The sequence below is a fragment of the Arthrobacter sp. PvP023 genome, from assembly GCF_017832975.1.
Classification (GTDB): domain Bacteria; phylum Actinomycetota; class Actinomycetes; order Actinomycetales; family Micrococcaceae; genus Arthrobacter.
In genome coordinates this window covers 3485829-3542281 of the sequence record NZ_JAFIBI010000001.1, presented here as the reverse complement: position 1 = coordinate 3542281, position 56453 = coordinate 3485829, and the positions used below count along the sequence as shown (strand labels likewise).

Below are 56453 nucleotides of genomic sequence, written 5' to 3'. Positions count from 1 at the left end.
CTCGCCCACCCAGGAAGTGGGCGGCGAAGTGTCCGCCGCGTTTGCCGCCGTCGAACATCTCCAGCGGATGTACAGCCTGGAGGACGTCTTTTCCCTTGAGGAACTTGAAGCGTGGATCGCCAAGGCGGAAGCGTCCGTGGTCAAACTGGGCAACGGCAGCGACGGACCCGCATGGCTGACTGAACTCAAGATCGACGGCCTGGCGGTCAACCTGCTTTACCGTGACGGCAAACTGGTCCGCGCCGCCACCCGGGGGGACGGCTACACCGGCGAGGACATCACCCACAACGTCCTGACCATCAAGGAGATCCCGCAGCAGTTGACCGGCGGGAACTATCCGGCCGAGATGGAGGTGCGCGGCGAGGTCTTCATTCCGTCCAAGGCCTTCGCCGAATTCAACGAGGCCCTGATCGAGGCCGGCAAGGCGCCGCTGGCCAACCCGCGCAACGCGGCCGCCGGCTCGCTCCGGCAAAAGGATCCCGCGGAAACTGCCAAGCGCCCGCTTCGCATGTACGTGCACGGCATCGGTGCCCGCGAAGGGCTGCAGACAGTCAGCCAGTCGGACACCTACCGCCAGCTTGCCGAGTGGGGCCTGCCCACCAGCCCGTACTTCGAGGTCCTCGGCAGCCTCAAGGAAGTACTTGACTTCATCAAACGCTACGGCGACAAACGGCACAGCCTTACCCACGAGATCGACGGCATCGTCGTCAAAGTGGATGACTTCGCCACCCAGCGCGCCCTCGGGTACACCTCGCGGGTGCCCCGCTGGGCCGTCGCCTACAAGTACCCGCCGGAGGAAGTCCACACCAAGCTGCTGGACATCGCGGTCAACGTCGGACGCACCGGACGCGTCACCCCCTACGGCATCATGGAACCCGTGAAGGTTGCCGGGTCCACAGTAGGAATGGCCACGCTGCACAACCAGGACGTGGTCAAAGCCAAGGGCGTGAAGATCGGCGACATCGTGGTGCTGCGCAAGGCCGGGGACGTCATCCCGGAGATCGTGGGGCCGGTGCTCGCCCTCCGTGACCAGCAGGATCCGCCCGTGCGGGACTTCGTGATGCCCACTGAATGCCCCTCCTGCGGGACGCCGCTCGCCCCGGGTAAGGAGGGGGACGTGGACATCCGCTGCCCCAACTCCCGCTCCTGCCCGGCGCAGCTGCGCGAACGCGTCTTCCACGTGGCCAGCCGCGGCGCCTTCGACATCGAAGCCCTCGGCTGGGAGGCGGCGATCGCCCTGACCCAGCCGGCGGAACCAGCGACGCCCCCGCTGACCAGCGAGGCCGCCCTCTTCCGGCTCACCCGCGAAGACCTTGCCGATGTCCGGATCCGCCGCGAGAAGCGGTCCAAGGGCGTGGCTACGGGCGAATTCGAACTCGTGCCGTATTTCTATACAAAAGGCACGGCCAAGTCCCCGTCCAAACCGACGGCCACCACGGAAAAACTGTTCACCGAGCTGGAAAAGGCCAAGTCCCAGCCGCTGTGGCGGGTCCTGGTCGCGTTGTCCATCCGGCACGTCGGCCCCCGGGCGTCGCGGGCGCTTGCCACGGCCTTCGGCTCGATGGACGCAATCCGGCAGGCCTCGGAGGAGGAACTCGCCCACGTCGACGGTGTGGGTCCGGTGATCGCGGCTGCACTGAAGGAGTGGTTCGCCGAGGACTGGCACCGCGAAATCGTGGACGCCTGGGCCGAGGACGGCGTGCGGATGGAGGACGAGCAGGACGAATCCACCCCGCGGACCCTGGAAGGGCTGACGGTCGTGGTCACCGGAAGCCTTGAGGGCTTCAGCAGGGATGAAGCCAAGGAAGCCATCCTCATCCGCGGTGGCAAGGCGTCAGGATCCGTGTCCAAGAACACCAGCTACGTCGTGGCCGGCGAGAACGCCGGAACGAAGCTGGACAAGGCCGAACAGCTCGGCGTGCCGGTGCTGGACGAGGACGGCTTCCGCGCGCTGCTGGCCAACGGCCCCGCTGACTCCGGGGACGCGACCGGTTCGGCTGACTCCACCGGTTCGGCGGACTCCACCGGTCCGGCGGACTCTTCGGATCCCGCGGAAACCGCGGACCACCAGGAAGAGCAGCCGGAATGAGCATCACGCCGGCGGATCTGCTGGAAGTGGCCAAAGCGGCAGCCGCGGCCGGGGCCGCGGTGCTCGCCACACGCAACGGCGACGCCCTGGACGTCAGCAACAAGGGAGCCTCGGGGGACTGGGTCACGGCCTTCGACGTCGCGGCTGAGAACGCCGTGCGTGAAGTCATCGGCCGTGTCCGGCCGCAGGACACTGTCACCGGCGAGGAACACGGCACCCTGAGCAGGGACGACCCCAGCGGATACCGCTGGTCAATCGACCCGCTGGACGGCACCACCAATTTCATCCGGAACATCGTCTATTACGGCACGTCGGTGGCAGTGGCCGATCCCGACGGCGTCTGGCTGGCCGGCGTCGTTAACGCCCCTGCCCTGGGCCGCGTCTACTATGCGTCGCGCGGGGGAGGCGCCTGGCTGGAGGAGCGGGGGCAGCGCACCCAGCTCACCGGGCCCGTGCCGGGCCGTGCCGGGCAGATCCTGGCCACCGGCTTTAGCTACGATCCCGGCGTCCGCGCCGAGCAGGCCGAAGCCCTCGGCGGCTTCATGGACGGCTTCGCCGATGTGCGCCGGCTGGGTTCCGCCGCCCTGGACCTGTGCCTGGTGGCGGACGGAACCCATGACGCCTTCGGGGAACGCGGACTCAACGAGCACGATTTCTCTGCGGGCGCCCTCATCGCCGAGGAAGCCGGCTGCTGGGTGCGCCGGCCCCGCCTGACGAGCCCCCTCGACGGCGGACCGTCGGACGAGGAACGCCTCGCCGCCTGGACGTGTGCCGGCACGCTTGAGCTGTCCGGCAAGTTTCCGCTTTGAGGTAGAGGGCAGGCGTGCGCCCCGCTCAGGGGTGCACACCGCTCAGGCGTGCACACCGCTCAGGCGTGCACGGCGGCCAGCCCGGCCGCCCCGGAATACCGGTTGAGCGGGCGCTCCAGTCCGTAGTGCCCCCGCAGCGTGTCGGCTGTGTACTCCGTCCGGAACAGGCCCCGCTGGCGCAGGACCGGCACCACGTGCTCCACAAAGGCCTCAAGGCCTGAGGGGAGCACCGCGGGCATGATGTTGAAGCCGTCGGCCGCGCCGTTTTCAAACCAGAGCTGGATGGCGTCTGCGACCTGCTCCGGAGTGCCCGAGAAGGTGCGGTGCCCGCGCCCGCCACCCAGGCGGCCGATCAGCTGCCGCACCGTGAGCTGTTCGCGGCGGCCGAGCTCCACGATCAGGGTGTAGCGGCTCTTGGCACCCTGGATGGAATCCTCGTCCGGAAGATCCGCCGGCAGTTGCCGGTCCAGCGGGAGGTCGTCCGGGCTGACACCGAGGGTTTTGGCAAGTTCGATCCGCGCATATTCCGGACGGATCAGCTCGTCGAGTTCGCGCTCCAGCTCCTTGGCCTCGGCTTCTGTCCCGGCCAGCACAGGCACGATTCCGGGCAGGATCTTGATGCCTTCAGGGTCTCGTCCGGCGGCTGCGGTGCGGGCCTTGAGGTCGCTGTAGAAGCCCTGCGCGTCCTCGAGCGTCTGCTGCGCCGTGAACACGGCTTCGGCATAACGTGCGGCGAGCCCCTTGCCGTCTTCGGAGGAGCCCGCCTGGACAATCAGCGGGTGACCCTGCGGGGACCGCGGAACGTTGAGCGGGCCGCGAACCCGGAAATGCTTGCCGACGTGGTCGATTGGCCTGACCTTGTCCGGGTCGGCCCAGACGCCCGCCTCCTTGTCCGCCACCACGGCGTCGTCATCCCAGCTGTCCCAGAGTTTGCCGGCGACGTCCAGGAACTCTGCCGCCCGCTCATAGCGCGTTGCGTGCGCGGGCTGGTCGTCGACGCCAAAGTTCCGGGCGGCGTCGGGCCCGACGGTGGTGACGACGTTCCAGCCGGCACGGCCCCCGCTGACGAAGTCGACGGATGCAAAGCGCCTCGCGAGGTTGAACGGCTCGTTGTACGTGGTGGAAGCCGTGGCAATGAGGCCGATCTTCTCGGTGGCTGCGGCGATGGCGGTCAGCAGCACTGTCGGTTCGAGCTTTCCGGCCGGCCGGCGGCCCACGTTTCCGAAGATCACGGGCGAGTCGGCAAAGAAGATGGAATCGAACGTGCCCCGCTCGGCAATCCGGGCGAGGTTGCGGTAGTGCCTGATGTCCGTGCTGGCCCGGGGGTTGCTTTCGGGCAGCCGCCAGGACGCTTCGTGGTGGCCGGTACTCATGAGGAAGGCGTTGAGATGCAGGGTGCGCTGGTGGGATGCCATGGGTGTGTTCCTGTCTGTGGGGCGGCGTCGGTGGTGCCAATCAACCACAGCGGGAGGCGGGGCGGCCAGCACGGCCGACCACTGGGGCAATGCCCGGAAACACGGGGCAACACCCGGAAATACTGGGCAATGCCGTGCAACACGGGGCAACGTCCGGACACATGAAGGGCACCAGCGGGAGGCAAGCCGCGGAACAGGGGCCAGCTCCGGACTTAGTGATAGTTCAGACACGGAAACGGCGCTTTCGGGGGAACGGGGATGCGCCCGCGACTACCATGGACAAGTGCATCCGCAGATCCTCATTCGTCCCGCCGTTCCGGCAGATTTCGACGCCGTAGCCCGCATCACGCGGGACGCCTACCTCGCCGCCGGCTACTTCGCGAGTGCCGACCACCCCTACATGCTGCAGATCCAGGACGTGGCCAAACGGGCCGGCCAGGCCACCATCTGGGTCGCCGAACGGGCCGGACGCATCGTCGGGTCGGTAACGCTCGCCGTCGCCGGTGAACCTTTTGCGGACATCGCGCTGCCGGACGAACTCGAATTCCGCATGCTGGTGGTGGACCCGTCGGTCCAGCGCAGCGGCGCAGGCAAGGCCATGGTCCAGGCGATCATCAACCATGCGAAGTCGCTGGACGGCATTAAGGCCGTGGCGCTGACCACCGGCCGCACGTGGGAGAGCGCGCACGGGCTGTACCGGAAGACAGGCTTCCACCGCGTTCCTGAGCGCGACTGGTTCGTGACGGACACCGACATAAAGCTGCTGGTTTACCGGCTCGAGGTGTAGCCGCCCTAAAGTGGTGCCGACTCAAGGCACCATCGAAAGGCACACCCATGCGCAAGACATTCGGCTCCGGCTCCTCGTGGGAGCAGACCCTCGGCTATTCCCGTGCAGTCCAGGTGGACAACACCCTGTATATCTCCGCCACCGCGGCGAGCGGTGACAACGGAATCGTGGGCGAGGGCTTCTACACGCAGACCAGGTTCATCCTGGAAAAGCTGGGCGCCGTCCTGGCCGAGGCCGGTTTTGAGTACAGCGACGTGGTGCAGTCCAAGCTGTACCTGACCGACATCAGCAAGTGGGAAGACGCCGGCCGGGCCCACGGTGAAGTTTTTGGCGAGATTCGCCCCACCCTGTCGCTGGTCCACGTGCTGCCGTTCCTGGATCCCAAGATGCTGGTGGAGATCGAACTCGTGGCCCAGAAGAGCGCCAGCTAGCCCCCAAGGCGGAAGCGACATCCTCCGCGTGCTCGCTCGTCCCTCGCTTAGACGCACGCTTCCGGATGCCTGTTCCGCCTTGCGGCATTCGGCGGTTACCGTGCCGCGTCGGGGGACTATTTAGCTGGGAGGCCGTAGCGGTGTTCCGGGCGGCCCGTGGTGCCGTACCGGAGCTGGATGTCGACGGCACCGTCGTCCGCCAGCGAGGACAGGTACCGCTGGGCGGTGGCCCGGGATACCCCTACCCGTCCGGCGACTTCGGCCGCCGAATACTGCTCCCCGGGCACCAGCGATTCCAGCACGGCGGCTTCGGTGGCGGAGCGTGGCTTGGCCGAGGGAGTGACGTCGCCGGGAATCAGCGAACGCTTGGCCCGCTCTACCGTGTCCTGGTCCAGTGCACCCGGCTGGGCCAGGATCCGCCGGTACCGGGCATAGGAGCGGAGCTGCTGCGACAGGGACTCCGCCGTGAACGGCTTCAGCAGATATCCCAGGGCGCCGCGACGGAACGCCACCCGCAGCGACGCCGCGTCCGAGGCCGCACTCAGGATCATGGTGTCCACGTCCAGCTGGCCGAGCAGGTCAAGTCCGGACGCATCAGGCAGGTACACATCCAGCAGCACCAGGTCCGGACGCAGGCTGTGGATGGCCTGCAGTGCCAGCGATGCCGAACCCGCGGGCGGCAGCGCCATGAAACCCGCCACCGAATCAACATAGGCCGCGTGCAGCTTGGCGACGTGGAAATCGTCATCCACAATCAGGACCCTTAAATCCTCAGCCATCGGTGTCCTTCCCGACATCGTTGTCCTTGCCGATAAACCTGTCCTCCGTGAGGGGCTTCTCCCGTCCGGGCGAGTCGGCGGTGGTCCGCGGCAGCGTCGCCATAAAGACAGCACCCGGTCCGCCGGGGGAGCCGGGCTCCAGGACCCTGACGTCTCCGCCGCGGCGCCGCGCAAGCTGCCGGGCAAGGGCCAGCCCCAGCCCCTGCCCGCCGCCGGCACGCGCCGGCCGTGCCGACGTCGTAAACCCTTCGGCGAACACGGCCTCCGCGCCGGCTCCGTCCGCCCCGCCCGCCGCGGATTCGACGGCCAGGCCGTCACCGGAATCCCCGACGACGATATGCAGCGTGCCGCCGTCGGCTCCCGGTTCGTCCAGCAGCTCCACCTCCACCCAGCGGTCCGCGGCGGAACCGGCGACGGCGGCGTTCACGGCGTTGTCGATCAGGTTCCCGAGCACCGTGGTGACGTCCTGCGGCTCGGTGACCTGGCCGCGCACCAGCGTTTCGGGGCCGATGCGCAGCGTCACGCCGCGTTCGTCCGCTTCCACACCCTTGGCGCCCACGAACGCCTGCAGGTAGGGATCCTGGAGGAGCTCGGCCTGGTCCACCGGAAACTTCAGCGGTCCGGTGGCGGCCAGCCGCGCCAGGTACTCGCGCGCCTGCTGGTGCTGCCCGATGCTCATAAAGCCGGCAATGGTGTGCAGCTGGTTGGCGAATTCGTGGCGTTGTGCCCGCAGCGCCGTGGACATCGTCCCCACGGCATCCAGCTGGCGGGTCAGGTGCTGGAGCTCGGTGCGGTCGCGGAGCATGACCACCCAGCCCAGGTCTTCCTGCCGGTGCAGCGCTTTGCGGGCGCTGGCCACCAGCACGCGGCCGCCGGCGATGACTTCGACGGCGTCGGCTTCGGCGGCGTCCGGCAGGGTCAGGGCCTTCAGCTGCTCAGGGACCGGGGCCCGCTTCCACGGTGTGCCCGTGAGGTCGTGCCGGCCGAGGAGCCGCTGGGCGGCAGCATTGAAGACGCTGATCCTGCCGTCGGCCGAAACGCCGATCACGCCGTCGTCCACGCCCTGGAGAACCGCCACCTGGTCATGGACCAGCGTGCTGATCTCCTCCGGCTCCAGGCCGAGCGTCAGCCGCTGCAGGCGGCGGCGCAGCAGGAACGAGGCCAGGATTCCGGCGAGCAGCGACCCGGCCGCGGTCAGGAGAATAGGCGTGATGTCGCGGGCGAGGCTCTGCACGATGTTCTCGGTGGAATATCCCACGCTGACCTCGCCCACCACTGTGTCCGAATCCGGCGCGAAGACGGGCACCTTGGCGCCCGCCGAGGGCCCCAGCGTCCCGGTGTTCCGCGTGGTCACCTCCTTGCCCGAGAGAGCTTCGGAGGGATCAGTGCTGACCTTCTCACCCAGCCGGTCGGCGTCCGGATGGGCCAGCCGCAGGCCGGTTTCATCGGTGATCACCACGAACAGCGCCCCGGTGCGGGTGCGGGCGCCTTCGGCCACCGCCATCAGCGGGCCGGCCAGCAGCACCGACGCCGGGGGAGTGCCCGCTTCGCGGCTGATGGCCTGGACCTCCTGGCGGACCGCAGGATCCGATGCAACAGTGCGGGCCAGGGTGAGCGCCTGGTTCTCGGCCTCCCGGCCCAGGCGCTCATACGTCAGCCAGGCATGCACGGCGCCGCTGAGCAGCACCACGAGCAAAACCACTCCGAGCTGGAGCAGCAGGGTCTGGGTGGAGAACCGCAGCGGCTGCCTCGGTGACGGACGCTTCATTGCCCTCCTGACGGGGTGGTGATGACGGTTGTGGCCTGCTGAGCTAAATGAGCAAAATGCTCCCAATAAGCAGTATGCCAATCAATTGAGCCAAAGGCACTGCCGTGACGCGGGCCACTCTAACGTCTGTAGTGCGCATCACACCGGAGTGGTGCCACTGACTGACAAAGGAGCCGGCCGTGCTGGTATTACTTGGATTCGCCATGATCGCGGTATTCATGGTGCTGATCATGACGAAGAAGTTGACGCCAGTGCTGGCGCTGATCATCGTCCCTACCGTTTTCGGGCTTTTCGCCGGAGCGGGGCTGGGCATCGGGGACATGGTCATGGACTCCATGAAGTCCATGACGTCCACCGCAGCCCTGCTGATGTTCGCCATCATCTACTTCGGCCTGATGATCGATGTCGGGCTGTTCGACCCCCTGGTGCGGTTCATCCTCCGCAAGCTGGGCAACGACCCCGCCAAGGTGGTGCTGGGCACCGCCATCCTGGCCGCCGCAGTGTCCCTGGACGGTGACGGCTCCACCACCTTCATCCTCACCACGGCCGCCATGCTGCCCGTCTACCTGCGCCTGAAGATGAGCCCAGTGGTCCTGACCTGCGTCGCGGGCCTCGCCAACGGAACCATGAACATCCTGCCCTGGGGCGGCCCCACCGCCCGCGCCGCCACGGCGTTGAAGATCGACGTCAACGACGTCTTCGTCCCCATGATTCCGTCCCTGATCGCAGGCCTCGTAGTGGTCTTCGCCTTCGCCTGGCTGCTGGGCCTGCAGGAACGCAACCGCCTCCGCGCCACCGCACCGGAAATCTGGGGTGTGCCGGATACGGCAGAAGAGTTCGACGGCGGTACCGGCGGCGGCCGCCCGGCCGGCGGTTCCGGTACCGGACGCACGGGTTCCGGTCCTGCCGGAACCGCCCCTGCAGGCGTCTCCCCGGCGGGCTCCTCCGTTGCCGTGCTCGAGCGCCCCGAATCCCTCGTGGACGATCACGACTCCGCCATGGCGGACACCGCCCTGGACCCGAACCGCAAGACCCTGCGCCCCAAGCTGTTCTGGTTCAACCTTGGCCTGACGGTTGCCGTCATGGTCACGCTCGTCGCCAACGTCATTCCGCTCCCGTTCGTCTTCATGGTTGGCTCCGCCATCGCCCTGCTGGTCAACTTCCCCAAGGTCAAGGACCAGGGTGCCCAGCTGATCGCCCACGCTCCGTCCATCGTGGCCGTGGTCAGCATGGTCATGGCCGCGGCGGTCCTCACCGGCGTCCTGAAGGGCACCGGCATGGTCGAGGCCATGTCCGGCTGGCTCGTCCAGATCATCCCCACCAGCATGGGACCGTTCATGGCCGTCATCACCGGCGTGCTCAGCATCCCCATGACGTTCTTCATGAGCAACGATGCCTTCTACTTCGGCGTCCTCCCCGTACTGAGCGAGACCGCTGCCCACTACGGCGTCAGCGCCGCCGACATGGCGCGGGCCTCCATCACCGGCCAGCCGTTCCACCTGCAGAGCCCGCTGGTTCCGGCCATCCTGCTGCTCGTGTCGCTCGCCAAGGTGGACCTCGGCGACCACCACAAGAAGGTGCTGTGGCGTACCGCGGTTATCTCGCTCGTCATGCTCGGTGTCGGGATGCTGACGGGAGCCATCGGCATCGGCTAGGGTGAAGCTTCCTGCGGCTGTGGGCTGCTTGCAGCTGGCGCCGCAGGTCGGTGCTGCCCGTCTGACGCCCGCTGGGGGTCGTCAGGCGGGCACACTGTTGCAACGTAGACTATGGGGGAAACCAAAACTACATTGCAGGGGAGATCCATGGCTGCGATCAACCGCGACGACGTCGCGCATCTCGCGCGTCTCGCGCACATCGAGATGAGTGCTGAAGAGCTGGACCGGATGGCCGGCGAACTCGCCGTCATCGTCGAATCAGTGAAGTCCGTAAGTGAAGCCGCCGGTGATGATGTCCCGGCCACGTCCCACCCGATTCCGTTGACGAACGTGTTCCGCGAGGACGTTGTGGGCCACACCTTCACATCCGAGCAGTCCCTGAGCGGCGCCCCTGACGCATACGAAGGCCGCTTCAAGGTTCCGGCCATCCTGGATGAGGACTGATACATGACTGAGAACAACGTACTGATCCGCCTCTCCGCCGCCGCGCTCGCCGAAAAGCTCGCAGCCGGCGAAGTCACCTCCGTTGAGGTCACCCAGGCCTACCTGGACCGCATCGCAGCGGTTGACGGCGGTCCCCGGGGAGTGCACGCCTTCCTGCACGTCAACACCGAGGAGGCGCTCGCCGTCGCCGCGGAGGTGGACGCCATCCGCGCCGCAGGCGGCGCCGCGGCAGCAGAACTCCATGAACTCGCCGGTGTTCCCATCGCCGTCAAAGACCTCATCGTCACCGTCGGCCAGCCGACCACGGCCGGCTCCAAGATCCTCGAAGGCTGGCACAGCCCGTACGACGCCACGGTGGTCAAGCGTCTGCGCGACGCCAAAATGCCCATCCTGGGCAAAACCAACCTGGACGAATTTGCCATGGGCTCCTCCACGGAGCACTCGGCCTACGGCCCCACCCGCAACCCGTGGGACCTGGACCGGATCCCGGGCGGCTCGGGCGGCGGCTCGGCTGCCGCCGTCGCCGCGTTTGAAGCGCCCCTTGCCCTCGGCACCGATACCGGCGGATCCATCCGCCAGCCGGGCGCCGTCACCGGCACCGTGGGCGTCAAGCCCACCTACGGCAGCGTTTCCCGCTACGGCGCCATCGCGATGGCTTCCTCGCTGGACCAGATCGGCCCGGTCTCCCGCACCGTGCTGGACTCTGCCTTGCTGCACCAGGTCATCGGCGGCCACGATCCGCACGACTCCACGTCCCTGCCGGACCCGCTGGAAGACCTCGTTGCTGCCGCCCGGACGGGCAACGTGGACGGCATGAAGATCGGCATCATCAAGGAACTCCACGGCGAGGGTTACCAGGCCGGCGTCGAGAACCGTTTCAACGAATCGCTCGAACTGCTCAAGCAGGCCGGCGCGGAAATCGTTGAGGTCTCCTGCCCCAACTTCAAGTACGCACTGGGCGCCTATTACCTGATCATGCCCTCGGAGGCTTCCTCCAACCTGGCCAAGTTCGACGGCGTCCGGTACGGCCTGCGGGTCCTGCCCAAGGATGCGCCGCTCACCATCGAACGCGTCATGGGTGCCACCCGCGCCGCAGGCTTCGGCGACGAAGTGAAGCGCCGCATCATCCTGGGCACCTACGCGCTCAGCGCCGGCTACTACGACGCCTACTACGGCTCGGCCCAGAAGGTCCGCACCCTGATCCAGCGCGACTTCGAGGCCGCGTTCGCCCAGGCGGACGTGCTGATTTCCCCGACGGCGCCCACCACGGCGTTCAAGCTCGGCGAGAAGTTGAACGACCCCCTGGCCATGTACCTCAACGACGTCGCCACCATCCCGGCCAACATGGCCGGCGTCCCGGGGCTGTCCCTGCCGGGCGGCCTGGCGGATGAGGACGGGCTGCCCGTCGGCATCCAGCTCCTCGCCCCGGCGCGCCAGGATGCGCGCCTGTACCGCGTGGGTGCGGTGCTCGAATCACTGCTCGAGGCGCAGTGGGGCGGACCGCTGCTGGACAAGGCGCCGGAATTGGCCACTTCGGTGGTCGAGCCCGCCGAGACCCTCGAAACCCAGGAGGCAAAATAATGAGCACTGACGCAACCCTGAGCTTCGAAGAGGCCATGGAGAAGTACGATCCCGTCCTGGGCTTCGAGGTCCACGTGGAGCTCAACACCAAGACCAAGATGTTCTCCTCCGCCCCGAACGTTTTCGGCGACGAGCCCAACACCAACGTCAACGAGGTGGACCTGGGCATGCCGGGCGTGCTGCCCGTGGTGAACAAGACCGCGATTGAGTCCTCCATCAAGATCGGCCTGGCGCTCAACTGCAAGATCGCCGAAACCTGCCGCTTCGCCCGGAAGAACTACTTCTACCCGGACACCCCGAAGAACTTCCAGACCTCCCAGTACGACGAACCCATCGCGTACGACGGCTACCTGGACATCGAGCTTTCCGACGGCACCGTGTTCCGCGTCGAAATCGAGCGCGCCCACATGGAAGAGGACGCCGGCAAGCTGACGCACATGGGCGGGTCCGCGGGCCGCATCCAGGGTGCCGACTACTCGCTGGTGGACTACAACCGCTCCGGTGTTCCACTGGTGGAGATCGTCACCAAGCCGATCCAGGGCGCCGGCAGCCGCGCGCCTGAGCTGGCCAAGGCCTACGTGGCCGCCGTGCGTGAAATCGTGAAGAACCTCGGCGTTTCGGACGCGAAGATGGAACGCGGCAACGTGCGCTGCGACGCGAACGTGTCGCTGCGTCCCCACGGCCGCGAACGCTTCGGCATCCGTTCCGAGACGAAGAACGTGAACTCGCTGCGCGCCGTCGAACACGCCGTCCGCTACGAAATCCAGCGGCACGCCGCCGTGCTGGACTCGGGCGAGCCGGTCATCCAGGAAACGCGCCACTGGCACGAGGACACCCGCTCGACGACGTCGGGCCGGGCCAAGTCCGACGCCGACGACTACCGCTACTTCCCGGAGCCGGACCTCGTTCCGATCGTTGCCTCCCGCGAATGGGTGGAGGAGCTGCGCGCCACCCTGCCGGAGCCGCCGGCCGAGCGCCGCAAGCGCCTGCAGGCCGACTGGGGCTACTCGGACCTGGAATTCCGCGACGTGGTTAACGCCGGCGTCATGGATGAGATCGAAGAGACCATTGCCGCCGGCGCCACGGCCACCGTGGCCCGCAAGTGGTGGATGGGCGAGATCGTTGGCCGCGCCAAGAACGCCGACGTGGACCCCGGCCAGCTGGGCGTCAAGCCGGAAACCATCGTGGAACTGAACAAGATGGTGGAAGCCGGCAAGATCAACAACAAGATGGCCGCCGAGGTCCTCGACGGCGTCCTCGCCGGCGAAGGCACGCCCGCGGAGATCGTGGAGAAGCGCGGCCTGGCCGTGGTCTCCGACGACGGCCCCCTCCTGGAAGCCATCGATGCGGCCCTCGCCGCGCAGCCGGACGTCGCTGACAAGATCCGCGGCGGCAAGGTGCAGGCGATCGGTGCGATCGTGGGCGGCGTCATGAAGGCCACCCGCGGGCAGGCTGACGCGGGGCGCGTCCGCGAGCTGATCCTTGAGAGGCTCGGCGTCGAAGGCTGAGTCACGTGTTTTAACCCAACTGGGTCGCAGTTAACGTCGTTATGAGCGCTCATAACGACATCTACTGCGACCCAGTTGGGCTTTAAGGGGAGACTAGCCCGGCCATGATGTCTTCGAGGGCCTCGCAGACCATCATTACCGAGGTCCGTTTGAGGTTTTCCGGCCGGGCCAGGATGTCGATCCGGCGCCGGGTGCTGATGCCCTGCAGCGGCCGGAGCACGATCTCCGGGTTCAGCACCGGCCGCGCGGTGTGCCGCGGCAGCAGCCCGATGACGCTGCCCGTGGCCACGAGTCCCGCCACGGTGGAATAGTCGTTGATCCGGTGGACAATGTTCAGCTCCCGGCTGGACACCGCGGCGACGGCGGACAGCACGTCCGCGGGGGAGTAGCCGGTGTGGCTGGTCACCCACGGTTCGCCGACGACGTCGTGCGCCGTCAGGGTTTCCTTGCCCGCCAGCCGGTGCCCGGCGGACAACGCCACGTCCAGCGGCTCGTGTGCGAGCGGGATGACGGCCACCCGCTCCTCCGGCCACCGCGGGCTGTGGTCCATCCGGTGCGCCAGCACCAGGTCGTACCGGGCAGTCAGTGCGGGGAAGTCCTGCTGGGCAACATCCTCGTCGGACAGCAGCACCCTGGGTTTGTCCGGTGAGTCCAGCAGCCGGGCCAGGGGCGCAAAGAGTGCCTGGCCGGCGCTGTGAAAGCCGCTCACCGTCACCGGTGCCACCGTGGAGCCGTGGTACGCGCCGATCGCCATCCGCGCATCGGCCATCGCGCTGACGACGGCGGCACCGGCGTCGGCCAGTGCCTGGCCGGCCTCGGTGAGCACCAGGTTCCGGCCTTCCTTTCGCGTCAGCGGGACGTCCACGCTGCGCTGCAGCGCAGCCAGTTGCTGGGACACGGCTGAGGGGGTGACCACGAGCGTTTCGGCGACCGCTTTGACGCTGCCGAGGGCGCCCAGTTCCCGGAGCATTTCCAGCTGGTGGATTTCCATGCCTTGAGTCTATTGCTTAGACATTTCTAAATCGTCGATTGAGAAGAATTCGGTTGTGCTAATGCTTCTTTGTGGTTCTAATGAAGGGAGCCAGCCCCGCCGCACCCCCGGGAGGGCGCCACATTCCTGAGAGTAAAACCAAGAGTAAGGAAGCCAATGAAGGCTCTGTACAAAGCCGGCGCACACGCCGGGTTTGAGCTGGTGGACCGGCCCGAGCCGGAAACCGGCCCCGGCGACGTGAAGATCCGCGTGATGACCACCGGGATCTGCGGCACGGACCTTCACATCCAGTCCTGGGATGCCTGGGCCCAGAGCATGATCGAGGCTCCGCTGATCGCCGGCCACGAGTTCTACGGCGAAGTGGTGGAAACCGGCGAGGACGTCCGCGACGTCAAGGTGGGCGACCGGGTCTCCGGCGAAGGCCACATTGTCTGCGGCATCTGCCGCAACTGCCGCGCCGGCCGCCGCCAGATGTGCATCCACACCGTGAGCGTAGGGGTCCAGCGTGACGGGGCCTTCGCCGAGTATGTGGTCATCCCCGAGACCAACGTCTGGGTCCACCAGGATCCTTCTGTCACGCCCGAACTTGGCGCCATCTTCGATCCCTTCGGCAACGCCGTCCACACCGCCCTGAGCTTCCCGCTGGTGGGCGAGGACGTGCTGATCACCGGGGCCGGGCCGATCGGACTGATGGCCATTGCCGTGGCCCGCCACGCCGGCGCCCGGAAGATCGCCATCACCGATGTCTCCGCGCCGCGCCTCGAACTGGCCCGCCAGCTCGGCGTGGACCTTGCCATCGACGTCTCGAAGATGCGCGTCAGGGATGCCCAGCGCGAATTGGGCATGCGCGAAGGGTTCGACATCGGCATGGAAATGTCCGGGCACCCCACCGCCCTGCCGGAGATGATCGACAACATGAACCACGGCGGCCGGATCGCGATGCTGGGCCTGCCCAGCCAGTCCATCGACATCGACTGGGGCAAGGTGGTGACGCATATGCTGACCATGAAGGGCATCTACGGGCGCGAAATGTTCGAAACCTGGTACGCCATGAGCGCCATGTTGTCCTCCAACCCGGTGCTGCATGCCAACATCTCGGCGGTGGTCACGGACACCCTGCCCGCCACGGACTGGGAAAAGGGCTTCGACGTTGCCCGCGCCGGTGTGGGCGGCAAAGTTGTCCTCGACTGGACCGTTTTCTAGACCCTGCAATACTTTCCGGCACCGATTAACGATTCACCCCGCTGAGGAGCACACCCCATGTATTCAGCCATCAAGGACCAGCTGCAGAACGAGCTGGACGAGATCCGCACGGCAGGCCTGTTCAAGACGGAACGCCACATCGACTCGCCTCAGGCCAGCCACATCACGGCGGGCCAGATCGGCGAGGCCGGTGCCGACGTGTTGAACTTCTGCGCCAACAATTACCTGGGCCTGGCGGACCACCCGGAGATCATTGCCGCTGCGAAGGCCGCCATGGACGAGCGCGGCTTCGGCATGGCCAGCGTGCGCTTCATCTGTGGAACCCAGGACCTGCACCTGGCACTGGAGGCGCGCGTCTCGAAGTTCCTGGGCACCGAGGACACCATCCTGTTCTCCAGCTGCTTCGACGCCAACGGCGGCGTGTTTGAGTCCCTCTTCGGGCCCGAAGACGCCGTCATCTCCGACGCCCTGAACCATGCGTCCATCATTGATGGCATCAGGCTCTGCAAGGCCCGGCGGTTCCGCTACGCCAACCGCGACATGGCGGACCTCGAAGCGAAACTGATCGAGGCCACTACGCAGGAGAACCCGGCCCGCCGCAAGATCATCGTGACGGACGGCGTCTTCTCCATGGACGGCTACCTCGCGCCGCTCGAAGCCATCTGCAACCTGGCCGAAAAGTACGATGCCCTGGTGATGGTGGACGACTCGCACGCCGTGGGATTTATGGGCGCCACCGGTGCGGGAACCCCCGAGCACGCCGGCGTGGGCCACCGGGTGGACATCTACACCGGTACGTTCGGTAAGGCGCTGGGCGGGGCCTCCGGCGGCTACGTCTCCGGCCGGGCCGAAGTGGTGGCCATGCTCCGCCAGAAGGCGCGCCCCTACCTGTTCTCCAATTCCCTCGCGCCCGCCATCGTGGCCGCCACGCTGAAGGCCCTGGACCTCGTGGAGAACTCCGCCGAACTGCGTTCCAAACTGTTCGCCAACGCTGGACTGTTCCGAAGCCGGATGGCGGAAGAAGGCTTTGACCTGCTCGACGGCGAGCACGCCATCGTGCCGGTGATGTTCGGGGACGCCGTGGTAGCGGCGAAGGTGGCAGACCGGATGCTCCGGCACGGAGTGTTCGTCACCGCATTCAGCTACCCCGTGGTTCCCAAGGGGGCTGCCCGGATCCGGGTCCAGCTCTCCGCCGCACACAGTGCCGAGGACGTCGAAGCCTGCGTCCGGGCATTCGTGGACAGCCGCGACGCGGTGGGAGCCTAGGGTACTGACGTGACGTCCTGCCGGGTGCAAGGATGGAGTCATGTCAGCAAATTACGATGTGGTGATTGTGGGCGGCGGCATTGCCGGGCTGTCCCTCGCCTCTGCCCTTGCCGGTAAATGCAGCGTTGCGCTCGTCGAGGCCGAACAGTCCCTGGCCTACCACACCTCGGCCCGCTCGGCCCGGCAACTGATCCCCAGCTACGGCCCCGTCGTGGTCCAGGAGCTGACCCTCCGCACGCTCGGGCTGATTGCGGCCCGGGACGCGGAGCTTCCGGAGCCTGTCCTTTCGCCGCGCAGCTTCATGCTGATCGGCGACGAAGACACCGTCCGGGAGGAAGCCAGCGGGCACATGCACCGGATCTCCCATGCCGAGGCCCTGGAGCTGTGCCCGGTGCTGGATCCCGGATTCTTTTCCGCGGCCGGACTGGACACCGGTTCGTACGCCTGCAACGCCCCCGTGCTGCTGGAAGACCACCGGCGCCGTGCCGAGGCGGGCGGGGTGGACATCATCACCGGCGCCAAGGTCCATTCCGCCCAGCGGCTGGGGTCCGGCTGGGAACTCGGGGCGGGCCAGGAAGCGTTCCAGGCCGGGATCGTGGTCAATGCTGCCGGGGCCTGGGCCGATGAACTGGCCGTGATCAGCGGCGTGGAGAAGCTCGGCCTCCAGCCGTACCGGCGCACGGCGGCGATTGTCGACGTCGAACGTCCCCTCCCGGATTCCTGCCCCATGGTGGCGGCAGCGGACGAATCGTTCTACTTCCGCAAGGAAGGACAGGACGTGCTGATTTCGCCGTCGGAATCCGTGCCGAGCGGGCCTGAGGACGCGAAGCCCTACCCGGGCGATGTCGAGGCGCTGGTGGCGCGGCTCAACGCGGTGACCACCATGGGCATCAGGAACGTCAAGTCCGCGTGGACCGGCCTGCGCACCGAAGCTGCCGACGGCGTCCCGGTGGTGGGGTTCGACGCCGAAGCCACCGGATTCTTCTGGCTCGCCGGACAGGGCGGTTACGGTTTCCAGACCTCGTCCGGCATTGCTGAGCTCGCAGCCGACCTCATCCTGGCAGGGCCGTCGGCGGGGCAGGGCGCCCGGGACGAGGACGCCGGGCTCAGTCCGGCATCCCGGACAGCGGTTGCGCTGGCCGCGACCCGCTGGTCCATCCGGCACTGAAGAATGGACCCATGAGCACCCTGATCACCAACATTGCCGAGCTGATGACCCAGGATGCGGAGCACCGCGTCCTCAAGGACGCCGCCGTGGTGATCGAAGGGGAGCGGATTTCGTGGATCGGGCCGGCGTCGGCCGCGCCGGCCGCTGACGATGCCGTGGACGCGGGAGGCCGGGCGCTGCTGCCGGGCTGGGTGGACTCGCACACCCACCTGATCTTTGCCGGTGACAGGACTGCCGAGTTCGAGGCACGGATGGCCGGCGAGAGCTACAGCGCCGGCGGGATCGCCGTGACCACCGGCGCCACCCGGGGGACAAGCGACTTCGACCTCACCAGGCTGGCGCTGGGCCGCGTGGCCGAAGCCGTCTCGCAGGGGACCACGTACCTGGAAACCAAGACCGGCTACGGCCTGGACGTTGAAAACGAAACGCGCAGCGCGCGTATCGCCTCCACGGTGGCTGACGAAGTCACTTACCTGGGCGCCCATCTGGTCCCCGCCGGGGACGACCCCGACGAATACACCGACCTGGTATGCGGACCCATGCTGGCGGCGGTCAGGCCCTACGCCAGCTGGGCGGACGTGTTCTGCGAGCAGGGGGCCTTCAACGAGGAGCAGTCGCGCCGTGTGCTGCAGGCCTGCAAGGACGCGGGCCTGGGCCTTCGCGTCCACGGCAACCAGCTGGGGGAGGGGCCCGGGGTGCGGTTGGCGGTTGAATTCGGGGCCGCCAGCGTGGACCACGTGAACTACCTGTCCCGCGCCGACGTCCACGACCTCGCGGACAGCTGGTCCGGCTGGGAATCGGCGGCCGGCGCGGGAACGCGGGGTACTGTCGCCACGTGCCTGCCGGCTTGCGACCTCTCCACCCGCCAGCCGCTTGCCCCCGGGCGCGAACTGCTCGACGCCGGCGTGCAGCTCGCCCTGGCCTCGAACTGCAACCCCGGTACCTCCTATACGAGCTCCATGGCGTTCTGTGTCACCACCGCCGTGCTGCAGATGCGGCTCAGCGTCCACGAGGCCGTCCGGGCCGCCACGTACGGCGGCGCGCTGGCGCTGCACCGCGACGAGGGGAACGACGCCGACGGCGAACGCGCGGTCGGTTCGATCGCCGTCGGGCACCGCGCGGACCTCCACCTGCTCAACGCCCCCTCCGCCACCCACCTGGCCTACCGGCCGGGCATCCCGCTGACCCACGCCGTCTGGCGGGCCGGCGTCCGCGCCCGCTGATTTTGCTTTCGAACGGATGCTCTTCGATCTATTGCTTCCGACCCTGTCGGCATACCCCAGGAGATAACCGTGGCCGGACTGTTGAAGGAACTGGGCTTCGCTCTCGACCAGCTGTGGGCTCAGCGCCAGGGGCCGGCCGGACTGGCCCGGCGCCGGGAGGCCCGGCTTGCGGCGATCGTTGCGCACGCCAGGACCAGCTCGCCGTTCTACCGTCACCTCTACCGGGACGTGTTACCCGCCGTGCGCTCCGACGGCGTCGTCCTGGTGGAGCTTCCACCGGTCACCAAACAGGAGCTCATGGCCAACTTCGATGACTGGGTCACGGATCCCGCCGTCACCCGGGCCGGAGTCGATGCTTTCATCGCCGACCCGTCCCAGGTCGGAACGCCGTACCTGGACCGGTACTTCGTCTGCACCACGTCCGGCACCACCGGGCACCCCGGGATCTTCGTGCATGATTCCCGATCCCTCGCCGTCTCCCAGTCCTTTGTCCTCCGCATCGACCTGGCCTGGCTGTCTCCGCGCGAGCTGCTGGCCATGGCCCGCCGCGGATTGCGCTGGGCGGCAGTGGTGGGCACCGGCGGGCACTACGCGGGCGCGGGCTGGGTGCAATGGCAGCGCCGGCGCAGCAGGTGGCGCCGGCGCGCATTCCAGGCGTTCCCGGTGCAGCAGCCGCTGACCGGGCTTGTGGCAGCCCTGAACGACTATGACCCCTCGGCCGTCACCGGCTACCCGAGTGCCCTCGCCCTGCTCGCCGAGGAGCAGGCGGCCGGCCGGCTCCACCTGAAACCGGTGGTAGTAGAGCTCGCCGGCGAGTCCTGCGGGCCGGACGTGCGGGCGCGCATCGCGGAGGCGTTCGGGGGTGCCCTCCACGATGCGTACGCTGCCTCCGAGTTCACGCCGCTGGCCTTCGACTGTGCCCGCGGCTGGCTGCACGTGAACAGCGACTGGGCCATCCTGGAACCGGTCGGCGCCGACTACCGCCCTACGCCGCCGGGGGAGCCATCCCACACCGTGCTGCTCACCAACCTCGCCAACCGGGTCCAGCCGCTGATCCGCTACGACCTCGGCGACTCGGTGCTGGCGAAGACAGGTCCCTGTGAATGTGGTAACCCGCTGCCCGCCATCCGGGTCGCGGGCCGAAGCGACGATGTCCTCCGCCTCCTCGCCGCGGACGGGACCACGGTCCGGGTGCTCCCGCTCGCCATCGGGTCCGTCGTCGACGAAACTCCCGGACTGCACCGCAGCCAGCTGGTGCAGACAGGACCTGCAACCATCCGCCTCCGGCTCGAACCGGAACCCGGTGCCGACGCCGCAGCGGTGTGGCGCACGGCCTCCGCGAAGCTGCTGGAGTACCTCGCCGGGCTGGAACTGCGGAACGTCGGAGTCGTCCGCGCGGACGAGCCGCCCGAACAGAGCGGCGTGGTCGGGAAGTTCCGGCAGGTGATCGCCCGGCTGCCGGAATGAAGCGCGGCGGCTAGAAGATCATGGGCGGAGCGTCCAGCACTGTCTCGTCCACGCGGCGGTCCTCCCACTGGCTGAACGGCTTGTCCAGTTCGTACTTGCCGTCATCCGTGCGCACCAGGGTCCGCACTTCGGCGTTGTCCGGGTTGTTGAGGGATTCGAAATACTCCACGGACCAGTGGAACCAGCGCATGCAGAACAGCCTCATGGTGAGCCCGTGCGTCACGAAGAGGGCGTTCGGGGCGTAGCTGGGCTTGGACCAGTGCCGGTGCAGTGTTTCCATGAAGGAGGAGATCCGGTCGTAGACGTCGGAGCCGGATTCACCCTCCCTGAACCGGTAGAAGAAGTGGCCGTAGGCGTTCCGGAGTTCTTTTTGGTCCTCGATGTCCCCGGCGATCTGGAAGTTCGCCCAGTCCTGTTCACGAAGCCTGGGTTCCTCGATGATCCGCTCAACAAGCGGTCCCAGATTGAGCGCTTCGAGGGTCTGGTAGGCCCGGAGGTACGGCGAGACGTAGACACACACCTGCCGGCCGTCCAGTTCCCGGCGGATCTCCTCGCCTGCGGCCCGGGCCTGTGCAAGGCCGAGTTCGGTCAGTGGTATCCGGTAATCGGGCACCCGGTTATAAATGGAGGTGTCGGCATTGGCGGCTGACTGGCCGTGCCGGATCATGATGATTTTTCCGGGCGCACTCATAAATTCCAAGCATAGGCCCCGGGCAGCGCGGCCAAGTGGATGTGTTGCCCCCCGACCAGCCGGAAGCGTTGCCCTGCGACCGGCCGGAAGCGGCGGACAGGAAAGAACCAGAAAGTGAAGGCAAGATAGGAACATGCTGGTTCCCTCCCGCCGTCGTCTGCGGTTAGAAGTCTGGATTGTCCTGGGTCTGTCGCTGGGGCAGTCCGCCGTGTATTCGGTGGTGCAGTTGCTGGACAAGCTGACGCGGGCACCCCTGGCGGAAGGGACCTCCACCCTCAACCGCTCCCAGAGCAGCCGCGAATACTTCGACCTGACGTACCAGCTGCTGGACATCGTTTTCGCCCTGGTGCCTGTCGTGTTGGTCATCTATTTCCTCACCGAGCACCGGAAAGCGGGGGAGCCCGGGGCATCGGCATTCCGCAAACTCGGTTTCAACTTCGCCCGCCCCGGCGAGGACCTGCTGCAGGGGCTGGGCCTCGCGGCGTTGATCGGCATACCGTCCCTGGGGCTGTACGCCGCCGGACGGGCACTCGGCATCACCACGGCCATCATCCCCAGCGCGCTGGATGCCTACTGGTGGACCATCCCAGTGCTGATTCTCTCCGCCGTACGGCACGGGATCGTGGAGGAGGTCATCGTGGTGGGGTACCTGCTGGACCGGCTCGGCAAGTTCGGCTGGAGCATGCCGCTGGCCATCTTCGCCAGCTCCATGCTCCGGGGCAGCTACCACCTCTACCAGGGCTTCGGCCCGTTCATCGGCAACGCTGTCATGGGCGTGGTATTTGCGTGGATCTATACGAAGACCCGCCGCGTCATGCCGCTGGTGATCGCCCACGCACTGCTGGACATTGTGGCGTTCGTCGGCTTCAGCCTCTTCGGCAAGGCCATCGGCCTGGGCTAGCCGGCCACTGCTTAAAAGGATTCGGCCGCTATCGGTGGGTGACGTCGTTGGCACCCGCTGATAGCGGCCGAAGTTCGGAAGGGCAGCGCGCTGCCCGTGGCCCCGGAGGACCACACGGTAGAGCAGGGTCAGATGGTTACGGCCCCGGAGGCGGTTTCGAACGTGACGGACAGGATTCCCGGCGTCCCCTTGGGGGCGACCCATTCAACAGCCACATCCTCCAAGGGCTTCTCGACCGGTTGACCGAGCCATTCCGTGACGCGTTCGGCCGAGCCGGCGATGGTGAGGCTGGACATCTTAACGTTGCTCGGGTAGGCGTTGGACGGGTGAAGCTCCGGGTCGCCTTCCCACTTGAGCATGTAGGGTACCTGCGGGTCTGCAATGAGGCCCAGGATGCCGATCTGCTTCCAGACGAGTTCGCGGCCGTCGGGGAACTTGCGGTTGCCGTTGACAGCCGATCGGCCGAGGCGTTCTTCGAACGGTGCCAGGTCGTCCACTTCGACGCACCAGCCCATCCAGCCACCGCCCGCTGCGGAGCGTGCCCGGACAGCCTGCCCGAACGGAGCCTTGTCGGATGCCGGGTGGTCCAGGACCTCCACGACCTCGAGATACTTGTGCCCGGCCAGCGGGATAATCATGTTGCGGGTGCCGAAACGGGGGTGTACCCCGCCCTTAACGGCTTCGACGCCGAGGGCGGTTGCAATACGTTCGGTGGTGGCAGCCAAGCCATCTTGTTCACAGGCGTAAGAGACGTGATCCATGCGCATGCCCTCATCTTGGCACTTTGTGATGGAGCTCTCAGCTAAGGGTGTCCTTACCAAGATGGGACGTTATGGCGGACGGCCCTGAAGCCCACGAAATCACGCGGCCGACGTCCTTCGTCACAAACCTATTCAGACGGATTGCTCTGTTTCTACACTGGGTCCAGGTCATGAGCGCCAGCATTGAGCCCCGGCTTGCTGGCCGGCAACCCTCGTTCCGCGGTGGGGTGCCCCGGGTGAGGACCTGGCCGCCGGCAACCGCCGGTCGGCAAGCGCGGCACCAGAGCCGGCCCGGCATACTGTGCGTCCGGCCACGGTGCCCTTCCTTAAGGAGCCTCCAATGTCCAATGCCTGGTCTTTCGAAACCCGCCAGATCCACGCCGGCCAGGAGCCGGACAGCGCCACCGGCGCCAGGGCCCTCCCCATTTACCAGACGACGTCGTTCGTGTTCCCTAGCGCCGAAAGCGCCGCCAACCGCTTCGCGCTGGCCGAACTGGCGCCCATCTATACCCGCATCGGCAATCCCACCCAGGACGCGGTGGAGCAGCGCGTGGCCAGCCTTGAATGCGGGCTGGCGGCGCTGCTGCTCAGCTCGGGACAGGCCGCCGAAACATTCGCCATCCTCAACGTCGCCGAAGCCGGCGATCACGTGGTGGCCAGCCCCAGCCTCTACGGCGGCACGTACAACCTGCTGGCCCACACCCTGAAGAAGTTCGGCATCTCCGTGACGTTCGTGGAGGACCCGGACAACCTCCAGCAGTGGAAGGACGCCGTCCGGCCGAACACCAAGCTCTTCTTCGGCGAGGTGGTGTCCAATCCGCGCCAGGACGTCCTGGACATCGAAGGCGTTTCCGGCGTCGCCCACGAGGCAGGGGTCCCGCTGATCGTGGACAACACACTGTCCACGCCGTACCTCATCCGGCCGCTGGAATGGGGCGCCGACATTGTGGTCCACTCGGCAACGAAGTACCTTGGCGGGCACGGCAGCGCCATCGCCGGCGTGATCGTGGACTCGGGCAACTTTGATTTCGGCAAGGACCCGGAGAAGTTCCCGGGCTTCAACATCCCGGACCCCACCTACAACGGGCTTGTCTACGCCAGGGACCTCGGCGCCGGGGGCGCCCTGGGCGCGAACCTTTCCTACATCCTCAAGGCCCGCGTCCAGCTGCTGCGGGACCTCGGCTCCGCGGTGTCCCCGTTCAACGCCTTCCTCATCGCCCAGGGCCTGGAAACCCTGAGCCTGCGCGTCGAGCGCCACGTGGCCAACGCGGTGAGTGTCGCCGAATGGCTGGAGGCAAGGGACGACGTCGAATCCGTTGCCTACGCGGGCCTGCCGTCCAGCCCCTGGTACGACCGCGGCCGCAAGTACGGACCCAAGGGCACCGGTGCGATCGTGTCCTTCAACATCGCCGGCGGGGCCGAGGCCGGCAAGCGGTTCGTGGACGCGCTGGAACTGCACTCCCACGTGGCGAACATCGGTGACGTGCGCTCCCTGGTCATCCACCCGGCGTCCACCACCCACAGCCAGCTGACAGCGGAACAGCAGGCCGTGGCGGGGGTCACGCCGGGCCTGGTCCGCCTCTCCGTGGGGCTGGAGCACATCGATGACATCATCGCCGACCTCGACGCCGGTTTCCGCGCCGCCAAGGGCGACTGAGCCGTATGGCTCCCGGCGCCTCGACGCCGGGAGTCATATTGCTGTCACATTCTTCGCCATTGCGGGGACGCATTTCGTAGACTCTTTACAGGTCATGAGTGCCAGCGACAGCCCCGGCTTGCTGGCCGGCAACCCTCCTTTCGCGGCGGGGTGCCCCGGGTGAAGACCTGGCCTGCCGGCCAGTTGGCGGCAGGCAAGCGCGAAGAAGAGGTCTTCAGATGACGATTGCCGTCACCCGCAGCGGTGTACCCGAAACAGCCAGCCACAGCCTGTCATCCAGTGACGTGAAAACCGCCGCAGTCAAAACCGCAGACGCTGTCCCCGACGGAACCGTCAAGTTCCAGGGCATCGGCGGGCTCGACCTTGAGGCGGGCGGCCACCTGCCGGACGTCACGCTCGCCTACGAGACCTGGGGCACGCTGAACGCGGACCGTTCCAACGCCGTGCTGGTGCAGCATGCCCTGACCGGCAGCACGCACGTTACCAGGGGAGCCAGCGACGAAGAAGGCTGGTGGGAGCAGCTTGCCGGGCCCGGCGCCCCGGTCGATACGGACAAGTACTTCGTGGTCAGCATCAACATCCTGGGCGGTTGCTACGGCTCCACCGGCCCTTCCACTCCCGCGCCGGATGGCAGGCCGTGGGGTTCGCGCTTCCCCCTGGTGACCCTGCGCGACACCACGGCGGCCGAGGCCCGGCTAGCGGACGCCCTTGGCATCGACAGCTGGTACGCCGTCCTGGGCGGATCCCTGGGCGGAGCCCGCGCCCTGGAATGGGCCGTGAGCTTCCCGGACCGGGTCCGGCGCTGCGCCGTCATTTCCATCGGGGCAAGCAGCACGGCCGAGCAGATCGCCTTTGCCCAGGCGCAGACCCTCGCGATCCGCCAGGACGTGAACTTCAACGACGGCGATTACTACGGCGGCCCGGAGCCTGAGGCCGGCCTGGCCCTGGCACGCAGGATTGCGCACATCACGTACCGTTCCGCAGACGAGCTGGAGGCCCGGTTCGGCCGGAGCGCCCAGGGCGGCGAAGCCCCGCTCCAGGCAGTGTCGCTGGGGGACCGCGGCCGCTACCAGGTGGAGAGCTACCTCGACCATCAGGGCACCAAGCTGGTCCGGCGCTTCGATGCCAACAGCTACATCGCCATCACGGAAGCGCTCATGAGCCACGACGTGGGCCGGGGGCGCGGCCCGCTCAAGGAGGCGCTGGCCCGGGCCACGGCTGAGTTCTTCATTGCCGCCGTCAATACGGACCGTCTGTATTTTCCGGCGCAGTCCCGCGAACTCGCGGCTGCACTCCCGGGCGACGTCCCGGTGCATGTCATCGAGGCGCCCATCGGCCACGACGGTTTCCTGACTGAAATCGGGCAGCTTAGCGCTCAGTTGCGGCAGAACTTTTTCGCCTAGCCCGCCGGCTCAATGTGCATTTATGCAGAGCTGTTCTGCAGAAAATGGCGTTGAGCCTGCGGCAATGTGAGCCCATACTCTAGGGGACCGGCGCGTTGGTGGTGCACATCACACGCGGCCGTAACGGAATGGTCCACATGGTGTCGACGGAGACGCCGAAGGAGTTCACAATGAGCACGCAAAACTCCGCCGCAAGGCGCGCAGATGAGACTGACGTCAAAGCCTCAGGGCTAAAGAAAGTGGTTACGGCCTCCATGGCCGGGACCGTCGTTGAGTGGTATGAGTTCTTCCTCTACGCTTCAGCGGCCACCCTGGTCTTTGGCAAGACATTTTTCCCTAACTCAGGCACGGAACTGGACGGCATCATTGCCGCCTTCCTCACCTACGCGGTTGGCTTCGTCGCCCGCCCCATCGGCGGCATCGTCTTCGGTCATTTCGGTGACAAATTCGGCCGGAAGCAGCTGCTCCAGCTCAGCATCATCCTGGTGGGCGTCTCCACGTTCCTGATGGGCTGCCTGCCCACCTTCCAACAGATCGGCTACTGGGCTCCGGCCCTGCTGGTGTTCCTGCGATTCGCCCAGGGCTTCGCCGTCGGCGGTGAGTGGGGCGGCGCCGTCCTCCTCGTAGCGGAGCACAGCCCCAGCAAGTCACGCGGCTTCTGGGCCAGCTGGCCGCAGTCCGCTGTACCCCTGGGCAACCTGCTCGCCACCGCGGTGCTCTTCACGTTGTCCTCCACACTGTCCTCCGCCGACTTCCTCGGCTGGGGCTGGCGGGTGGCCTTCTGGCTCTCCGCAGTGATCGTGCTGGTGGGCTACTACATCAGGACCAAGGTCACCGACGCCCCCATCTTCCTGGAAGCGCAGAAGGAAGTCACCGTTGAAAAGAAGGGCTACGGCGTCGGTGAAGTGTTCCGCCGCTACCCGCGCGGCGTCTTCACAGCCATGGGCCTCCGCTTCGCGGAGAACATCCTTTATTACCTCGTGGTCACCTTCTCCATCACCTACCTGAAGGTGGTTGTCCAGACGGACACCTCCCGGATTCTCCTGCTGCTGCTCGTGGCTCACGTCGTCCACTTCGCAGTGGTGCCGATGGTCGGCAAGCTCTCCGACGCCTTCGGCCGCAAGCCCGTCTACATGGCCGGTGCAATCCTCGGCGGTACCTGGGGCTTCTTCGCCTTCCCGATGATGGACACCAAGAACGATCTGGTCATTCTCGCCGCCATCACCATCGGCCTGCTCTTCCACGCGCTGATGTACGCCGGCCAGCCTGCAATCATGGCCGAGATGTTCCCCACCCGGATGCGCTACTCCGGCGTCTCGCTCGGCTACCAGGTCACCTCGATCGTGGCCGGTTCGATGGCCCCGATCATTGCCACCGCCCTGCTGAGCCAGTTCAAGTCCTCCACCCCGGTGGCCGTCTACCTGCTCGGCGCCTGCCTGGTGACGATGGTGGCCGTGTACTTCCTCAAGGAAACCCGCGGGATCTCGCTGCACGACGTCGACGCGGCGGACGCCCAGGGCACGGCGGACCTCCTTGCCGCCAGCAAGAAGTAGGGGCAGCCGGTTCACATGCGCGCCGCAGTTCTGTACTCCACCGTCCCTGCCGGAACCAGCTACACCGAAGCGCGCCCGCTAGTGGTGCAGGAGCTCGAACGGCCCGAGCCCCGCGCCGGCGAACTGGGCGTGGCCATCACCTACTCCAGCCTGTGCCACTCGGACCTGTCCGTGGTGGACGGCTCCCGGGTACGGCCACTGCCCATGGCGCTGGGGCATGAGGCCGTGGGCCGGGTGGTGTCAGTCGGTGAGGGCGTCCATGACGTGGCTGTGGGCGAGCACGTTGTGCTCGTCTTCGTCCCCAGCTGCGGCGAATGCCGGGCGTGCCGGTCCGGGCGCCCGGCCCTGTGCCACCGTGCCGCCGAAGTCAACGGTTCAGGGGACCTGCTGCACGGCGAGGCGCTGCTGCGCACGCCGTCAGGGGAGCGGATCAACCACCACCTCGGGGTGTCGGCTTTCGCGGACTACGCCCTGGTGGCGCGGGAATCAGTGGTGGTGATCGACGACGACGTTCCGGACACTGTCGCGGCCATGTTCGGCTGCGCCGTACTCACCGGAATGGGCGCCGTGCTGAACACGGCGGCGGTCACCGCCGGACAGTCGGTGGCAGTCTTCGGGCTCGGCGCCGTCGGGCTTTCCGCCGTGATGGCGGCGTCCCTGGCCGGCGCCGCAGCCGTCATTGCCATCGACCCCAACGAAGGCAAGCACCAGCTCGCCCGGGACTGCGGTGCCACGGGAGTGGGAACTCCCGACGACGCCGCCCGGCTGGTTGCCGAGGCCACCGGCGACGGCGTGGACGTCGCCGTCGAGGCCGTGGGCTCTGCCGGCGTGATCGCCTCGTGCCTGGACCTCGTAACGCGCGGCGGCGCCGTCGTCTCCGTCGGGCTGCCAAAACCCTCGGCGGAACTGACCGTCGGAGCCCTGCAGTTTGCGGGAGCGGGGAAGCGGCTGCTCGGCTCCTACATGGGAGATGCGGTCCCGGAGCGGGACATTCCGCTGTACCTTGACCACTGGCGGGCCGGGCGGCTCCCGGTGGAACTGCTGCACACGGACACCAGGCCGCTCGCGGAAATCAACGAAGGCCTTGACGCCCTGGCTGCAGGGCAAGTGGTCCGCCGACTGTTCCAGGCCTAGTGTCAGGGCCGGTGTTGTGTCAGGCCGCCAGGATGTCCCGGCGGCCTGACACTTCCGCCTTGAGCGCCTCCACCACGGCACGGACGGATGCCGAGCGCAGCGACTCAGGACGCGCCACCGCCCAGATGGGGAGTTGGCGCTGGAACAGCTCAGGCAGCACCGGAATGAACTCGGGGTTGTCGGCCACCATGAAGTTCGGCAGCAGGCCAATGCCCGCCCCGCGCCGGACCGCCTCGAGCTGGGCGAAAATGCTGGTCGCCTGAAAACTGGTTTTGGGGGCGGGCAGCTGCGAGGACCGGTGGCCCAGTTCCGCCACCTGCAGGGCCGACTCCACATAGGAGACAAATCCGTGCTCGCGGACGTCGTCCAGGGCGGTCGGCAGTCCCCGGGACCGGACGTAGCCCGGACTGGCGTACAGCCGCAGGAAATAGTTCGTGAGGAAGATGGGCTGCACGTTGGTGACTTCCATCCGGCCCACCACCACTTCCAGGTCCACGCCGGACCGGTTCTGGCTGACTTTGCGGGTGGCGCTGAGCATCTCGACGTCAAGCAACGGATTCTCCTGCTGCAGGCGCACCAGCGCCGGGGCCACGAATTGCGCACCGAATCCATCGGACGTGCTGATCCGGACCATGCCGGACAATGAGTGTTCGCCGTCGCTGATGGCGCCGGCCAGGGACCCGAGTGTCGCCTCGATCGCCTCGGCGGCGGCAACCGCCCGACTGCCCAGCTCGGTCAGTTCCCAGCCGTGCGGGCTGCGCTCCAGCGTCCGCCCGCCCAGCTGCTTGTCCAGCGCCAGGATCCGGCGGGAAATGGTGGTGTGGGTGGTGCCCAGCGTCTCCGCCACGGCATTGAACCGGCCGAGCCTGGCCACGGTCAACAGGATCAACAGGTCATCCGGACTGGGCAGCCGGTTCACATCCACTTTTTCACACCCATGCTTTCAGGCTCACAATGCGGCTTTCCGGAGCATGTGCATCAATGCACATGCTCTCTGTAATTTTTCCCCTTGATTGCACTGTAACAGGGTGTGATGGTGGACACGGAACTTCCAGCAATACCGGCTGGTACACGAAGCAAAGGAGCTTTCGCCATGGCAGTAGTCGCTTGGATCGGTCTCGGGAACATGGGTGGATCCATGTCAGCAAACCTGGCAAAGGCCGGTCACGACGTCCGCGGGTTCGACCTCAATCCCGAAGCGGTGGCAGCTGCAGAAGCCGGCGGCGTGAAGCCGGTAGCCAGCATTGCCGCGGCGGTGGACGGCGCCGACGTCGTGTTCACCATGCTGCCGAAGGGCGAACACGCCCGGGCCGTGTACCTGGGGGAGGACGGCGTCCTTGCCCATGCGGACACGCGGACGCTACTGGTGGATTCCTCGACCATCGACATCTCCTCCGCACAGGCACTGCACGACGCCGCCGCTTCCGCCGGCTTCCGTTTTGTGGACGCCCCGGTGTCGGGCGGCATGAGCGGGGCGAAAGCCGGAACCCTGACGTTCATGATCGGCGGGGAAGCGGGTGCCGTGGCCGAGGCCACGGAGTACATCCGTCCCATGGCCTCCAACATCATTCCCACTGGCGGTCCCACCACGGGGCAGGCCGCGAAGATCTGCAACAACCTGATGCTCTTCATCAACCTTGCCTCCACCGCCGAAGGGGCCGTGCTGGCCGAGCGGCTGGGCCTGGACAAGCAGGTTTTCTGGGACATCGCTTCTGTGTCCTCCGGAGACAGCTGGGCGCTGCGGACCTGGTACCCGGTAGGAGGGGTAGTTCCCACCGCGGCCTCCAACAACGACTTCGCTCCCACTTTCACTACCGAACTGGCCAACAAGGACATCGGCCTGGCCATCAGCGCCGCCCGCGACACCGGAACCCCGCTGGAAATCGGTGAGCACGTGCAGACGCTCTTCCAGCGGCTCATCGACTCCGGGCAGTCCGGCAAGGACTGCTCCATGATCATCAAGCTTGTCGACGGCTCGCTCGAGACCTCCAAGTAACCGCACCCTGCTTCACGAATAGGACTTTCCCATGGAACGCATTCCGCACTTCATCAACGGCGCCCGGATCAGCGACGCCGACCGTTTCGGCCCCGTCTTCAACCCTGCCACCGGCGCACAGGACAAAGAGGTGGCCCTGGCCTCGGCCGCCCGCGTGGAAGAGGCCGTCGCGGCCGCGCAGGCCGCCCTCCCGGGCTGGCGGGCCACCAGCCTGGCCAAACGCACCAACATCTTCTTCCGGGTCCGGGAACTCCTGACGCAGCGGAAGTCCGAGCTGGCAGCAATCCTCACCAGCGAGCACGGCAAGGTGCTTTCCGATGCAGAGGGCGAGATCTCCCGTGGCCTCGAAAACATCGAATTCGCCACCGGGCTTTCCCACATGCTCAAGGGCGAACGCTCGGAGCAGGTTTCCAGCGGGGTGGATGTCCACTCGGTGCGCCAGCCGGTGGGCGTCGTCGCCTGCATCACCCCGTTCAACTTCCCGGCCATGGTGCCGCTGTGGATGATCGGCAGTGCCCTTGCCTGTGGCAACACCGTCCTCCTCAAGCCCAGCGAGAAGGACCCGTCGTCGGCCGTTTTCATCGCGGAAGTCTTCGCGGAGGCGGGCCTGCCCCCGGGCGTCCTGAACGTGGTCCACGGCGACAAGGAAGCCGTGGACGTGCTGCTGGAGCACCCCGGCGTCAAGGCTGTCAGCTTCGTGGGGTCCACCCCGATCGCCCAATCCATCTACAAGCGGGCGGCCGACCACGGCAAGCGCGTCCAGGCGCTGGGCGGCGCCAAGAACCACATGGTGGTCCTGCCGGATGCAGACCTGGACATGGCCGCCGACGCCGCTGTGTCGGCGGCCTACGGCTCCGCCGGCGAACGGTGCATGGCGGTATCCGTGCTGGTGGCCGTGGGCAACATTGCCGACGACCTGGTGAAGGCCATTTCCACCCGCATGGCGAACCTTAAGATCGGTCCCGGCACGGATCCGGCCTCGCAGATGGGTCCGCTCATCACGAAGGAACACCGGGACAGGGTGGCCTCCTATGTGGCCGGTGCCGAGGAGGAAGGTGCCACCGTGGTGGTGGACGGGCGCAAGCACGCGTTCGATTCGGACGGTTTCTTCATCGGGGTCAGCCTGGTGGACCACGTGAAGCCGGGCATGAAAGTTTACGACGACGAGATCTTCGGCCCGGTACTGTCGGTGGTCCGCGCCGACAGCTACAGGGACGCAGTGAAGCTCGTGAACGACAACGAGTTCGGCAACGGCGTGGCCATCTTCACGCGCGACGGCGGCGCGGCGCGCCAGTTTGAGTTCGACGTCGAGGCAGGCATGGTGGGAGTGAACGTGCCCATCCCGGTGCCGGTGGGAACCTTCTCGTTCGGCGGCTGGAAGAACTCTCTGTTCGGCGACACCCACATGTATGGTCCGGACAGCATCCGCTTCTACACCCGCGGCAAAGTGGTGACCACACGCTGGCCGGATCCGTCCACATCGGTGATCGACCTCGGATTCCCGCAGGTGGACTGAGCCGCAGCCAGGTTCAGTCACGGTAGCCTTCCCGGGGCCGCATAATGTCAGTGGCCCCGGGCACGGCTATGCGAGTGCGGCTAGCCCTTCATGATCTCGTCGCGCCGGGCCATGTATTCCTCCATGGCGATTTCGCCGTTGCTGTACTGCTGGTCTAGCTCCGCCAGTTTCCGTGCACGGAAACCCTGAGCGGCCGACGGCGGCGGGGGCGTGACCGGGGCAGACGGCTGCTGCGGCTGCTGGCGTGACTGGTTGGCGGGATACTCGGGACTGTCCTCGTACGGCACCTGTCCGGGATAGCCCGGGTTCTGGTTACCGGGGGCCGGGTAGCCGGGATTCTGGGACCCGGGATTTTGGTAGCCCGGGTTCTGGTAGGGCTGGTCCAGCGGGGGCTGCTGGCCGCCGCCGAGCTGCCGGAAGCCACCGCCAAAGTAGTCCTGCTGGGTATAGCCGTCACGCGGCTGGTTGTTTGGCCGGCCCGGCTGCTGCCCGGGAAACTGGCCTGGATACTGTCCGTTGAAATCCTGGTTCTGGTTCCTGCCAACGCGCTTCCGGTACATGCGCATGGCGAAGGGAATCAGGAACGACAGGATGATGATCCAGAAGAACACGTTGCTCACGGTGGAGGGCCTCTCAGAAGTGTCCCTTCAGTTTAACCCCCGGCCCGGCACCGGCATTGGACCGCGGCGGCCAGTCGGCATCGATGCCGGCCTGGCGGTACATGCCCGCGTTTCCCCGGTGCAGCCGGGGCGCGGACAGCATGAGCAGCCAGCGGAGGTCGTCGCGGTGCACAAAATGCCAGGTTCTTCAGCGCCGCTTCGGCGGAGACCGCCCGGGGAGGGCGGAGCTGCTGCCGGCTAAGCCTGAGCCGGACGACGCCGTCGGCGTGCACCCGGGGCTACCTCTGTTCGGACTCTATTCCCGCTGCCTCGCCCGAGCCCAGCGGCATCCCCGGACCAAACACCGGACCGGGGGTCGGCCGCTTGGCCGTAACGCCGTCCCCGGATGACTGGTGGCGAAGCCGGCGGACAACCCAGGGCACAAAGTATTCACGCGCCCAGACCAGGTCTCCGGACCGAGCCTCGCGCCAGCTGCGCTGGGGCAGGGGCTTGGGGGAGAGCGGCTCCAAGGTGTGCCGGATGTTGAGTGAATCGAGCACCATGGCCGCGATGGTGTGATGGCCCAGCGGCGAAAAGTGCAGTCGGTCCTGGTCCCACATCTGCGGATCACTGAGTTGGCGAAGCGACCACATGTCGGCGATGACGGCGTCGTGCCGCGCCGCCACGGTGCGGAGGTTCTCGTTGTAGATGGCGATCTTGCTGCGGACCCTGCCCAGAACTGATGAACCGGTGTCCGGGCCGTTGAACAGCACCACGGTGGCACCGCCCAGGCTGAGGATGTGCACCACGGAATCCAGCTTCTCGGCCAGCGCGTCAGGGTCCCCTCCGGGCCGGATGAGGTCGTTTCCTCCCGCCGAAAGCGTCACCAGGTCCGGCTTGAGGGCCAGACACGGCGCCAGCTGCTGGTCAACGATCTGCTCCAGGAGCCGTCCCCGCACCGCGAGGTTGGCGTAGGCAAAATCGCTGTGGCCCCGGCTCAGTTCCTCGGCCACGCGGTCCGCCCAGCCGCGGTGTCCGCCCGGGCTTCCCGGTTCCGGGTCGCCGATGCCCTCGGTAAAGGAATCACCCATGGCTACGTACCGGCCCCAGGGGTGGGTATCAACAGTGTCCTGCGGGTTCGGAATGGCTTCAGTTTCGCTCACGTTTCCATCCTGCCTCGTGAGGCTAAAGCTACGCCACCGTAGGTTGTTACCGGGCGGTAACTGCAAGAATGGTTTCATGACTGAAGCCGACGTTTCCACTGCCCCTGTTGTCCTGTGGTCCACTCCCGACGAAGACCGCTCGGGAAAGCCCCTGCTGGTTCTGCTGCACGGCTACGGTGCCAACGAACAGGACCTGCTCAGCCTTGCCGACCTGCTGCCCGGCGATTTCGCGGTGGCGTCCGTCCGTGCCCCCATCGCCATGGGCCCGGGGTTCACCTGGTTCCCGCTGACGGACTCCGCCGACTACTCACTCGACGCAGTCAAGGACGCTGCCGCCTTTGTGCTGGAATGGCTCGACGGCATCAAGGCGGACCACCCGTCCGTCACCCTGCTCGGGTTCTCCATGGGGATGGCAATGGCCACCACGCTGCTAAGGCAGCGTCCCGCGGACTTTGCCGCCGTCGTCGGACTTTCCGGCTTTGTGGTGAACGCCGGAGGGGATCAAAGTTTCCGCGACGACGAACTGGACGGCTCCGTCCCGCTGTTCTGGGGCCGCGACCAGCAGGACCCCGTCATCACCCAGGACAGGATCGAATACACCATGGGCTGGGTGCGTAAGCACGTGAAGCTTACGAAGGTCCTCTACGCAGGGATGTGGCACGGGATCAACCAGCAGGAGATCGGCCACGTTTCCGAATTCCTCACCCACGAGGTGCTGAAAAAGTAGCCCCCGCGGCCGGCCGAACGCGGCCGGCCGGAAACGCTAGGAACCGGCGGGTGTGAGAATCCGCACGGTACGGCCGTTTACGGTCACGGTGTCGCCGTTGTGCAGCTGCCGGCCGCGGCGGTCGTCAATTTCGCCATTGACCTTGACCAGCCCGTTCCTGATCAGCTCCGTGGCTTCGACACCGTCCTCGACGAGGCTGGCCAGCTTCAGGAGCTGGCCCAGGCGGATCATGTCGTCGCGGATGGGGATCTCTTCGATTTCCGGGTTGCTCATACAAGCAATGATGCCTGACGTAAGGTGAATCCAGTGACCCATGCACCCCGTCTCCCTCTCATTGCAGGACTGCCGATGGCCGTGGCCGCCGGACTCGCCATCCCCGTCCAAGGACGGATCAACGGTGCGCTGGGCGCCCGGTTGAACGACGGCATCGCCGCGGCTGTGGTGAGTTTCACCACGGGACTCGTCGTGATGATCCTGGTCTCGCTGGTCCTGCCGCGGGGACGCCGCGGCCTGGCCCAGATCCTGCCCGCGCTCCGGGAACGCCGGTTTCCGCCGGTCTACGTGATGGCCGGCGGCATCGGTGCCTTCTTTGTCTTTGCCCAGTCCTTCACTGTGGGATTGCTGGGTGTGGCGCTGTTTACGGTAGCCACCGTCACCGGGCAAACGTTGAGCGGGCTGCTCGTGGACCGGCTCGGCATCGGCCCCGCCGGCAAGAAATCCGTCACCGGCATCCGCGTGCTGGGCACCGTGCTGACCATCGCGGCCGTCGCATGGGCAGTGTCCCCGCGGTTTGGCGGCGCGGGTTCCGGCGGCGCGGAGCCGGCCCAGCTGCTCGTGCCGGTACTCCTGCCGGTAATTGCCGGGTTCCTGATGAGTTTCCAACAGGCAATGAACGGGACCGCCACGGTGCACTACGGCACACCCATCGCGGCCACTCTGGTGAATTTCATCTCCGGTGCCACAGTGCTGTGGCTGGCGTGGCTCATCAAGCTGGCTGTGGCAGGGGCGGGCAACGGCCTGCCCGCAGAGTGGTGGTATTACCTGGGCGGACCCATGGGCTGCGCATTCATCGGGCTGGGCGCGCTGCTGGTCCGGAGCCTGGGCGTCCTGGTCACCGGGCTGGGCATGATTGCGGGCCAGCTGCTGGGGTCACTGGGCCTGGACCTTGCCTTCCCCGCACCCGGAACCGTGGTGGCCCTGCCCACAGTGCTCGGCACCGTCCTGACCCTCGGCGCGATTGTCCTGGCCACCCTTCCGTGGCCGCGCGGAGCCCTCAAGCGGCAGCCGGGCCGGTAGGCTAGGACACGCAGCTTCCTGCACATCTTTCCTTCGTACCGCCCCCGTCCGGCAACCGCCAGGCACAGGGGCCTAGAAACCGCGCGGACCGCACCCAGCGGCCCTGTAGAAATTGGAGTTCCCCATGGCAGCAAAATCCGTTCTCGACCAGGTCATCTCACTCTCCAAGAGGAGGGGCTTCGTTTTCCAGGCCGGTGAAATCTATGGTGGCTCCCGCTCTGCCTGGGACTACGGACCCCTCGGCGCCGAGCTGAAGGAAAACATCAAGCGCCAATGGTGGCAGTCCGTGGTCCGCGGCCGCGAGGACGTGGTGGGCCTGGACTCCTCCGTGATCCTTCCCCGCCAGGTCTGGGAAGCCTCCGGCCACGTGGAGGTCTTCTCCGATCCGCTGGTGGAGTGCCTCTCCTGCCACAAGCGTTACCGCGCCGACCACCTCGAAGAAGAGTACGAGGAAAAGAAGGGCCGTCCGGCCGAGAACGGCCTGAAGGACATCGCCTGCGCCAACTGCGGCACCAGGGGCGAATGGACAGAGCCCCAGGAATTCTCCGGCCTGCTCAAGACTTTCCTCGGCCCGGTGGCCAACGAAGAAGGCATGCACTACCTGCGCCCGGAAACCGCGCAGGGCATCTTCGTGAACTTCAACAACGTGCTCACCACGTCCCGGAAAAAGCCGCCGTTCGGCATCGGCCAGATCGGCAAGTCCTTCCGCAACGAGATCACGCCCGGAAACTTCATCTTCCGCACCCGTGAATTCGAGCAGATGGAAATGGAGTTCTTCGTCGAGCCGGGCACGGACGAGCAGTGGCACCAGTACTGGATGAAGGAACGCATGGACTGGTACACCGGTCTGGGCCTCAAAGCCGAAAACCTGCGTTTCTTCGAGCACCCGCTGGAGAAGCTGAGCCACTACTCCAAGGGCACCACCGACATCGAATACCGCTTCGGCTTCCAGGGCTCGGAGTGGGGCGAGCTGGAAGGCATCGCCAACCGCACGGACTTCGACCTCTCCACGCACTCCAAGGCTTCCGGGCATGACCTGAGCTACTTCAACCAGGCCACCAACGAGCGCTACACCCCGTACGTGATCGAACCTGCCGCCGGCCTGACCCGTTCCTTCATGGCGTTCCTCATTGACGCGTACACCGAGGACGAGGCACCGAACGCCAAGGGCGGCGTGGACGTCCGCACCGTGCTGAAGCTGGACCCGCGACTGGCCCCCGTCAAGGCCGCAGTGCTGCCGCTGAGCCGCAACGAGGACCTGTCCCCGAAGGCCAAGGCCCTGGGCGCGCAGCTGCGCAAGAACTGGAACATCGACTTCGACGACGCCGGTGCCATCGGCCGCCGCTACCGCCGCCAGGACGAGATCGGCACCCCGTTCTGCATCACCGTGGACTTCGACACCCTCGAGGACCAGGCGGTCACCATCCGCGAACGCGACACCATGAGCCAGGAACGCGTCTCCCTGGACAAGGTGGAGGGCTACCTGGCCGCACGGCTGATCGGCGCCTGAGCATGGCCATCGAATACCGCGAATGGCGCGACGGCGACGACCTTGCACTGCTTGAACTGTGGGGCGGCCCGGAGACCGAGCAGGCACGGCAGTTCCGCGGCACCCTGGCGCCCTCCGGCAACTCGCCGTGGCGCCGCTGCATCGTGGCCGAGGACGTCGTGGACGGCGTGGCCATCCCGGTCGCGGCGGCCGTGGTCCACGAAGCCTCCCTCCATCCCGAGCGGCTCTGGTCCTATATTGAGGTGGCAAAGGACCACCGCCGTGCGGGTGTCGGCTCCACGCTGCTGACCATGCTCCGGCACGAAGCCGGCCAGGCGCCGTCGGGCGTGTCCAGGTTGCGGACCAAAGTGGAACCGGGCACCCCGGGAGCCGCTTTCGCCGAAGCTGCCGGCCTGGTTCCCATCCAGCGCTCCCGGCTTGTTGTCGTGGAGCCGGGAGCACTCAAGCTGCCGGTTTTCGGTGACGGGTCCGAGGCCGCGGCCTCGGAGCAGATCGAGGACCTCGCCACCGGTTCGGTGGAGCTCAGCGACGTGGTGGGCCGGTACTACACGGCCGTGCACGGCTGGGACAGCCCGGGCGAGCTGAGCATCGGCACCGTGCAGCGACTGTTCCTCGACGAGCTCAGCGGGGCGCACGGCGCCATCGTGCTCCGTGCGCCGAAGGCCAGCGCCTTCGGCCCTGGCGTCCCGGCCAGCAGGAAGGGCCGGCTTGAGGCGTTTGCCATCAGCTACGCGGAGTTGGCCCCCGGCGGCGGGAACGCGGCAACTGACGGCGGAGGGTCCGCATCGGGCCAGCCCACGGACGTGTTCGTCGGCCATGAGCCGAAACTGTCGGAGGAGGAAGCCCGCTCCGCCGTCCGCGACCTGCTGGCCCTCATCGCGTTCCAGCATCCCGTGGTGCTGGAACTGGACGACTCGATGACTGCCCTGCGCGCCGTCGTCGAACCTTTGCTGGAGGACGGCAAGGCCAGCCTCCGCGGCACCGAGACCCTGGTGGTGTCGGACCCCGCGTAGGTTCCGCCCGACGCCACCGGCCCGCAGTAGGTGACTACTGCGGGCCGTCCTGTTTAAGCTTTCTGCCGTCCGCGCGCCGCGGCCTGTTGAGCCTTCCGTCCGCCCGCGCGCCGCGGCCCTTCGGCCTGATCCAGCCGCCGGCGTTCCTCTTCCGTGGGGGCACCGCCGCCCAAATGCGCGGGCATCCACCAGGCCCCGGGCCGGGGTGTGAGCGGGAAGTCGGCGATGGCGGCGTCGATCCCTGCCTGCAGGATCGCCCTGAGCTGTTCGGTGGCGGGCTGGGCGTCCTGGGCAGGGTCCGGCAGGTCCGCAGGCAACAGGGGCTCGCCCACGTGGATCCGTACCGGCGCGCGCCAGGCGCGAAGCGCCGAGAAACCGTGGTGGCGGGTCATCAGCCGGTGGGAGCCCCAGACCGAGACAGGGATGATCGGCACGCCGGCTTCCGCCGCCATCCGCACGGCTCCGGTCTTGCAGTCGCGGACCGTAAAGCTGCGGCTGACGCCGGCTTCAGGGAGGATGGCGATGTATTCGCCGTCGCGCAGTTTCGCGACGGCGGCGTCATAGGCGCCGCTGCCCGAAGCGTAGGGAACCACAACATGCCCGGCAGCGCTGACGGCAGGACCCGCGAACCAGTGGTCGGCCGCGCCCTGGGTGACCAGATAGCGCATCTCGGCACGGTTGTTCCACCACAGGAGCAGCTCGGCGAACGCAAAATCCAGGTACCCGAAATGGGTGATGGCCACCACGGCCCCCTCGCCCGGCACCACCTGGCGCGACGGGCCGTTGAGCGGCCCTGGTGGCGGCAGGTGTTCCCGGCCTGTGATGATGACACGGATCGCGAAGAGCCGGCGAAGCGCCAGCCCGGTGCGGACAATGACGCGGTAGAAGCGGTCGCTGGACTTCGGCCGCCAGGCCATCTCAGTGGCCGCCTGCCGGCCGGCGCGGCGGCCAGGGGATAAAGCCCGACGTCGACTCGACGTACTCCTTGTATCCGGGCCGGGCGGACATCGCCTTCTCCGTGAGCGGCTTTCCGGTCTTGCCGGCGAGCGCCCAGACCATCAGCGCGGGGGAGAGGATCGTCAGGATTCCGGGCCAGGAGTCCGCGGCAATCAGGAACAGCCCGGTCCAGACGGCGGCGTCCCCGAAGTAGTTGGGGTGGCGGGTGTAACGCCACAGCCCGGTGTTGAGCACTGTCCCCTTGTTGGACGGATCCTTCTTGAACTGTGCGAGTTGCCAGTCGCCCACCGTTTCGAACACGAAGCCGATCACCCACAGGACCACTCCCAGGCCGGCAACCCAGCCCAGGGCGCCGGTGGCGAACATGCCCGCCTGGACCGTGAGGGACACGAAGAACATCACCATGCCCTGGGGCAGGTAGACACGTCGCAGTGCATACACATTGCGGGAGCCAGGGGCGTCGCTGAGCATCGCCTCGTAGCGGGGGTCCTCATGGCCGCCGCGGGCGCGCCAGCCGATGTGCGCACCGAGGCGGAGGCCCCACACGCCCGTCAGCAGCAACAGCAGGAGCCGCCGTCCGTCGTCACCCGTTCCGGCGGAGAGCAGCCACGAGACCGCGGCCACGGCAACGAAGCCGGGCCCCCAGGCCACGTCCATGACGGAGTGCCTCCGCTGCGCCACGGCCACGGCGAAGGTGACCGCCAGGACAGCTGCCACGGCCAGGGCCGTCCAGGGCAGGCTCGCCAGGAATGCGCCGAGGGGAAAATCAGCCATCGTCACAGCACTACCGGAACGCCGGGGTCGGTTGACGGCAGGAGGGCGTCAAATCCGCGGCCGCCGTCCAGTTCCACTCCGGCGGTCTCGGCGAACGCCTTGAGGACAAAGCCGGTAGCGAGGGTGTGCCACAGCCGGACCTTCCGGAACATGAAATGGCCGGCCCCGGCCAGCGAAACATAGCGCAGCTCCTTGGCCCCGGCGGAGGCGCGCCGGGCGAATTTCAGCGATGCGGCGGGGCTGGTCCACCGGTCCGTGGTGCCGTGCACGATGAGCACTCGGCGCCCGGCGACATTCCCGGCAGGGGTCTCGGCGCTCAGCCACGGAGCCAGGGCCACGACCGCATCAACCTGGGGATCGTCGGCCGCGCAAATGGCGGTGAGCCCACCCATCGAGTGCCCCAGCAGGTACACCGGTACGCCCGGGTGTTCCTCGTGGATCCGGGCGAGGGCCCACCGGGCATCCTGCAGCGGTGACATGTCCGGGCCGTTCCAGCCGCGGACACTGTTGCGAAGCGTCCAGACCGCGAGTCCGTGGCCGCCGCCGGCCCGGTGCAGTTGTTTTGCGAAGGGCACCATGCGGGCAGGGCTCAGGTGGCGGGCCTCCACGGGCTCGTAGCTGTGCGAGCGGCCGCCGTGCAGCACCAGTGCCACGCCGCGGGTGACGCCCGCGGCCTCGCGCACCGTCAGTACGGGCTTGGTTCTGCCGTCGTCATTCCTGCGATTACCCATGCGGGCCTCCAGACTCCTTGTCCTACAGTTATAAACCCACGGGTTCCCGTGTTTAGTTCCAATGTCCTGCGCCCTTCCAGCATCCGGGCGCGGCCGAAGTGCCCGGGCGCCCTGCATTCCGGGCTTTCACACGCTATTCGGAGCCGCAGCCCGCGAAGATTGGCAACCGGAGGGTGCCCACGCCCCAGTAAAGTGCAGGCATGAGGTTTTACTGCTGATGGGTGCCGGACACTCGCACGGCCACACAGACCATTCGGATCCGACACCCGGGGCTCTCGCCGCGCGCAAACGGGCCAACTGGCTCCTCGCGGCGGTGCTTATTCCGCTGACGCTGCTGACCCTGGCGGCCATGATCATGATGTGGCCGTCCGGGAACAAGCAGGACCTGAAGCTGGCCAGCCCGTACGCGGCCGCTCCCGGCGTGACGTTCGATACCGGCACGATCCAGCGCGTGGTGGTGGAAAGCTGCACCCAGGGCAGTGCCGGCCAAAACACCACCGTCCAGCCCGGTACGGGGCAGGGCACCGCCCAGGATGCCCCGCAGCCGGGGAACGACTGCACCTTCGCATTTACCGAGCCGGACAAGGGCGGCAACCCGGTCAAGGTGGTGATCAACCCGGACGTGGTGAAATCCCACGGAGTCAAGGTCGGGGACGACATCCGGTACCTGAACCTCTCCAACGCCCAGGGTGCGTCCGGACAGGGTGCGCCTGCCTATATCTTCGTGGACTTCGTCCGCACCCTCCCCATCATCTTGCTGGCCGTCCTTTACGCCGCCGTGGTCATCGCAGTGGCGCGCTGGCGCGGGCTGCGGGCGCTGATCGGCCTTGTGGGCGCCTACGCGGTGTTGGTGACGTTCATGCTGCCCGGGCTGGTGGAGGGAAAACCGCCCCTGCTGCTGGCGCTGGTGGGGTCCACCGTGATCATGATCGGCGTCCTCTACTTCGCCCACGGCTTCTCGGCGCGAACCTCCACGGCATTGCTGGGCACCATGTTCGGCCTGGGCATCACGGCGCTCCTGGCGGCCTGGGCCACCGATGCGGCAAACCTGGCCGGCGTGGGCAGCCATGATGCCGCCACGCTGGCGAACATTTCGGACAATATCTCCATTTCCGGCATCATCCTGTGCGGATTGATCATTTCCGGACTCGGCGTCCTGAACGACGTCACCATCACCCAGTCCTCGGCGGTGTGGGAACTCTACGAACTGGCCCCGGAGACAAGCGCCCGCCAGCTCTTCTCCTCGGCCATGCGGATCGGCCGCGACCACATCGCCTCCACCGTGTACACCATCGCCTTCGCCTACGCAGGGGCGGCGCTGCCCATCCTCATCATCGTGATGCTTTACGACCGCCCCCTGGGCGAGGCGCTGACCAGTGCGGAACTGTCCGAAGAAGTCATCAGGACGCTCGTCGGTTCCGTGGGGCTGGTGCTGGCCATCCCCGTCACCACCCTGATCGCGGTGCTGGTGGTCAAGGCCACCGGGATCAGGCAGCCTGCCGGCGCCGCGGCCCCCCAGCCAGGTCACGACAACGGCAGCGTCCGCCACATGGAAACCGCGGCCGGGTCCGCTGATGCCTTCGAATCGTTCGACACCGGCGGGCTTGCCGCCATCGCTATGACGCGGCGCGCACGCAGGGAAGCAGAACGCCGGGATTCGGAGTAAGTGTCCGGAGCCCTGGCGGCCGCACTAGTGTGGAGTGGCGGGTGCGGGCCGAGTGCTGCGTTCCGGAGCGCAGCACCCGGACCGCACCCACGTAATCGACACCCGGCTCGCCGATTTGCCCGGCTTTGAGACAATGAACGGGTGACTGTTGTAGCGACTCCTCCCGCCCCCAAGCTGGAACTCCCGCCCCTGAAGCTGGGACCCCTCACGGTGGACACCCCCGTGATCCTGGCCCCCATGGCGGGCATTACCAACTCCGCCTTCCGCAGGCTCTGCCGTGAATATGGCGGCGGCATGTATGTGGCCGAGATGGTCACCTCGCGCGCCCTCGTGGAGCGCACCCCCGAGTCGCTGCGCATCATCTCCCATGACGACGACGAAAAGGTCCGCTCCGTCCAGCTGTACGGCGTGGACCCCGTGACCGTCGGGCAGGCGGTCCGGATGCTCGTGGAGGAGGACCGGGCGGACCACATCGATCTCAACTTCGGCTGCCCCGTTCCCAAGGTGACGCGGCGCGGCGGCGGATCCGCCCTGCCCTGGAAGATCGACCTGTTTACCTCGATCGTCCAGACGGCCGTCAAGGAGGCGTCCAAGGGCAACGTCCCGCTCACCATCAAGATGCGCAAGGGCATCGACGAGGACCACCTCACGTACCTCGACGCCGGCCGGATTGCGCGCGATTCCGGCGTCGCCGCCGTCGCACTCCACGGCCGCACCGCGGCGCAGTTCTATTCCGGCCAGGCGGACTGGTCCGCCATCGCCCGGCTGCGCGAGGCGCTGCCGGACATTCCGGTCCTGGGCAACGGCGACATCTGGTCCGCCGAGGACGCGGTGCGGATGGTCCGGGAGACCGGCGTGGACGGCGTGGTGGTGGGCCGCGGGTGCCAGGGCAGGCCGTGGCTCTTCGGGGATCTCCAGGCAGCCTTCGAAGGCAGCGACACCCGCCACAGGCCGAACCTGCGGCAGGTGGCGGAGGGCGTCTACCGGCACGCGGAACTGATGGTGGAAACCTTCGGCGACGAAGGCAAGGCCCTGCGTGAAATCCGCAAGCACATGGCGTGGTACTTCAAGGGGTACGTGGTGGGCGGGGAACTGCGCACCCGGCTTGCCCTGGTCACCAGCCTTGAGGTGCTGCGCGATACGCTGGCCGAACTGGACCAGGATTCCCCCTACCCGGGTGTGGATGCCGAAGGCCCCCGCGGCCGGGCCGGTTCGCCCAAGAAGCCGGCGTTGCCCAAGGACTGGCTGGAATCACGAGCGCTCAACGCCGAACAGTCCCAGGACATCGCCGCCGCGGAACTGGACGTGTCAGGTGGCTGAAACCCGGACCACAGCCCCCGTGCTGCCGGGCTACGAAGCCCACGACTCCGCCCGCTGGGTGGAGGAACCGCCCAAAACCACCTACCGCTCCGACTTCGAACGGGACCGGGCACGCGTCCTGCACTCGTCCGCTCTCCGCCGGCTGGGCGCCAAGACCCAGGTGGTTGCACCGGACACTGACGACTTTGTCCGGACCCGGCTGACGCACAGCTTGGAGGTGGCCCAGGTGGGCCGCGAACTGGGCCGGACGCTGGGTTGCGATCCCGACGTCGTGGACACCGCCTGCCTCAGCCACGACCTTGGACACCCGCCCTTCGGTCACAACGGTGAGTCCGCCCTGAACGAGATGGCGCACGGCATTGGCGGCTTCGAGGGCAACGCCCAGACCCTCCGGCTGCTGACCCGGCTGGAGCCCAAAGTCCTGGCCGCGGACGGAACCCCGGCCGGGCTGAACCTCACGCGTGCCAGCCTTGACGCCGCCGCCAAGTACCCGTGGTCGGCCTTGAACGCTCCGGTGATCCACGGCCAGCGGACCAGCAAGTTCGGGGCGTACGAGGACGACCTGCCTATTTTCGACTGGATCCGGGAGGGAGCGCCGGAACGCAGGTCCTGCCTGGAGGCGCAGGTGATGGACCTCGCGGACGACATTTCCTACTCCGTGCACGACGTCGAGGACGCCATCGTGGCGGGGCACTTCCAGCTGCGCTGGATGGACAACCCGGACCACCGTGCCCGCGTGGTGGGGTACGCCAAGCAGTGGTACCTTCCGCACAACGACCCCGCAGCGATTGACGCCGCCCTGGCCCGGCTGGAGGCCACGGATGTCTGGGTGCGCGAGGCCGACGGCAGCCGCAAGGCGATGGCAGCACTGAAGGACATGACCAGCCAGCTGATCGGCAGGTTCTGCCAGAGCGCGCTGGAAACCACGCGCGCCGTCTACGGCCCCGAGGACCTCACCCGGTACAACGCCGAGCTGATGGTCCCGGACGAAACCGTGATGGAAATCGCGGTCATGAAGGGCCTGGCCACCACGTTTGTGATGACCACCGAGCACCGCCAGCCCATCTATGAGCGCCAGCGCGAGGTCCTGCACGCCCTGGTGACGGCGCTGAACGCCACCGGAGACCGCCACCTCGAGCCGATGTTCGCTGCCGACTGGCGGGACGCGGCCGACGACGGCGCCCGCCTTCGCGTCGTTATCGACCAGGTCGCCTCGCTCACCGACGGTTCGGCGCTGGCCATGTACGAGCGGTTGGTCGGCAGCCTGCCGTCGCTGTGGTAATCGCGCCGGTGACGGGCACCATAACCGGCCAACCGGCGTCGTACCCGGGGACTAGGATGGCTTTGTGGCCGGGCTGATCAAACGCGAAGATATTGACGAAGTACGCCAGCGCACGGACATCAAGGAAGTCGTCGACGGCTACGTCACTCTCAAGGGCGCGGGGCTGGGCTCCTTCAAGGGCCTGTGCCCGTTCCACGATGAGCGCTCTCCGTCGTTCACGGTCCGTCCCCAGGTGGGCAGGTACCACTGCTTCGGCTGCGGCGAGGACGGTGACGTCATCTCCTTTGTCCAGAAGCTGGACCACTCCTCGTTCCATGAGGCCGTGGAAAAGCTGGCCGCCAGGATCGGCTTCGAACTGCGCTACGAAGACGGCGGCACCGGCCCCAGCCGCGAGGACGTGGGCAAGCGCCAGCGCCTCCTGGACGCCCACAAAGTGGCGGACGAGTTCTTCCGCGCCCAGCTGCTGACTCCCGCCGCCTCGGAGGGACGCAACTTCCTGCACGGCCGCGGCTTCGACCGGGCAGCCGCTGAACAGTTCGGCGTCGGCTATGCCCCGCAGGGCTGGGACGCGCTGCTCAAGCACCTCCGCGGCCGGGGCTACACGGATGCCGAGCTGAAGTTGACGGGCATGTTCTCCGAAGGCAACCGGGGAATCTATGACCGGTTCCGCGGCCGCCTGATCTGGCCCATCCGTGACATCGCCGGCGACACCATCGGCTTCGGCGCCCGGAAACTCTATGAGGACGATCAGGGCCCCAAGTACCTCAATACCCCGGAAACCACGCTCTACAAGAAGTCCCAGGTGCTGTACGGCATCGACCTCGCCAAGCGGAACATCGCCAAGGAACGGCAGCTGGTGGTGGTGGAGGGTTACACCGACGTCATGGCCTGCCACCTGTCCGGGATTACGACGGCGGTGGCCACCTGCGGCACCGCGTTCGGCGCCGACCACATCAAGATCGCCCGGCGGCTGTTGTCCGACGACGGCACCGGGGGAGAGGTCATCTTTACCTTCGACGGTGATGCCGCCGGCCAGAAGGCCGCCCTGCGCGCTTTCGAGGAGGACCAGAAATTCGTCGCGCAGACCTACGTGGCCGTGGAACCCACCGGGGCGGACCCCTGCGACCTCCGGCAGGCCCGGGGCGACTCCGCCGTTCGCGACCTGATCAGCAGCCGCCGTCCGCTGTTCGAATTTGCCATCAGGGCCTCGCTGAAGCGGCACAACCTCGACACCGTCGAGGGCCGCATTGCGGCCCTCCGGGAGTCTGCTCCGGTGGTGGCGCAGATCCGCGACGCGGGAATCCGCCCCGGCTACGCCCGCGAGCTCGCAGGGTGGCTCGGCATGCCCGTCGAAGAGGTCAGCCGCGCGGTGGCCGTCGCTGCCAAACGGGCTGCCCAGGGAGACACACCCGCAGGCAGTGGCGCAGCACCCGGCATCGCCGAACTGCCGGCGTCGGGCGTTGTGCCTTCCTTCAACAAGCCCGACCCCCGCGACCCCGTGGCTTCCATGGAGCGGCAGGCGCTGGAAGTGGCGCTCCAGGAACCCGCGATGCTGGCCGGCGGGACCTGGGACCGGTTCAGTGCGGCCGGGTTCCGGACCCCTGCCTACCAGGCCGTCCACGACGCCATGCGCGCCTCCGGGCCGGGGCTGACCGGCGATCCCGTGCGGTGGGTGGAGCAAGTGATGAACGAAGTGCCGGAGCCCCTCCGTCCGCTCGTTTCGGAGCTCGCCGTGGTGCCCCTGCCGGCAAGCAATGCGGAAGGCGTGCTCAGGTACTGCCGGGACATCCTCGCGCGGCTGTTCGAACTGCAGATCACCAGGGTCAAGGCGGACAAGATGGGGCAGCTTCAGAGGCTGGATGCCTCTTCCCATCCTGAAGAGTTCCAGCGGCTGAACCGTGAGCTGATGCTTCTGGAAATGGAGCGCCGTTCGCTGCGTTCCGATGCGTGAACGCGCCTGCGCGAACCCGCCGGAGTAGGGCGGAGCCGCTCCATGCGGTGTCCCGATTTCACTTCTGATTTCGCTTCCAGCCGGTGTGTTTGCTAGGCTAATACCCGCTTCATTCCTCCTTAGCTCAATTGGCAGAGCATTCGACTGTTAATCGAAGGGTTGCTGGTTCAAGTCCAGCAGGAGGAGCGCGCAGTCCCCGTTCCGGGTCACCGGAACGGGGACTTTTTTATACCCGGGCGGGGTATTCCTCCATGCTGTGGCAGCCGATTTCACATTGGGGCAAAACCTTTGCTAATGTCATACCTGCTTCATTCCTCCTTAGCTCAATTGGCAGAGCATTCGACTGTTAATCGAAGGGTTGCTGGTTCAAGTCCAGCAGGAGGAGCGGACGGGCCCCGCGGCCGGCGAATAGCCGGCCGCGGGGCCCTTTTTTTATTTAGAATTCAGACGAAGTCCATCTCCACCTGCAGGAAGCGTTCTGCCTCGTCGATGGCGGCACGGAACGCCTCCTCCTCGGTCGGGGACTTGCGCGGCTCCCGGGGATGCCATTCATGCGGCGCTGAGTGCACCCTGGTGAAGCCGCTGTTCGGCGGGGCATAGAAGATGCCGAACCGCTGCACGGGCCACTCCGGGGACGTTTCCGGGGCCACTAGGAGCGCAGCGTTGAACGCGGGGTTGAACCACTGGGCGATGGGACGGCGCCGGTCCTCAGTGAAAAGTCCGGCGGCGTAAAGTGCTGCCGACTGCGGACTGGTCTGTGCGCACAACCGCTCCCACCACAGGGGCAGGATGCCGGTGTCGCATCGCTGCCACGTGGCCGGAAGGGGCGGGTGATGCTGCTGCCAGTCGGGCACAAAACAACTTTATCGCGCGGGCAATTGCCGGAACAGGGCCACTAAGCCCGTTCGCCCGGAGACTTGTCAGGGCCGGTTCCATGGCCCCGGATTGACCCGGTAGAGGAGCGCGGAACCGGCGATCGCCCCCAGGATGATGCCCATCGCCGGGTTGCCCATCGCCCTCCCGGCGAAGTAGCCGGCGATGCCGCCGATCACCGCGCCGAGGAACAGCCCCCTGCGGTTGCGGTTAAGTCTCTTGGCCATGGCTTCAGCGTACCGGGACGGCTGCGGGAGCTAGTGGATGGAGGGGACCGTGCGGGGGCGGACCACCAGCCACAGTGCCGCCGCGGCCATCAGGATGCTCGTGGCCTGGACTCCGCCCATGACAGTTGCCGAGATGTCGCCGAACCAGCCCACCACCGGGGAGACTATGCCGGCCATCATGAAGGTTGCTGCTCCCAGTAGCGATGCCGCCGTTCCTGCCTGCGCCCCGTGCTTTGAGAGGGCAAGGACCTGGACGCAGGGGAAGGTGAAGCCTGTGCCGAGGATGTAGAACCAGAGCGGCACCATGACGCCCCAGAGCCCCAGGCCGAGCTGGTCGAAGATGACTATCAACACCGCCATCAGGAACATCCAGGCGGTGGAACAGGCCAGGATCCACTGCGGCGGAACCCGCCGGATCAACCGGGAGCTGGTCTGTACGCCTGCCACGATGCCCAGCGAGTTGATGCCGAACAGCAGGCCGTACTGCTGCGGCGAGAACCCGTACACATCCTGGAACAGGAAGGGAGAAGCGGACAGGTAGGCAAAGAGCCCGGCGAAGTTCATGCCGCCGAGCAGCAGCAGGCCCACGAAAATCCGGTCCGAGAAGAGCAGCTTGTAACGCTGGCCCGCCGTCAGGCCTGATTTGCCCCGGAGTTCGCGGGGGAGGGTTTCGCGCACCAGCAGGATGGCGGCGATGATCACCAGCGTGCCGTAGCCGGCCAGGAAGTAGAAGATGCCCGGCCAGGGCATGACCAGCAGGAGCTGGGAGCCGATGACCGGCGCCAGGATCGGGGCCAGGCCGTTGACCAGTGCCATCCGCGAGAACATCCGCACCATGGCGTATCCCGTGAAGAGGTCCCGCACCATGGCCATTGCCACCACGCCGCCGCCGGCAGCGCCGATGCCCATCAGGACCCGGAACAGTCCCAGCGTGGCCAGGTCCGTGGACAGCGCGGCGCCGAGCGAAGCGCTGATGTGCAGGGCCGTGGCAAGGATCAGCGGAACCCTCCGGCCGAACTTGTCGCTCAGCGGCCCCACCACGAGCTGCCCCAGCGCAAAGCCCACGGTTGTCCCGGTCAGCGTGAGCTGCACCTCAGCCTCGGACACCCCGAGGCTTGCCTCAAGGGCCGGGAACGCCGGCAGGTAGAGATCGATCGTAAATGGTCCCAGTGCAGTCAGGGCGCCGAGGAGGAGGATGTATAGGATTTTCCGGTTGCGGCTCAGGGAGTCGCCCGGATTGGCGGGAATGCTCACAGGCACCAATCCTATGGCGCTCAGATCATACTTTTACAGCGTTGGAGGGCGCGCCACGGGTTATTAGCCGAAGAAGGGGCCGAACCTGAATGATAGTTTTGTCAACGGGGAGTGTGTGAAGCCGCGCAGGCCCCCGGAATCCGACGGAATCCGAATCAAAGATGGAACCAGTTAGGCGGGATCGATGAGCGGACGACACAGCGGCCGGACAACCAGCGGATTGAGTATTGCGGCGCTGCCCAAAACTCTAAGGCTGGTTGCCAAACTCGCGCCACGGCAGCTCAACGACGAAATCGCCCTCGCGAAGATCGAGCTGAAGCGCAAGGGCATCCAGGTCGGGGTGGCTGCAGCGTTCCTGGCCGTCGCACTGGTGTTTGTCGCCTTCCTGGTCACCGGACTCATCGTTGCGGCCATCATGGGGCTTGCCACCATCATGCCGGCCTGGCTGGCAGCCCTGCTGGTATGCGCCGTCTTCCTTGTCATCGCCCTCATCGGCGCGCTTATCGGCATGAGTAAATTCAAGAAGGCCATGCCGCTTGTGCCCGAGGACACGATCCGCGGACTCAAGCATGATCTCGGCATCGTGAAGGAAGGCTCGGAATTCAACCCGGCTGTCCTGGATCCGACGTCCGAGCAGGCCAAGGCCGCCAAGGCCGCCAAGGAAGCGAAGGCGGCTCAGGAAAAGGCGGAGAAGGAGGCCAAGGCCGCTGCCGAAAAGGTTGACGTGCCCGCCCCCACGGAAGCCGAACTGCGCAGCAGGCTGGACAAGCGCCGCCGGCACCTGACGGGCGTCCGCGACGAACTTGGCGAGGAACTCGACGTCAAGACCCAGGCGCAACTCCTGCTCGGCGCCGCCGAAGCCGGCCTGAAATCCGGCAAGGTCCGTGCCAGCCACCAGGCAGAAACCCTCAGCCGCTCGGCAGCCAACCTGCTGAACCGTGCCGGCGAGAGCCAGGCCGGAGCGCGCTGGAAGCCGCTGGCTGCACTCGCGGCATCTGCCGCCGTATTCGTAGTCCTCCTCCGCAAGCTCCTCAAAGGCTAGCGTCACCGGCACCACCCAGGCAGTCGAAGCGGGAAGGGAAGGAGGTTAGGGATGAAGTTCATCAACGCGGGCGCACGTCCGGGCCAGCGGCACGTAGACAGCGACGCCGTCTTCACCATCCCCAACATCCTGACGGTGGTCCGGTTCATGGGCGTGCCGCTCTTCATCTGGCTGGTCCTGTGGCAGAAGGAGTATGCCCTCGCCACGATCGTGCTGGTGATCATGGGCAGCACGGACTGGGTGGACGGGTACATCGCCCGCCGCTTCAACCAGACGTCCAGGCTGGGCCGGATCATGGATCCTGTGGCTGACCGGATGGCCCTCATTGCCGTCGCCGTCACCCTGGTGATCGCCGGCGTCGTGGAGTGGTGGTACCTGACGGCGCTGGTGGTACCCGATGCCATCCTGATGGCTGTTTCGCTGTTCTACTTCCACAGCCACCCGGATCTGCCCGTCAGCCGGATCGGCAAGATCCGCACTGCGCTCCTCCTCGTGGGCACCCCGCTGCTCGTGCTGGCCAAGCTGCCCATCCCGCTGACCGAAATCTATTTAGTGGCGGCATGGATCTTCCTCAGCCTCGGGCTGATCGGCCACTGGGTGGCCGGCTACAACTATTTCTGGGCCATCATCCGCAAGGGCAGGCTCAAGGCCGCGAACGACGGCGGACGCGGCTGATGGTGTGGCTCGCCGTCTTCCTGGCGGTGCTGGGCGCGTTTTGCCTGGCCATCGGCGCGCAGCGCCAAGGCAGCGCGGTCAAAGCAGATACGGGCGGTCTTGCGCTCAGCACGCACGGTTTCCTTCGCCTTATCCGCAATCCGCGCTGGGTCTTCGGGCTCCTGCTGCTCTGCGCAGGCATGGCGATGAACGCGGTCGCCCTCGTGTCGGCGCCGCTGACGGTGGTCCAGCCGATCGGAGCCATCGCCCTGGTCATCACCACAATCGTCAACGCCAAGGACCAGGGCCTGAGCATCAACCGGGCCACGGTGGTGGCCATCTCGGCGTGCGTCACCGGCTCGGCGATGTTCGTCCTGCTGGCAGTCAACGTGACGCAGGAAAACCACCATGTGAGTTTCGACGACGAACTCACCATCGTGCTGCTGCTCGCCCTCGCGGTGGGCGTCTTCGGCACGCTGGCGCTGGTGTTCAAGCACCGGATGAGCGCCTTTATCTACATTCTCGGGGCGGGGGTGCTGTTCGGATTCGTGGCAGTCCTGACCCGCATCATCGGCAAGCACCTGCTCGACCCCAACGGGCTGGTCCTGCTCAACGTGCAGTGGTATTCGGTGGTGGCCATCGTGGCGGCCGGCGGGCTGGGCTCGTGGTTTGTCCAGTCGGCGTACTCCGGCGGGCCGCCGGACCTCGTCATAGCCGGACTGACGGTCATCGACCCCATTGTTGGAATCGCTATCGGCATCGCCATCCTGGGCGAACTCCGGCCGGATGTCCACGCCGTGCTGGCGATTGCCATGGGGGCGGCCGCTTCCCTTGCTATCGTGGGAGTAATCGCCCTCTCGCGGCACCATCCCGAAGTGACCAAGCGCAAGAAGGACGCGCGCAAGGCCGCAGGGCGTGTGTCCTAGGGGCGACTGATACCCAGACTTCACCAGAAGTCCCGGCGCGACAGCGCCGGGGGCCAGCCGGCCGCCACAGCAGCGCTGACCGCACCGTGACCACCAGGAGCTCTCCACGTGACCTTGCCCGACAGCCAGCAACCACTCACCATCCTGATTGCTGCGGACACCTACCCGCCCCACGTCAACGGAGCCGCGCAATTCGGATACCGGCTGGCCAAGGGAATGACCGCACGAGGACACAATGTCCATGTGCTTGCGTGCCGGCCGGATAAGGGCAAGAGCTTCACCGAGTTCCGTGCAGAGGGCACCGTGCACCGGATCCGCTCCCATTCAGTGCCCACGCACGAGTACTTCCGCATCACCTTCCCGTGGGAGATCAAGAAGGAAATCAGCCTCCTGTTTGACCGTGTCAAGCCGGACGTGGTGCACATCCAGAGCCACTACATGATCGGCGAGCATGTGCTGTACGAAGCCGAGCGGCGCGGCGTGCGGATCATCGCTACGAACCACTTCATGCCGGAAAACCTGAACCCCTTCCTGCCGTTTCCGCAGTGGTTCAAGGACATCGTGGGACGCATTTCCTGGAAGGACATGGGCAAGGTGATGGGCCGGGCTGACGTCGTCACCACGCCCACGCCGCTCGCCGCCAAGGCCATGCACCAGCACGCCTTCCTGCGCAAGGTCCTGCCACTCTCCAACGGCATTGATTCGGCTGCCTATGAACTCCGCGAGGGGGAAGTCATCGAGCGGCACCCGTATCCCACGGTGCTGTTCGCAGGCCGCCTCGCCGAGGAGAAGCACGTCGACATCCTCATCGACGCGGTGGCAAAGACCCCGGCTGAGCTGAATGTCCACCTGGAGATCGTCGGCGGAGGCGAGGTCCGCGCCGCCCTCGAAGCGCAGGTGGCGCGGCTGGGACTGGAATCGCGGGTGAAGTTCCTGGGCCTGGCCAGCGACGCCGAATTGCGCGAGGCCTACATCAAGGCGGACCTTTTCTGCATGCCGGGAACAGCTGAGCTCCAGTCCCTGGTCACGCTGGAGGCCATGTCCGCTTCCACCCCGGTGCTGCTGGCCGATGCAATGGCGCTGCCGCACCTGGTGCGCGACGGCGAAAACGGATACCTCTTTACCCCCAATGACAGTGACGATCTCGCCGCCAAGATCACGCGGGTCCTGGAGCTTCCGGCCGAGGACCTTGCCGCGATGGGCAAGGCCAGCCGCTGCATGGTGGAGCCGCATAGTATCCAGGGAACGCTGCAGACGTTTGAAGATCTTTACCGCGGGGCCACTTACGACGACAAAGTGATGTAATCTCCTCGCCCTGCCACCCCATGCCGCCGGCGCCGGGGTGCTGGTGCGCGTAACAGGCGAATACTATTGCTAGAGTGTTTTTGCCCCGGATCTGCCGCGGCTCCCTGCGGAGCCGGCCGTCCGCGGGGCGCACGGGGCTATAGCTCAGCTGGTTAGAGCGCGGGACTCATAATCCTAAGGTCCTCGGTTCAAGTCCGAGTAGCCCTACAAGAAGTTACAGCGACCGGCTTGCGGAGCCGGGCGCCTATGCCGATTGGGCCCCCTCCAGGGAGCCGTGGCCGATGTTCAGACATCGGCCACGGCTCTTTTTTGTTTGCCGCGCCGGGCGGGGAAAGGCCCCTGGTCCGCTTGCCCGCCACCCTCCGCTGCGGTATGTTACTCATCAGTAACTTAACCCGCCGCGGCGACTCCCGCGTCTTCTGGTCGCTGCTGATCACACGTGAAGGAACAACATGTCCAAAGCTGCAATCGACATCAATAACCTGCCGTACGCCGACGGCGACTTCTTCGCGTTCGAGCAGCTGCTCAGCGGCAAGGAACGCGACCGGCTGGCCGAGGTCCGCGAGTTCCTGGACCGGGAGGTCAAGCCGATCGCCGTCGATTGCTGGAACCGGGCCGAGTTCCCGATGGACCTGATCCCGAAGCTGGCCGAGATCGACCTGGTCAGCCCCGTCCGGCGCCAGGGCTACTCCAACCTGTTCGCCGGCATCCTGCATGCCGAAGCCACGCGTGCGGACACCTCCATCGCCACCTTCCTGGGTGTGCACGACGGCTTGTTTACCGGTTCCATTGAAGCCCTCGCCTCGCAGGAGCAGCAGGAGGCCTGGCTGCCGGACATCTACTCGCTGAAAAAGATCGGTGCCTTCGGCCTGACCGAGCCGCTGGGCGGTTCCGACGTTGCCGGCGGTACCCGCACCACTGCCCGCCGTGAGGGCGGCAACTGGATCCTCAACGGCGCCAAGCGCTGGATCGGCAACGCCACCTTCTCCGACTGGGTGGTCATCTACGCCCGTGACGAAGCCGACAACCAGGTCAAGGGCTTCCTGGTTGACACCAAAACCGAGGGTTACAGCGCCACCAAGATTGAAAACAAGATTTCGCTTCGGACCGTCCAGAACGCCGACATCACGCTCGACAACGTCGTGGTGCCGGACTTCTTCAAGCTCGCCCATGCGAACAGTTTCCGGGACACGAACAAGGTCCTGAAGGTGACTCGCCTCGCTGTCGCCTGGCAGGCCGTCGGCCAGCAGCTGGCAGCCTTCGACGTGGCCCGGCGGTACGCCGTCGAACGCAGCCAGTTCGGCCGGCCCATCGCTTCCTTCCAGCTCGTCCAGAACCAGCTCGTCCAGATTCTTGGCAACGCAGTTAGCTCGATGGGCATGATGGTCCGCTTGTCCCAGCTTGAAGACGCCGGCGAGGCGAAGGACGAGCAGTCGGCCCTGGCCAAGGCCTTCACTACGGCCAGGATGCGCGAAAGCGTAGCCATCGGCCGCAGTCTCCTCGGCGGCAACGGCATTGTCACAGACTTCGAGATGGCCAAGATCTTCTCTGATGCCGAAGCGATCTACTCCTATGAAGGCACCCACGAGATCAACACCCTGGTGACGGGGCGCGCCATCACCGGGATTTCGGCGATCGTGTAGCCGGTCCGGATCCTGTGCCCCTGCGGCCCTCCGCCCTCAACCTCGTCCACCCACGGGAAGCAGGATGGAGGGCCGCTGGTCTGTCACCAGGGAGAGCGGATTAATGTACTCCTCGCCGCGGCGCACGCCCCAGTGCACGCACGGCAGCGACCCGCAATGGCCGGTCGCCACCGTTCCGATGACATCCCCTCGTGACACCGCAGCCCCGCTCGAGAGGCTGCTCTCAACCGGCTCGAAGCTGCTGCGCAGGCCGTTGCCGTGATCGATGGTGATCACGGGCCTGTCCACGACGACGCCCACGAACGAGACGGTTCCCGACTCGGGTGCGGTGACCGGGGCGCCGTCGGCCGCTGTCCGGAGGTCCACCCCGCGGTGTCCGCTCATCCACGGCTTGTCCGGGGGATCGAAGGCGCGTACTACTGCCGGCTTGGGTGCCAGGGGCCAGGCCCAGCTGCCGGGCACAGTGGCCGCACCCGGCGTTCCGACCGCGCCGGAGGCCGGCGCGATGGCTGAAACGGAGAGCAGGATGGCGGCCGGGATGGCTCGGGTTTTCATCACCCCAGCCTGCGATCCCGGAGTCCGGGCCGGAAGGTGCCGGCGCCGCTATGTGGACAAACGGGGGAGGCCTGAAAATGGTCCGATCCTGCGGGGACGCTGTAGTACACTTGACGGAGCAGTTTGCTGTGCCCTCAACGATGCCCGGCCGGCGGTTCATGCCACCTCTTGGTCGCCTGGTCCTTCCGGACGTTCTAGTCAGCACGTCTCATTCAGAGGTGTGGGGGAGCAGCGGCTGACTACGCGTATCCAGCCCTCCCGTTCCGAAGCCCCGGCTTCAGGCTGCGGAGGATTGCGCCTCTTGCGGTCAGGACCGGCAACGGTACTGATGAGAAGTGCAATGGATGCCAGGAGCAACGCCCGCCTGGGCGAAGCTAATCAACCGTCAACTATTGGCAGGGTAAGAGAGCCATGGGCTCTCTCATGAATGACCTGCCGGAAGGAGCGTCGGCATGCCCGTCGTAACTATGCGCCAGCTGCTTGACAGCGGCGTCCACTTTGGACACCAGACCCGTCGTTGGAACCCGAAGATGAAGCGCTTCATCTTCACGGAGCGCAACGGCATCTACATCATTGACCTGCAGCAGTCGCTGTCCTACATCGACCGTGCCTACGAGTTCGTCAAGGCCACCGTCGCACACGGCGGCACCGTTCTCTTCGTCGGCACCAAGAAGCAGGCGCAGGAATCCATCGCCGAGCAGGCCACCCGCGTTGGCCAGCCGTACGTCAACCAGCGTTGGCTCGGCGGTATGCTGACCAACTTCCAGACGGTCTCCAAGCGCATCCAGC

52 protein-coding genes, 3 tRNA genes and 2 riboswitches (2 of these 57 cut by a window edge) are annotated in these 56453 nt (G+C 66.7%); of the genes, 37 read left to right on the top strand and 18 right to left on the bottom strand.

Translation table 11 applies throughout. The features are described from left to right. Positions 1-2089, top strand: partial view of an NAD-dependent DNA ligase LigA gene (gene ligA / locus JOE31_RS16300; protein ID WP_209748517.1) — the 3' portion only. It extends 218 nt beyond the left edge of the window; only the last 2089 of its 2307 coding nucleotides appear in the window; the start codon falls outside the window, past its left edge; it ends in the stop codon at positions 2087-2089. After that, complete coding sequence (locus tag JOE31_RS16295; RefSeq protein WP_209746378.1) at positions 2086-2898, top strand: inositol monophosphatase family protein; 813 nt, start codon at positions 2086-2088, stop codon at positions 2896-2898. Before ligA ends, JOE31_RS16295 begins: the two co-directional genes overlap by 4 nt. A gap of 59 nt (positions 2899-2957) precedes the next feature. Here the strand turns inward: JOE31_RS16295 and JOE31_RS16290 are convergent, their stop codons facing one another. Then, on the bottom strand, positions 2958-4313 hold the full coding sequence (locus JOE31_RS16290; RefSeq protein ID WP_209746376.1) for an LLM class flavin-dependent oxidoreductase: 1356 nt from the start codon (positions 4311-4313) through the stop codon (positions 2958-2960). 283 nt (positions 4314-4596) lie between these two features. Between JOE31_RS16290 and JOE31_RS16285 the strand changes: the two genes are divergently transcribed. After that, positions 4597-5100 carry a GNAT family N-acetyltransferase gene (locus tag JOE31_RS16285; protein ID WP_209746374.1) on the top strand — a complete coding sequence of 168 codons (504 nt, stop codon included), beginning with the start codon at positions 4597-4599 and terminating at the stop codon, positions 5098-5100. 47 nt (positions 5101-5147) lie between these two features. Continuing rightward, the gene (locus JOE31_RS16280) at positions 5148-5531 is read left to right on the top strand and encodes a RidA family protein (protein ID WP_209746372.1); all 384 of its coding nucleotides are present in this window, start codon (positions 5148-5150) and stop codon (positions 5529-5531) included. Positions 5532-5647: 116 nt separating this feature from the next. Here the strand turns inward: JOE31_RS16280 and JOE31_RS16275 are convergent, their stop codons facing one another. After that, positions 5648-6310 carry a response regulator gene (locus JOE31_RS16275; RefSeq protein ID WP_209746370.1) on the bottom strand — a complete coding sequence of 221 codons (663 nt, stop codon included), beginning with the start codon at positions 6308-6310 and terminating at the stop codon, positions 5648-5650. Continuing rightward, positions 6303-8078 (bottom strand): ATP-binding protein, encoded by a 1776-nt coding sequence (locus tag JOE31_RS16270; RefSeq protein WP_209746368.1) that lies wholly within the window; start codon positions 8076-8078, stop codon positions 6303-6305. Before JOE31_RS16270 ends, JOE31_RS16275 begins: the two co-directional genes overlap by 8 nt. Positions 8079-8257: 179 nt before the next feature. Between JOE31_RS16270 and JOE31_RS16265 the strand changes: the two genes are divergently transcribed. The 4 genes from JOE31_RS16265 (at position 8258) to gatB (ending at position 13266) form a co-directional block, all read left to right on the top strand. Next, on the top strand, positions 8258-9733 hold the full coding sequence (locus JOE31_RS16265; RefSeq protein WP_209746366.1) for a CitMHS family transporter: 1476 nt from the start codon (positions 8258-8260) through the stop codon (positions 9731-9733). 147 nt (positions 9734-9880) lie between these two features. Beyond that, positions 9881-10177, top strand: a complete 297-nt coding sequence (gene gatC, locus JOE31_RS16260; RefSeq protein ID WP_043479953.1) for an Asp-tRNA(Asn)/Glu-tRNA(Gln) amidotransferase subunit GatC — start codon at positions 9881-9883, stop codon at positions 10175-10177. Between the two features lie 3 nt (positions 10178-10180). Beyond that, positions 10181-11758 (top strand): Asp-tRNA(Asn)/Glu-tRNA(Gln) amidotransferase subunit GatA, encoded by a 1578-nt coding sequence (gene gatA, locus JOE31_RS16255; RefSeq protein WP_209746364.1) that lies wholly within the window; start codon positions 10181-10183, stop codon positions 11756-11758. Continuing rightward, the gene (gatB, locus tag JOE31_RS16250; RefSeq protein WP_011691169.1) at positions 11758-13266 is read left to right on the top strand and encodes an Asp-tRNA(Asn)/Glu-tRNA(Gln) amidotransferase subunit GatB; all 1509 of its coding nucleotides are present in this window, start codon (positions 11758-11760) and stop codon (positions 13264-13266) included. The genes gatA and gatB overlap by 1 nt, the downstream gene beginning before the upstream one ends. Before the next feature lie 82 nt (positions 13267-13348). On the opposite strand, the gene JOE31_RS16245 is transcribed toward gatB, so the two are convergent. Next, positions 13349-14257: a LysR family transcriptional regulator gene (locus JOE31_RS16245; protein ID WP_209746362.1), complete on the bottom strand. Its 909-nt coding sequence runs from the start codon at positions 14255-14257 to the stop codon at positions 13349-13351. A gap of 156 nt (positions 14258-14413) precedes the next feature. Here JOE31_RS16245 and tdh point away from each other — a divergent pair, with 156 nt between their 5' ends. From tdh to JOE31_RS16220, 5 genes are all read left to right on the top strand, one after another. Next, on the top strand, positions 14414-15460 hold the full coding sequence (tdh, locus tag JOE31_RS16240) for an L-threonine 3-dehydrogenase (RefSeq protein ID WP_209746360.1): 1047 nt from the start codon (positions 14414-14416) through the stop codon (positions 15458-15460). Positions 15461-15517: 57 nt separating this feature from the next. Next, positions 15518-16726 (top strand): glycine C-acetyltransferase, encoded by a 1209-nt coding sequence (locus tag JOE31_RS16235; protein WP_209746359.1) that lies wholly within the window; start codon positions 15518-15520, stop codon positions 16724-16726. A 40-nt stretch (positions 16727-16766) separates the two neighbouring features. Then, positions 16767-17894: an FAD-binding oxidoreductase gene (locus JOE31_RS16230; RefSeq protein ID WP_209746358.1), complete on the top strand. Its 1128-nt coding sequence runs from the start codon at positions 16767-16769 to the stop codon at positions 17892-17894. 11 nt (positions 17895-17905) lie between these two features. After that, on the top strand, positions 17906-19117 hold the full coding sequence (gene hutI / locus JOE31_RS16225; protein WP_209746356.1) for an imidazolonepropionase: 1212 nt from the start codon (positions 17906-17908) through the stop codon (positions 19115-19117). A gap of 69 nt (positions 19118-19186) precedes the next feature. Next, positions 19187-20584, top strand: a complete 1398-nt coding sequence (locus JOE31_RS16220; protein ID WP_209746354.1) for a phenylacetate--CoA ligase family protein — start codon at positions 19187-19189, stop codon at positions 20582-20584. Positions 20585-20594: 10 nt separating this feature from the next. Here JOE31_RS16220 and JOE31_RS16215 read toward each other — a convergent pair whose 3' ends face one another. Continuing rightward, on the bottom strand, positions 20595-21275 hold the full coding sequence (locus tag JOE31_RS16215) for a histidine phosphatase family protein (RefSeq protein ID WP_245199220.1): 681 nt from the start codon (positions 21273-21275) through the stop codon (positions 20595-20597). Positions 21276-21408: 133 nt separating this feature from the next. Between JOE31_RS16215 and JOE31_RS16210 the strand changes: the two genes are divergently transcribed. Next, the gene (locus JOE31_RS16210; protein ID WP_209746353.1) at positions 21409-22176 is read left to right on the top strand and encodes a CPBP family intramembrane glutamic endopeptidase; all 768 of its coding nucleotides are present in this window, start codon (positions 21409-21411) and stop codon (positions 22174-22176) included. Positions 22177-22304: 128 nt separating this feature from the next. On the opposite strand, the gene JOE31_RS16205 is transcribed toward JOE31_RS16210, so the two are convergent. Beyond that, positions 22305-22943, bottom strand: coding sequence for a VOC family protein (locus JOE31_RS16205; protein WP_028272557.1), 639 nt, complete (start codon positions 22941-22943; stop codon positions 22305-22307). Between the two features lie 160 nt (positions 22944-23103). Next, positions 23104-23218: riboswitch (SAM riboswitch) on the top strand. Between the two features lie 59 nt (positions 23219-23277). On the opposite strand from JOE31_RS16205, the gene JOE31_RS16200 reads away from it, so the two are divergent. The 4 genes from JOE31_RS16200 (at position 23278) to JOE31_RS16185 (ending at position 28684) form a co-directional block, all read left to right on the top strand. After that, positions 23278-24594, top strand: coding sequence for a bifunctional o-acetylhomoserine/o-acetylserine sulfhydrylase (locus JOE31_RS16200; RefSeq protein ID WP_209746351.1), 1317 nt, complete (start codon positions 23278-23280; stop codon positions 24592-24594). Positions 24595-24684: 90 nt separating this feature from the next. After that, positions 24685-24800: riboswitch (SAM riboswitch) on the top strand. 12 nt (positions 24801-24812) lie between these two features. Then, a complete protein-coding gene (locus tag JOE31_RS16195) occupies positions 24813-25997 on the top strand; it encodes a homoserine O-acetyltransferase (RefSeq protein WP_209746349.1) in 1185 nt (394 codons plus the stop codon). 170 nt (positions 25998-26167) lie between these two features. After that, the gene (locus JOE31_RS16190; RefSeq protein ID WP_209746346.1) at positions 26168-27550 is read left to right on the top strand and encodes an MFS transporter; all 1383 of its coding nucleotides are present in this window, start codon (positions 26168-26170) and stop codon (positions 27548-27550) included. Positions 27551-27565: 15 nt separating this feature from the next. Next, entirely contained in the window at positions 27566-28684 is a 1119-nt protein-coding gene (locus JOE31_RS16185; protein WP_209746344.1) for a zinc-dependent alcohol dehydrogenase family protein, read from the top strand. 19 nt (positions 28685-28703) lie between these two features. Here the strand turns inward: JOE31_RS16185 and JOE31_RS16180 are convergent, their stop codons facing one another. Further along, complete coding sequence (locus tag JOE31_RS16180; RefSeq protein ID WP_209746342.1) at positions 28704-29603, bottom strand: LysR family transcriptional regulator; 900 nt, start codon at positions 29601-29603, stop codon at positions 28704-28706. Positions 29604-29777: 174 nt separating this feature from the next. Between JOE31_RS16180 and mmsB the strand changes: the two genes are divergently transcribed. Together mmsB and JOE31_RS16170 are read left to right on the top strand one after the other, a co-directional pair. Next, the gene (mmsB, locus tag JOE31_RS16175; RefSeq protein ID WP_209746340.1) at positions 29778-30680 is read left to right on the top strand and encodes a 3-hydroxyisobutyrate dehydrogenase; all 903 of its coding nucleotides are present in this window, start codon (positions 29778-29780) and stop codon (positions 30678-30680) included. 31 nt (positions 30681-30711) lie between these two features. Next, positions 30712-32196, top strand: coding sequence for a CoA-acylating methylmalonate-semialdehyde dehydrogenase (locus JOE31_RS16170; RefSeq protein WP_209746338.1), 1485 nt, complete (start codon positions 30712-30714; stop codon positions 32194-32196). 80 nt (positions 32197-32276) lie between these two features. Here JOE31_RS16170 and JOE31_RS16165 read toward each other — a convergent pair whose 3' ends face one another. From JOE31_RS16165 to JOE31_RS16155, 3 genes are all read right to left on the bottom strand, one after another. After that, entirely contained in the window at positions 32277-32816 is a 540-nt protein-coding gene (locus JOE31_RS16165) for a hypothetical protein (RefSeq protein WP_209746336.1), read from the bottom strand. A 13-nt stretch (positions 32817-32829) separates the two neighbouring features. Further along, positions 32830-32988 (bottom strand): hypothetical protein, encoded by a 159-nt coding sequence (locus JOE31_RS21865; RefSeq protein ID WP_307864436.1) that lies wholly within the window; start codon positions 32986-32988, stop codon positions 32830-32832. Positions 32989-33094: 106 nt separating this feature from the next. After that, a complete protein-coding gene (locus JOE31_RS16155) occupies positions 33095-33886 on the bottom strand; it encodes an SGNH/GDSL hydrolase family protein (RefSeq protein ID WP_245199777.1) in 792 nt (263 codons plus the stop codon). Between the two features lie 148 nt (positions 33887-34034). Here JOE31_RS16155 and JOE31_RS16150 point away from each other — a divergent pair, with 148 nt between their 5' ends. Further along, positions 34035-34685, top strand: a complete 651-nt coding sequence (locus JOE31_RS16150) for an alpha/beta hydrolase (RefSeq protein ID WP_209746332.1) — start codon at positions 34035-34037, stop codon at positions 34683-34685. A gap of 36 nt (positions 34686-34721) precedes the next feature. Here JOE31_RS16150 and JOE31_RS16145 read toward each other — a convergent pair whose 3' ends face one another. Next, entirely contained in the window at positions 34722-34958 is a 237-nt protein-coding gene (locus JOE31_RS16145; RefSeq protein ID WP_209746330.1) for an RNA-binding S4 domain-containing protein, read from the bottom strand. 33 nt (positions 34959-34991) lie between these two features. Between JOE31_RS16145 and JOE31_RS16140 the strand changes: the two genes are divergently transcribed. The 3 genes from JOE31_RS16140 (at position 34992) to JOE31_RS16130 (ending at position 38504) form a co-directional block, all read left to right on the top strand. Next, positions 34992-35981 carry a DMT family transporter gene (locus JOE31_RS16140; RefSeq protein WP_209746328.1) on the top strand — a complete coding sequence of 330 codons (990 nt, stop codon included), beginning with the start codon at positions 34992-34994 and terminating at the stop codon, positions 35979-35981. Between the two features lie 124 nt (positions 35982-36105). Then, positions 36106-37491 carry a glycine--tRNA ligase gene (locus JOE31_RS16135; RefSeq protein WP_043479986.1) on the top strand — a complete coding sequence of 462 codons (1386 nt, stop codon included), beginning with the start codon at positions 36106-36108 and terminating at the stop codon, positions 37489-37491. A gap of 2 nt (positions 37492-37493) precedes the next feature. Beyond that, a complete protein-coding gene (locus tag JOE31_RS16130; RefSeq protein WP_209746326.1) occupies positions 37494-38504 on the top strand; it encodes a GNAT family N-acetyltransferase in 1011 nt (336 codons plus the stop codon). Between the two features lie 53 nt (positions 38505-38557). On the opposite strand, the gene JOE31_RS16125 is transcribed toward JOE31_RS16130, so the two are convergent. From JOE31_RS16125 to JOE31_RS16115, 3 genes are read right to left on the bottom strand one after another with little or no spacing between them, the layout of a single operon-like run. Beyond that, positions 38558-39421, bottom strand: a complete 864-nt coding sequence (locus JOE31_RS16125; RefSeq protein WP_209746324.1) for a 1-acyl-sn-glycerol-3-phosphate acyltransferase — start codon at positions 39419-39421, stop codon at positions 38558-38560. 1 nt (position 39422) lies between these two features. After that, a complete protein-coding gene (locus JOE31_RS16120; protein ID WP_209746322.1) occupies positions 39423-40235 on the bottom strand; it encodes a DUF1295 domain-containing protein in 813 nt (270 codons plus the stop codon). A gap of 2 nt (positions 40236-40237) precedes the next feature. Continuing rightward, positions 40238-40966, bottom strand: a complete 729-nt coding sequence (locus tag JOE31_RS16115; RefSeq protein WP_209746320.1) for an alpha/beta hydrolase — start codon at positions 40964-40966, stop codon at positions 40238-40240. Positions 40967-41183: 217 nt separating this feature from the next. Between JOE31_RS16115 and JOE31_RS16110 the strand changes: the two genes are divergently transcribed. The 6 genes from JOE31_RS16110 to JOE31_RS16085 all read left to right on the top strand — a co-directional run bounded on the left by JOE31_RS16110 (position 41184) and on the right by JOE31_RS16085 (position 47570). Next, positions 41184-42632, top strand: coding sequence for a YibE/F family protein (locus tag JOE31_RS16110; protein WP_209746318.1), 1449 nt, complete (start codon positions 41184-41186; stop codon positions 42630-42632). A 141-nt stretch (positions 42633-42773) separates the two neighbouring features. Continuing rightward, a complete protein-coding gene (dusB, locus tag JOE31_RS16105; RefSeq protein ID WP_209746316.1) occupies positions 42774-43952 on the top strand; it encodes a tRNA dihydrouridine synthase DusB in 1179 nt (392 codons plus the stop codon). After that, positions 43945-45234 (top strand): deoxyguanosinetriphosphate triphosphohydrolase, encoded by a 1290-nt coding sequence (locus JOE31_RS16100; RefSeq protein ID WP_011691198.1) that lies wholly within the window; start codon positions 43945-43947, stop codon positions 45232-45234. Before dusB ends, JOE31_RS16100 begins: the two co-directional genes overlap by 8 nt. A 64-nt stretch (positions 45235-45298) precedes the next feature. Beyond that, on the top strand, positions 45299-47185 hold the full coding sequence (gene dnaG, locus JOE31_RS16095) for a DNA primase (protein WP_209746314.1): 1887 nt from the start codon (positions 45299-45301) through the stop codon (positions 47183-47185). A 113-nt stretch (positions 47186-47298) separates the two neighbouring features. Then, a tRNA-Asn gene (locus JOE31_RS16090) sits at positions 47299-47371 on the top strand. Positions 47372-47497: 126 nt separating this feature from the next. Beyond that, a tRNA-Asn gene (locus JOE31_RS16085) sits at positions 47498-47570 on the top strand. A gap of 58 nt (positions 47571-47628) precedes the next feature. Here JOE31_RS16085 and JOE31_RS16080 read toward each other — a convergent pair. The 3 genes from JOE31_RS16080 to JOE31_RS16070 all read right to left on the bottom strand — a co-directional run bounded on the left by JOE31_RS16080 (position 47629) and on the right by JOE31_RS16070 (position 49539). After that, positions 47629-48039: a hypothetical protein gene (locus JOE31_RS16080; RefSeq protein WP_011691200.1), complete on the bottom strand. Its 411-nt coding sequence runs from the start codon at positions 48037-48039 to the stop codon at positions 47629-47631. A 66-nt stretch (positions 48040-48105) separates the two neighbouring features. Then, on the bottom strand, positions 48106-48285 hold the full coding sequence (locus tag JOE31_RS16075; protein ID WP_209746312.1) for a hypothetical protein: 180 nt from the start codon (positions 48283-48285) through the stop codon (positions 48106-48108). Positions 48286-48315: 30 nt separating this feature from the next. Then, positions 48316-49539, bottom strand: coding sequence for a multidrug effflux MFS transporter (locus JOE31_RS16070; RefSeq protein ID WP_374100853.1), 1224 nt, complete (start codon positions 49537-49539; stop codon positions 48316-48318). Positions 49540-49723: 184 nt separating this feature from the next. Between JOE31_RS16070 and JOE31_RS16065 the strand changes: the two genes are divergently transcribed. From JOE31_RS16065 to JOE31_RS16040, 6 genes are all read left to right on the top strand, one after another. Then, positions 49724-50581 carry a phage holin family protein gene (locus JOE31_RS16065; protein WP_209746308.1) on the top strand — a complete coding sequence of 286 codons (858 nt, stop codon included), beginning with the start codon at positions 49724-49726 and terminating at the stop codon, positions 50579-50581. A gap of 51 nt (positions 50582-50632) precedes the next feature. Next, the gene (locus JOE31_RS16060; RefSeq protein WP_209746306.1) at positions 50633-51256 is read left to right on the top strand and encodes a CDP-alcohol phosphatidyltransferase family protein; all 624 of its coding nucleotides are present in this window, start codon (positions 50633-50635) and stop codon (positions 51254-51256) included. Next, positions 51256-52161, top strand: a complete 906-nt coding sequence (locus tag JOE31_RS16055) for a DMT family transporter (RefSeq protein ID WP_209746304.1) — start codon at positions 51256-51258, stop codon at positions 52159-52161. Before JOE31_RS16060 ends, JOE31_RS16055 begins: the two co-directional genes overlap by 1 nt. 108 nt (positions 52162-52269) lie before the next feature. Beyond that, on the top strand, positions 52270-53466 hold the full coding sequence (locus tag JOE31_RS16050) for a glycosyltransferase (RefSeq protein ID WP_209746302.1): 1197 nt from the start codon (positions 52270-52272) through the stop codon (positions 53464-53466). Positions 53467-53599: 133 nt separating this feature from the next. Continuing rightward, positions 53600-53673, top strand: a tRNA-Ile gene (locus tag JOE31_RS16045). A 245-nt stretch (positions 53674-53918) separates the two neighbouring features. Continuing rightward, a complete protein-coding gene (locus tag JOE31_RS16040; protein WP_209746300.1) occupies positions 53919-55109 on the top strand; it encodes an acyl-CoA dehydrogenase family protein in 1191 nt (396 codons plus the stop codon). Positions 55110-55145: 36 nt separating this feature from the next. Here the strand turns inward: JOE31_RS16040 and JOE31_RS16035 are convergent, their stop codons facing one another. Next, entirely contained in the window at positions 55146-55664 is a 519-nt protein-coding gene (locus JOE31_RS16035; RefSeq protein ID WP_209746298.1) for a murein hydrolase activator EnvC, read from the bottom strand. Between the two features lie 452 nt (positions 55665-56116). Here JOE31_RS16035 and rpsB point away from each other — a divergent pair, with 452 nt between their 5' ends. Continuing rightward, a protein-coding gene (gene rpsB / locus JOE31_RS16030) for a 30S ribosomal protein S2 (protein ID WP_209746296.1) crosses the window boundary here: on the top strand, positions 56117-56453 show its beginning. The gene runs 548 nt beyond the window's last position; only the first 337 of its 885 coding nucleotides appear in the window; the start codon lies at positions 56117-56119; its stop codon lies off the right edge, out of view.

Excerpts from the sequence above, each read along its gene's own strand:
- JOE31_RS16075 (WP_209746312.1), bottom strand. The coding sequence starts at position 48,285 with ATGGCCAAGAGACTTAACCGCAACCGCAGGGGGCTGTTCCTCGGCGCG.
- JOE31_RS16195 (WP_209746349.1), top strand. The coding sequence starts at position 24,813 with ATGACGATTGCCGTCACCCGCAGCGGTGTACCCGAAACAGCCAGCCAC.
- JOE31_RS16210 (WP_209746353.1), top strand. The coding sequence starts at position 21,409 with ATGCTGGTTCCCTCCCGCCGTCGTCTGCGGTTAGAAGTCTGGATTGTC.
- JOE31_RS16040 (WP_209746300.1), top strand. The coding sequence starts at position 53,919 with ATGTCCAAAGCTGCAATCGACATCAATAACCTGCCGTACGCCGACGGC.
- JOE31_RS16235 (WP_209746359.1), top strand. The coding sequence starts at position 15,518 with ATGTATTCAGCCATCAAGGACCAGCTGCAGAACGAGCTGGACGAGATC.
- JOE31_RS16230 (WP_209746358.1), top strand. The coding sequence starts at position 16,767 with ATGTCAGCAAATTACGATGTGGTGATTGTGGGCGGCGGCATTGCCGGG.
- JOE31_RS16295 (WP_209746378.1), top strand. The coding sequence starts at position 2,086 with ATGAGCATCACGCCGGCGGATCTGCTGGAAGTGGCCAAAGCGGCAGCC.
- JOE31_RS16185 (WP_209746344.1), top strand. The coding sequence starts at position 27,566 with ATGCGCGCCGCAGTTCTGTACTCCACCGTCCCTGCCGGAACCAGCTAC.
- JOE31_RS16205 (WP_028272557.1), bottom strand. The coding sequence starts at position 22,943 with ATGCGCATGGATCACGTCTCTTACGCCTGTGAACAAGATGGCTTGGCT.
- JOE31_RS16280 (WP_209746372.1), top strand. The coding sequence starts at position 5,148 with ATGCGCAAGACATTCGGCTCCGGCTCCTCGTGGGAGCAGACCCTCGGC.
- JOE31_RS16270 (WP_209746368.1), bottom strand. The coding sequence starts at position 8,078 with ATGAAGCGTCCGTCACCGAGGCAGCCGCTGCGGTTCTCCACCCAGACC.
- JOE31_RS16200 (WP_209746351.1), top strand. The coding sequence starts at position 23,278 with ATGTCCAATGCCTGGTCTTTCGAAACCCGCCAGATCCACGCCGGCCAG.
- JOE31_RS16170 (WP_209746338.1), top strand. The coding sequence starts at position 30,712 with ATGGAACGCATTCCGCACTTCATCAACGGCGCCCGGATCAGCGACGCC.
- JOE31_RS16135 (WP_043479986.1), top strand. The coding sequence starts at position 36,106 with ATGGCAGCAAAATCCGTTCTCGACCAGGTCATCTCACTCTCCAAGAGG.
- JOE31_RS16060 (WP_209746306.1), top strand. The coding sequence starts at position 50,633 with ATGAAGTTCATCAACGCGGGCGCACGTCCGGGCCAGCGGCACGTAGAC.
- mmsB (WP_209746340.1), top strand. The coding sequence starts at position 29,778 with ATGGCAGTAGTCGCTTGGATCGGTCTCGGGAACATGGGTGGATCCATG.
- JOE31_RS16120 (WP_209746322.1), bottom strand. The coding sequence starts at position 40,235 with ATGGCTGATTTTCCCCTCGGCGCATTCCTGGCGAGCCTGCCCTGGACG.
- JOE31_RS16065 (WP_209746308.1), top strand. The coding sequence starts at position 49,724 with ATGAGCGGACGACACAGCGGCCGGACAACCAGCGGATTGAGTATTGCG.
- JOE31_RS16215 (WP_245199220.1), bottom strand. The coding sequence starts at position 21,275 with ATGAGTGCGCCCGGAAAAATCATCATGATCCGGCACGGCCAGTCAGCC.
- JOE31_RS16035 (WP_209746298.1), bottom strand. The coding sequence starts at position 55,664 with ATGAAAACCCGAGCCATCCCGGCCGCCATCCTGCTCTCCGTTTCAGCC.
- JOE31_RS16150 (WP_209746332.1), top strand. The coding sequence starts at position 34,035 with ATGACTGAAGCCGACGTTTCCACTGCCCCTGTTGTCCTGTGGTCCACT.
- JOE31_RS16245 (WP_209746362.1), bottom strand. The coding sequence starts at position 14,257 with ATGGAAATCCACCAGCTGGAAATGCTCCGGGAACTGGGCGCCCTCGGC.
- JOE31_RS16125 (WP_209746324.1), bottom strand. The coding sequence starts at position 39,421 with ATGGCCTGGCGGCCGAAGTCCAGCGACCGCTTCTACCGCGTCATTGTC.
- JOE31_RS16145 (WP_209746330.1), bottom strand. The coding sequence starts at position 34,958 with ATGAGCAACCCGGAAATCGAAGAGATCCCCATCCGCGACGACATGATC.
- tdh (WP_209746360.1), top strand. The coding sequence starts at position 14,414 with ATGAAGGCTCTGTACAAAGCCGGCGCACACGCCGGGTTTGAGCTGGTG.
- JOE31_RS16110 (WP_209746318.1), top strand. The coding sequence starts at position 41,184 with ATGGGTGCCGGACACTCGCACGGCCACACAGACCATTCGGATCCGACA.
- gatA (WP_209746364.1), top strand. The coding sequence starts at position 10,181 with ATGACTGAGAACAACGTACTGATCCGCCTCTCCGCCGCCGCGCTCGCC.
- JOE31_RS16290 (WP_209746376.1), bottom strand. The coding sequence starts at position 4,313 with ATGGCATCCCACCAGCGCACCCTGCATCTCAACGCCTTCCTCATGAGT.
- hutI (WP_209746356.1), top strand. The coding sequence starts at position 17,906 with ATGAGCACCCTGATCACCAACATTGCCGAGCTGATGACCCAGGATGCG.
- gatC (WP_043479953.1), top strand. The coding sequence starts at position 9,881 with ATGGCTGCGATCAACCGCGACGACGTCGCGCATCTCGCGCGTCTCGCG.
- JOE31_RS16190 (WP_209746346.1), top strand. The coding sequence starts at position 26,168 with ATGAGCACGCAAAACTCCGCCGCAAGGCGCGCAGATGAGACTGACGTC.
- JOE31_RS16055 (WP_209746304.1), top strand. The coding sequence starts at position 51,256 with ATGGTGTGGCTCGCCGTCTTCCTGGCGGTGCTGGGCGCGTTTTGCCTG.
- JOE31_RS16275 (WP_209746370.1), bottom strand. The coding sequence starts at position 6,310 with ATGGCTGAGGATTTAAGGGTCCTGATTGTGGATGACGATTTCCACGTC.
- JOE31_RS16155 (WP_245199777.1), bottom strand. The coding sequence starts at position 33,886 with ATGGGTGATTCCTTTACCGAGGGCATCGGCGACCCGGAACCGGGAAGC.
- gatB (WP_011691169.1), top strand. The coding sequence starts at position 11,758 with ATGAGCACTGACGCAACCCTGAGCTTCGAAGAGGCCATGGAGAAGTAC.
- JOE31_RS16130 (WP_209746326.1), top strand. The coding sequence starts at position 37,494 with ATGGCCATCGAATACCGCGAATGGCGCGACGGCGACGACCTTGCACTG.
- JOE31_RS16115 (WP_209746320.1), bottom strand. The coding sequence starts at position 40,966 with ATGGGTAATCGCAGGAATGACGACGGCAGAACCAAGCCCGTACTGACG.